We start from the raw sequence: 57,671 nt of genomic DNA on the forward strand, positions 1-57,671 counted from the left end.
GCGGCGACCTATCGGCGCATACATCGCCTCGCAGTGGCCGTCGGCGGCGATTTTCCACAGCAGCGGCGTGACCACGGTTTCCGTCGGCCCGTAACCGTTCACCAGGTATTGCGGTTTGAGCGTGTGCTTGACCCGCTCAAACGTGGCGTCCGGCACCGCATCACCACCGAAGCAGTAGATGCGTACGGTTGGCGGATCACCGCCCTGCAACTCGGCGTGCTCGGCCAGTTGCAGCAAGTACGCCGGCGGGAAGCAGGCGACGGTGATGCGCTGACGGTGCAACACCGCCAGGGTCTGCTCGGCGGTCCACAAGGTGTTGTCGCGCACCACCAGGGTCGAGCCGCTGATCAGCGCGGTGATCCAACGTTCATGGGCACCGTCGAAGGCGAACGACATGAAATGCAGTTCTCGATTGTCCGGGTCCATTTCGTACAGCTCGGCAATCGCCTGCACGTGCATGCTCAACGGCCCGTGAGCCACGGCGACGCTTTTCGGTTTGCCGGTCGAGCCCGAAGTGTAAATCAGGTACGCCAGTTGCTCGGCGTGTACGTTGCTTTGCGGCGCTGACACTTCGACGTCGAGGTTCAAGCGATCCACGGCGACCATCGGCGTGCCCGGATTGAGTTGCGCGGTGTCACGCAAACGCTCCTGGGTCAGCAGCAAACGCATGTCGCTGTCGGCCATCATGTAGCGCAGACGTTCCTGCGGATATTGCGGGTCCAGCGGCACGTACGCGGCGCCGCACTTCATCACCGCCAGCAGCGAAATCACCAGTTCCAGCGAGCGTTCCATGAACACGCCGATCACGTCTTCGGCCTGCACGCCCTGCTCCAGCAAATGGACCGCCAAGGCATCGGAACGACGATCCAGTTCGGCATAACTCAAGTGTTCGGCGTCGCGATCGGCGTAGCTGAGCACCAACGCGGTGTGCTCCGGTTGCTGTCGCGCCCGCTCACGGATCAGTTCGTGCACCGGCCGTTCGTGGTCGTCGGCCAGCGTCGGCAGTTCACCGTCCAGTTGCCGGCCTTCGTCCAGCGTCAGCAAGCCCAACTCGCCCACGGCGCGCTCGGCGTTGTCGCACAGACGCTGCATCAGGCTTTCCATGTGGCTGCGCAGCACTTCGACGGTGGCGAGGTCGAATTGATCGCGCTGGTGCATGTACTCGATGCGCAGCCCTTCATCGAGGCTGACCATCAAGTCCATGGCGAAGCTGGTCAGGCCGAAGTCGGAGACGTCTTCGAAGCGCAGGAAATCGCCGTTCCACTCACGTAACGTGCGGTCCACCGGCTGGTTTTCGAAGACGATGATGCTGTCGAACAGCGACTGCCCGCCCTGCCCGGCCCAGCGTTGAATATCGCTGAGTGGGGTTTGCTGGAAGTCGCGGATGTCGAGGTTGTAGGCCTGAATCTCGCGCAGCCAGTCACCGACGCTCGCTTCGGTCGGCACGCTGTTGACCACTGGCAAGGTGTTGATGAACAGGCCCAGCATGTCCTCCGAACCGTTGAGGGTTTCCGGTCGGCCCGACACCGTGGCGCCGAACGTGACCGTGCGCTGGCCGGTGTAGCGCTGCAACAGCAACAGCCACGCGGCTTGCACCAGGGTGTTGAGCGTCACTTGCTGTTGCTGGGCAAACGCCTGCAAACGCGCGGTTTGCTGAGCACTCAGGTGCGTGTAGATCGCGTGATAACCCGCTTGCGGCGCCTTCACCGGCAACGCGCGGGCCAGGTGCGTGGCGCCTTCAAGGGCGTTGAGTTTGTCTTTCCAGAACGCTTCGCTGGACTCGGCGACCTGCTGGCCGAGCCAGTCGATGTAGTCGCGATACGCGGCCACCGGTTCCTGCTCGTCGCCGCTGTAATGACGCAGCACTTCACCGATCAGACGCGACACACTCCAGCCATCCATGAGGATGTGGTGATAAGTCCAGATCAGACGATAACGGTCGTCTTCCAGACGCACCAGCAGCAGGCGCAACAACGGCGCGCGGTTCAGCGAGAAGCCACGTTCACGCTCATCGACGGCCAATTGGCGCACACGCTCGGGGTGGTTATCCAGACCGCGCCAGTCCAGTTCGGTCAGCAGCGCCGGCGCGTTGCGCAGCACCACTTGCAGCGGCTCCTTGTCGCCCTCCCACAGGAACGCGGTACGCAGGATCGCGTGACGCTGGGCAGCGTTAGCCCAGGCTTCGTGGAAGCGCGGACCGTCAACGCCACGCACGCCCACTTCGATCTGGTTGACGTACAGCCCAGAGTCGCCGTCCTGCACCGAGTGGAACAGCATGCCCTGCTGCATCGGCGACAGTGGATAAACGTCGTCCACCTCGTCCGCCGTCAATTCCAGCGCCTGATATTGCGCTTCGCTGAGTTCGATTTTCAGCGCCGGTGCAGCAATTACCGGCGCTGCTTCCACGACTTCCACAGCCTGGGCAACAGTTGCCAGTTCAGCGATGGTCGGGTGGCTGAACACGTGCTTCGGCGAAATGTTCAGGCCGGCCTTGCGAGCGCGGCTGACCGCCTGGATCGACACGATGGAGTCGCCGCCCAGTTCGAAGAAGTTGTCGTGAATGCCAACCTGCACTTCGAATAACGCCTGCCACACGTCCTGCAGCATCGCTTCCACGGCATTGCGTGGCGCGATGTATTCGCGCACCTGTTGATCGGGTTGCGGCAACGCCCGGCGATCAAGTTTGCCGTTTGGCGTGACCGGCAATTGCTCAAGCATCAGTAGATGACTGGGCTGCATGTGCTCGGGCAGCGCGTTGCGCAGGTGCTGTTTGAGCGCGTCGAGCACCAACGACTGGGCGACCACGTAAGCCACCAGTTGCTTGGATTTACCCACATCCAGCGCGATCACCACCGCCTCGCGCACCTGTGGATGTTCCAGCAGGCAGGCTTCGATTTCTCCCAGCTCGATGCGCAAGCCACGGATCTTCACTTGATGGTCGATGCGGCCGACGTACTCGATCACGCCGTCCTCGCGGTAGCGCGCCAGGTCGCCGGTGCGGTACAGGCGTTCGCCCTGTGCGCCGAACGGGCTGGCGACGAAGCGCTCGGCCGTCAGGTCCGGACGACGGTGGTAACCCCGCGCCAGACCGATGCCGCCCAAATACAACTCACCGACGCAGCCCGCCACTTGCGGTTGCAGGCTGTCGTCGAGGATGTAGGTCACCAGGTTGGCGATCGGGTAACCGATCGGCACGCTGATCGAGCCGTCATCGACGCACGTCCAGTGGGTCACGTCGATGGCGGCTTCGGTCGGCCCGTACAGGTTGTACAAGCCAACGTCAGGCAACACGCGGAACAGGCTGTTCTGCAAATCCGCCGACAGCGCTTCGCCGCTGCACATGATCTGTCGCAGGCTGGTGCAGCGTTCGAAACCTTCGCCCTGAACAAACGCCTGCAACATCGACGGCACGAAATGCAGGGTGCTGACCTGGTATTGCTCAATCAAACGCACCAGCTGCGCCGGGTCGCGATGGGCACCCGGCTCGGCGACCGCAAGGCGCGCACCGACCATCAGCGGCCAGAAAAACTCCCACACCGACACGTCAAAACTGAACGGTGTTTTCTGCAAAACCGTGTCGCAACCGTCCAGCGGGTACGCGCCCTGCATCCACTCAATGCGGTTGTACAACCCATCGTGACGGTTGGCCGCGCCCTTCGGTTTGCCCGTGGAACCGGAGGTGTAAATCATGTAGGCCAGCGATTGCGGCTCGACCACGCACGGCAGGTTTTCGTCGCTCAAGCCATCGACCAGATGAGCGCTGTCGTCCAGGCAGATCGCCGTGGTGCCGGCCGGAATCGGCAATTGCGCCAGCAGATGACGCTGGGTCAGCAGCACGTGCACGCCGCTGTCCTCGAACATGTGCTCCAAACGCTCGCGCGGGTAATCCGGGTCCAACGGTACATAGGCGCCGCCGGCCTTCATGATCGCGAGCAACCCGATCACCAGTTCCAGCGAACGCTCGGCGGCAATCCCCACCAGCACTTCGGCACCCACACCTTCGGCGCGCAAGAAGTGCGCCAGTCGGTTGGCCTGCTGGTTGAGTTGACGATACGTCAGGGTCTGACCGGCAAACACCAACGCCGGAGCGTCCGGAGTTTTCAGCACCTGAGCTTCAAAGCACTGGTTGACCGGACGCACGTCGGGCCAGGTCACGGCGGTGTCGTTGAAGCCTTGCACTTGTTGCTCGGTCTGCGCGGCGTCGAGCAGGCTCAGACGGCCCAGGGCTTGTTGCGGCTCGCGCACCATCGCATCGAGCAACACCACCAGACGATTGCTCAAGCCGTCGATGGCCTCGGCCGTAAACAGCGCCGTTTCGTAATTGAAGCGCAGGTCCAGACACTCGCCCAGCTCGGCGGCAATCGCCAGCGGAAAACTGGTTTGATCGTGATTGCTGACGCCGGAGAACTTCAGCGCGCTCGGATTACCGCCCTCCAGCGCCTCGGCGACCGGGTAGTTTTCGAACACCAGCAGCGTGTCGAACAGCGACTCGCCCGAGTGCCCGGCCCAGCGCTGCACATCCGCCAGCGGTGTGTATTCGACGTCGCGCAGTTTGAGATTGAGCGCCTGCACCTCGTCCACCCACTGGCTGACCGTGCGTTCAGGATGCGGTGTGGCGATCACCGGCAAGGTGTTGATGAACAGACCGACTTGCTGCTCGATGCCTTGCAACTCGCTCGGACGCCCCGACACCGTGGCGCCGAACGCCACCGTGCGCTGGCCGGTGTAGCGCTGCAACAGCAACAGCCACGCCGCTTGCAGCAAAGTGTTTGGCGTGACGCGGGCCTGACGGGCAAACCCGCTCAGGCGCTCGGTGGCCGCCCGGTCCAGGCTCAGGTGAACGGTGCGATGACCGTCGCCCTGCCCCGCGACCGGTCCCGGCATCGCGCCGGCCAAACGGGTCGGCTCGTTGAACGCCTGCAATTGCTCCAGCCAGAACGCTTCGCACGCGGCGCGATCACGACCGCCCAGCCACGTCATGTAATCGCGATAACGACCGCCGCTCGCCACCGGCATCACGCCGGAGTAACGCTGCAACACTTCGCCGAACAACTGCGAGGTGCTCCAGCCGTCCAGCAGAATGTGGTGATTGGTGAAGATCAGGTGATGGGTGTCGTTCGCGGTCTGCACCAGGGTCAGGCGCAGCAACGGCGCGGCCGTCAGGTCGAAACCGCGCAGACGGTCGTCTTCGGCCAGACGTTCCAGGGCCATGGCCTGATCCGCTTCATGGCGCCAGTCGAGCACGGTCAATGGCAGCGTGGCGTGGGCCAGAATCACTTGCAGCGGCCGCGAGCCATTGCTCTCGCTGAAGAACGCGGCGCGCACCACTTCATGGTTTTCCAGCGTCTGTTGCCAGGCACTGCGAAACGCTTCGACGTCGATACCCTGCACGTCCACGCGCATTTGCGGGATGTATGCGCCGGCATCCGGGGCGAACAAACTGTGGAACAGCATGCCTTCCTGCATCGGCGACAACGGGAAGATGTTTTCGATCTCACGCGCCGCCAGCGGCAGCGCATCGAGCTGCGCCTGATCGACACTGACCAGCGGCACATCACTCGGCGTCAAGCCACCCGCACCGCTGAGGCAGTGTTCGATCAGCTGTTGCAGTTCGGCGGCATAGGCCTCGGCCAGACGCTGCACGGTGCGCTCGGCAAAGACGTCGCGGCTGAAGGTCCAGCTCAGGCGCAATTGCCCGGCGTACACCTGACCGTTAATGCTCAGGCCACGGTCCAGCGAGGCCGAAGCACCTTGTTCGGCGCCACCGCTTTCCCGGGCCGGACGCCACGGTGCCTGCTCGTCGAAGCTGGCATCGAACTGGCCCATGTAGTTGAACGTGATCTGCGGCTGCGGCAAATCCTCAAGACCGGCCTGCGCCAGATACCGCAGGATGCCGAAACCGATGCCTTTGTCCGGCACCGCGCGCAGTTGTTCCTTGACCGCCTTGATGCTCCCCGCCAGATCGCTGGCCGGGGTCAGCTTGACCGGGAAGATCGAGGTGAACCAACCCACGGTGCGGGTCAGGTCGATGTCGTCGAACAGGTCTTCACGGCCGTGCCCTTCCAGTTTGACTAGGGTCGAAGGCTGGCCGGTCCAGTCGCCCAGCACCCGCGCCAACGCCGTCAGCAACAGGTCGTTGACCTGCGTGCGGTAAGCCGCTGGCGCGTCTTGCAGCAGTTGCCGGGTGAAGGTGCTGTCGAGCACGGTTTCCACGCTCACGGCATGCTGGCTGGCCAGACTGCCTTGTGGATTGTCGGCGGGCAGGTCCACCAGCACGTCGTGGTACTGGCGCTGCCAGTAAGCGGCCTGACTCGCCAGTTCAGGACTTTGCGCATGCAACTGCAAACGCGCCGCCCAGGCTTGATAAGCGCTGGATTTGGCCGGCAGGCGCAGGGGTTTAGCCTGGCGCGCCTGGTCGTAGGCCGTTTGCAAATCTTCGAGCAACAGACGCCAGGACACGCCGTCCACCGCCAGGTGATGCACCACCAGCAGCAAGCGCTGACCGGCCGCGTCCATGTCTACCAGCAAGGCGCGCAACAGCGGACCGTCTTGCAAATTCAGGCTGGCTTGTGCGGCGTTGCAGTGCTCAAGCAACTCGTCGGCATTCGCGGCCCGACGCAGCCACAACAATTCGGCGCCGTTCCAGTGCTCGGCTTGAGTCTGTTGCCATACACCGTCGACCTGACGCAACCGCAGGCGCAACGCGTCGTGATGTTCCAGCAGCGCGGCCAGTGCCTGTTGCAGGCACGCGCTGTCCAGCGGCTCGCGAAGTTCCAGCAGTACCGACTGGTTCCAGTGGTCCCGGGCCTCGATGGCCTGCTCGAAAATCCAGTGCTGGATCGGTGTCAGCAACACCTCGCCGCGCACCGGCCCCTGATCGATGACCAGACCGGCGCTGCGCTCGGCAATCTTCGCCAGACTTTGCACGGTCTGGTGTTGAAACAGATCACGCGGGGTGATGCGAATCCCGGACTGACGCGCACGGCTGACCACTTGAATCGAGATGATCGAGTCGCCGCCCAGTTCGAAGAAGTTGTCGTCGATCCCCACGCGCTCAAGCTTGAGCACGTCTTGCCAGATCGCCGCCAACGCGGCTTGCATGTCGTCCGCCGGCGCTGTGTAAACCTGCTGCGCCAGCGTGGCGTCAGGCTTGGGCAGTGCGTTGCGATCGAGCTTGCCGTTGCTGGTCAGCGGCCAGTGATCGAGCTTCAGCAAATGCGCCGGCACCATGTAATCCGGCAGACCGGCCTGAAGGTGTTCACGCAACGACTGGCGCAAATCGGCGATGTCCTGCGTGACGGTGAACCAGGCAACCAATTGCTGACTGCCATTGATCTCGGGCGCCAGCACCAGCGCTTGTTCGATGGCCGGATGACTTTGCAGGCGGTCCTGGATTTCTCCCAGCTCGATGCGGAAGCCACGAATCTTCACTTGATGGTCGATACGCCCGGCGTACTCGATGCTGCCGTCGGCGCAATAGCGCGCGAGGTCGCCGGTGCGATACAGACGCGCACCCGCCTCAATGGCGAACAGGTCCGGGACAAACCGCGTGGCGGTCAGATCGGCGCGCTGGTGATAACCCCGCGCCAGACCGGCACCGCCAACGTACAGCTCACCGACGCAGCCCTTGGCCACCGGGTTCAGATGCGGGTCGAGCACGTACCAGCGCAGGTCGGCAATCGGCTCGCCCAACGGCGAACTGTTGGCGCCGTCGAGGTCGGCACGGGACAGCGGCCGGTACGTCACGTGCACGGTGGTTTCGGTGATGCCGTACATATTGATCAGCAATGGCTGTTGATCGTCGAACGCGTCGTACCACGGACGCAGGCTAGCGACGTCCAGCGCCTCGCCGCCGAACACCACGTAACGCAAGGCCATGCCCCGAGCATTGGCGCAGGCAAACGGCATCAGCTGGCGGAACGCCGAAGGTGTCTGATTGAGCACCGTGACCTGTTCATCGCACAGCAGGCGGGCGAAGTCGTCCGGGGAGCGGCTGATGGCGTGTGGCACCACCACCAGTTTGCCGCCGTAGAACAATGCGCCAAAAATTTCCCACACGGAAAAGTCGAAGGCGTAGGAATGGAACAGGCTCCAGACATCGTCCGCGTTGAAACCGAACCAGTGTTCGGTGGCGCTGAACAGGCGGGTCAGGTTGCTGTGGGGCAGCAAAGTACCCTTGGGTTTGCCGGTGGAACCGGAGGTGTAGATGACGTACGCCAGGTTTTCCGGGCGGCTCAGGTTCGGCAGATTCTCGACGGACGCTTCATTCAGCCAGGCACGGGCGTGGTCGAGGCAAATCACTTCGATGCCTTCGGACAACGGCAGTCGCGGCAGCAGCACGGAGTCGGTCAGCAACAGGCGCGTGCCGCTGTCGGCCAGCATGTAGGCCAGACGGTCCTGCGGGTATTCCGGGTCCAGCGGCACGTAGGCGCCGCCGGCCTTGAGGATCGCCAGCACGCTGACGATCATCTCCAGCGACCGCTCCAGCGCGATCCCCACCAACACGTCCGGCCCGACGCCGCGTTCGCGCAGACGATGGGCGATACGGTTGGCCTGTTCGTTCAATTGCGCGTAGCTGAGGGTGGCACCGTCGCAGGTCACCGCGATGTTGCGTGGGTGCGCGGCAGCCTGGGCTTCGATCAGTTGATGCGCGCACAGCAAGTTTGTGGCCTGCGAAGCGGCGCTGCGGTTCCAGTCCAGCAACGTGGCTTGCTGCTCGGTTGCGGCGAGCATGCGCAGGTCCGCCAACGCGACCGAGCTGTCGGCGCAAATGGCTTGCAACAGGTTCAGCCAATGCTGCCCCAGACGCTCGATAGTCGAGGCGTCGAACAATTCGGTGGCGTACACGAAAGAGGCGTGGATGCCGTCGTCGCTCTCGACGGTGTCGAGCATCAAGTCGAACTTGGTGGTCTTTTCATCCCAGATCAGCGGCTCGACGCTCAGGCCCGGCAAGTCCCAGCGCTGTTTGCCGCCGGCATCGCGCTGGTGGTTGAACATCACCTGGAACAATGGCGTGTGGCTCAAGCTACGTTCGACATCGAGCCCGTCGACCAACTGCTCAAAAGGCAAATCCTGATGCGCCTGCGCGCCCAGTGCCGCGATTTTGACCTCGGCCAGCAACTGCAGAAATGGCTGATCGGCATGGGGCTGGGTACGCAACACCTGGGTGTTGACGAAAAAACCCAGCAGTTTTTCCACGTCCTGGCGGGTACGGTTGGCAATCGGCACGCCGACGCGAATGTCCCGTTCGCCGCTGTAGCGATGTAGCAGGGTTTGCAACGAGGCCATCAGCACCATGAACAGCGTGCAGCCTTCGCGACGGGCGAGGTCCTTCAGGCTGATCGCCAGTTCGGCCGGTACTTTCAACTCGACGCTGGCGCCCTGCTGACTCGGGATCGCCGGGCGACGACGGTCGGCCGGCAGGTTCAGCGGCGGGTGCTCGCGACCCAGTTGTTCACGCCAGTACTCAAGCTGACGCTCAGCCTCGCCGGCCTCCAGCCACAGGCGCTGCCAGCGGGCGAAATCGGCGTACTGAATGCTCAGTTCCGGCAGTTGCGGCGGCTGCCCGGCGCTCAGTTGCGCATAGAGCTGGGTGAATTCCTGCAACAGAATCGGCAACGAGCCGCCGTCGGTGACGATGTGATGGAAGGTCAGCACCAGCACATGCTGCTGCGCGTCGAGACGGATCAACCGGCAGCGCATCAACGGGCCGTTCTGCAGGTCGAATGGCTGCTCGGCGTTGAGGGCGATCTGGCGATGCAGTTCGGCGTCACCAGCGGCGTCGGCCTCAACCAGCGGCGCGTCCATCTGCGGGTGAATTTTTTGCAGCACGTGCTGCTCATCGAAGACGAAGGTGGTGCGCAGCACTTCATGACGTTGCACCAGCGCGGCGAGGGTTTGCGCCAGCGCTGCGCGGTTCAGCTCACCGCTCAGGCGAAAGGCACCGGTCAGGTTGTACGCGGTCGCCTGCGGCTGCATCTGCCACAGAAACCACAAGCGCTGCTGCGCGTACGACGCCGGCAAGGTGTCGACCGCCGGGTCCCTTGGCGGGATCGGCAGCAGCTCAAGGGTCAGGCCCTGCGCGTGCATCTTTTCTTGCAAGGCACGCCGCGCGTTCAGGCTCAAGCCGCAGAAACGCTGGGCCAGGGTCATCATTCTGTCCGGTGCAGCACTCATCGCGTGTGTTCCTCATCCACTTCGTCGAACAACGCTTCCAGCGCGTCTACATCGTTTTCTTTGTGTTCACTGTGCTGACGGAACTGCTCGATTTCCGCCGCCAGGCGTTCCAGGGTGTCGCCTTCGAAGAACAGCTTCAGCGGGATCGCCAGGTTCAGTTCTGCCTGAATCCGCGCGCGAATCCGCGTCGCCAGCAGCGAGTGGCCGCCGAGCTCGAAGAAGCTGTCGTGCACACCGACACGCTCCACGTGCAGCGCTTCGACCCAGATCGCCGCCAGGACTTTTTCCAGATCGGTGCGCGGCGCAACGAAGGCACTGCGGCGGACGTCGAGGTCGAGCAAGGCCTGGCGATTGAGTTTGCCGTTGGGCATCAACGGGAAGCGTTCCAGCACCTGCAAACGCGCCGGCTGCATGTGCTCGGGCAGCGCTTCGCTCAGGTGACTACGCAATTCGTTGAGGCGGATGTCGGCGGTGTCGGCCGGGGAAATCACGAAGCCCAGCAGTTGCGGGCCGGTCGGCGTTTCGCGGGCGATGACGGCGGCGTCTTCGATGCCGGGCGCGCTGCGCATGGCGGATTCGATCTCGCCCAGCTCGATGCGGAAGCCACGGATTTTCACTTGATGATCGACCCGGCCGAGGTACTCCAACACACCATCGGCGCGGTAGCGTGCGAGGTCGCCGGTGCGGTACAGGCGCTGACCGGCCTGCTTCGCAAACAGGTCGGGAACAAAACGTTCGGCGGTCAGCGTGGCGCGCTTGAGGTAGCCGCGGGCGATGCCGGCGCCGCCGACATACAGCTCACCTTCGACGCCCACGGCCACCGGCATCAGGTCCGGGCCGAGCACATGAATGCGCATCCCCGGAATCGGCTGGCCAATCGGGAGGGTGTCGTCATCCTGACCGAGTGGCAGTTCCCACGCCGAACACCAGACCGTGCCTTCGGTCGGGCCGTATTCGTTGACCAGCGCCACCTGCGGCAAGGCCTCACGGTGTCGCGCGACCAGGGCGTTGCTGCACGCTTCGCCGGCCACGATCACACAGGCCAGAACATGGCTGTCGAGGTGCTCCAGAATCTGCGCGTGGTAAGACGGCAAGGTCAGGTAGTGGGAAATCTCTTCACGCTGGATCAGCGCCGCCAGCAGCGCCGGGTCCTTGTAGCTGTCTTCGTCCGGCAGGCACAGGGTCGCGCCCTGCCCCAACGCCCAGAAAACCCCGGCCACCGAGCTGTCGAACGAGAACGACGAGAGCATCAGGAAGGCACGCAACGGCTGACGATAGAACGCGCTGCGGGCCACGGTCGAGGCTACCGCATTGGCGTGACTGATCATCACGCCCTTGGGTTTTCCGGTGGAGCCGGAGGTGTAAATGACGTACGCGAGATTGGGACTGTCGCCCAGCGGGGCCGGCTGCTCTTGTGATGCGGACCAGACCTCGGCCTCAGGCATCAGCGAAATGACCCGCTCGCTGTTCAATGTTTCGGGCAGCGGCTGGCAGGCCAATACCTGGCGTGCAGCGGCGTCCTGCAACATGAACGCCAGACGATCAATCGGGTAGTTGGGATCGAGCGGCAGGTAAGCGGCGCCGGCCTTGAGCGTGCCGAGCAGTGCGATGACGATTTCCAGCGAGCGCTGGCCGTAAACCGCGACGATTTCATCCGGCGCCACGCCTTGCGCGCGCAAGGTATTGGCCACTTGGTTAGAGCGTGCATCCAGCTCGGCATAACTCAGGCGCTGGCCATTCACGCTGACGGCGATGCGTTGCGGATGCAGGCGTGCCTGTTCGGTAAACAGGTCTTGCAGGTAGCGACACGGCAATGCCTGCTCGGCGGCCAGTGGGTTGAAGTCTTCGATCAAACGGGTCAGTTGCACCGCGTTGACCTGAGTGGCCTGGCCCAGCGTCAGCTCCGGCGAATTCAGCAACTGGCGGCTGAACTCGACGAACTGCTCCAGCCAGGCCGACAGCATCGACTCGGGCACCGCGCCAGCCAGGCACGACAGCTGCAAGTCTTCGCTCTGAACCCGCAGGCGCAGGACTTCCGGATTGGCGTCGTCCACTTCGATGTTCGCGTCGGCATCGGCCTGATACACCAGGCCATACCGCAGCGGCGTCGCGACTTCGGCGCTCAGTTCGAACTCGTTGAGGCAGTCGAGCCAGGACAGCGATTGCTCGACGTTGGCGGTGAATGACGCCAGCGCTTGCGCCAGGGTCTCGTGGCTGCGGTTATCGAACGCCACCGGCAAACGACGGGCGAAACGCCCGAGGGTCGCTTCGGTCTGCTCGTTGCGACCCGCCACTTCCCAGCCCATCAGCAACTTTTGCTGATTGCCGATGCGCGCCACGAACGCACTCCACAGCAACAACGCTACCCGCTGCGCTTCGACACCCTGAGCGTCGGCCACCCGTTGCACATCGGCCAACCATGCCGCGTCGTCGAGCGTGACCTGATGTCGAGCCAGGGTCACCTCAACGGCCTTTTCGAAAGGCAGACGATGGGCCAGCGCGAACTGCTGTTGCAGGTTGCGCCAGAACGCGGCGCCTTGATGGCCGATGTCTTCTTCGCGCAGCTCTTCCTGCCACGCGGTGTAATCCAGGTATTGCAGATCTTCCTGATTGTCGGCCAGCGTTTCGCCGCGCAACAGGCTCGCCAGCTCCGCCGACAGCACCCGCAGCGACGCTTCATCAAGGCTGCTGGCCGGCGCCAGCAGCGTGACGAAATGCTGACCGTCAGCGGTTTCCACTTGCGCCACCACCAGCACCCGATCCGGCGCCTCAGCCAGGGTTTCACGGCTGCGACTCAACGCCTCGGCCAGCGAAGGCACGCGACCCAGCAGCGTCACCGGCAGCTCATCGCACAGGCTCTGTACCGGCCACTTCATACCTGGCAAACGACGATAGACCGTGCGCAGGGTTTCATGGCGCTGGCCCAATTCATCCAGTGCCGCGCGCAATGCCGGTGCGTCCACTGCCTGGGCAACCGGCACGGTCAGGGCGGCAAACAGCGGCTGTCCACCCAGCTCCTGAACGCGCAAATAGAAGGCTTGCTGAGCCGAAATCTGGAAAACGTCTACCGAAGGTTCGAGGGCGGTGGTGTTCATGTCGAGTGTCCTTATTCCTGATCCAGGTCGGCGCTTTTCTGCGCGATGGCCATGGCCGTGAGGATTTTTCTGTAGCCAGTGAATTCGTTGCGCGCATGCACGCTGAGGATGTTGTCCAGCAGGACCACGTCGCCCTTCTCCCAGGCGAACTCGACCATCACGTCGCGATAGATGCCTTGCAGGTGGCGGATGACATCATCGGGAATGACCGTGCCGTCACCGAAGAAGGTGTTTTGTGGCAGGTCCAGCGGGCCGAACTCACGCAGCAGGTTGTCGCGGATGCTGTCCGGCAGGGTCAGCGCGTTGAAGAAAGTGCCGTGGTTGAACCAGATGCGCTCGCCGGTTAGCGGATGGCGCACGATCGCCGGACCGTTTTGTCGGGTGCGCAGGCGATTGCCCGACTTCCACTCGGCCTGAATGCCGATCTTCGCGCAGTAGGCTTCGACTTCGCCGCGATCTTCGCTCTGGAACACGGTCTGCCACGGCAGCCCCATGCCGTCGCCGTAGTTGCGCACGTACAGGATACGTTTGCGCTGAAATTCTTCGCGCACAGCCGGGTCGATCCGCGCGAGGATTTCGCGGGTGTCGCCGAACGGTGTTTCGCCGCCGGTGGTCGACGGTGTGTCGCAATAGAAGTACAGGTGACGCGGAAACACCGGCGAATAGGAATGCTCGTTGTGCGGGAAGATTTTCTCCGCCGCCGGGTAGTCGGTGGAGCTGTAGATCTTGAACTGGCCGGTGATCTGGGTCCGTGGCGAAGCGCGGAACAGGTACTCCAGGGCACCGTCGGAAATCGCCGCCACGCAGCGGTTGAACTCGGCGATGTCGGCCACCTGAAATCCACGGAACAGAATAACTGCGTGTTCCAGCAGCTTGCTTTCGATCAGGGCGCGATTCTCCGTCGCCCACTCCACCAGGCTCACGCCGGGCACCGTCGGGCGGCACACCAGGGGCATGCTGACGCCGTCGAACATCGGCGCAAAACTCACCAGCCGGGTCGGGTCGGTGGACAGGCTCTTGCGCGCACCGCGGCCGATTTTGGGAATGGACTTGGTGGTTGAAACAGTCATGAACCCCTCCAGAAAATGATGACGGCGGCGCCCGGTTGGCGCCGCCGCAATGAATCAGTCCACCGCGGTTTGCGCTGCCGGCGTGCCACGACGGCGCTTGATCGCCATGCGCCCACCCAGCAACGCCTTGCGTTGTTCGTTCAGGCGCGCATCGGCGCGGCGCTGCACATCCGTGGCCAGGTCCAGCAATTCGCTGACCGTCAGCTGGTCGGCGCGCAACAACGCTTGCAGTACCGCCTCGATTTGTTCGAACAGGCTTTCCAGCGTGCTCGGCAAGTACTGGCCGGCGGGTGTTTCGAAACTCAGGTGAATGTGTTCGGCCTCGTTGTAGAACGCAGCGACCATGCCGATCTCGGCGGCTTGCCGGCCCGACGGGAAGTCCTCGACCAACAAGCCGTCCATGGAGGGCAAGCGACCGACGCCTTCCTGATAGATCAGCTTGATGTCGAACAACGGCGAACGCCCGGCCCGACGCGGCAAACGCAACGCTTCCACCAATCGCTCGAACGGCAGGTCCTGATGGTCCGAAGCCTCCAGAACCGCGCGGCGACAGGCTTGCAACAGTTGCCCGGCAGCCTGGTCGGCATCGACCTCCACTTGCAGCACTAATTGGTTAACGAAGAAGCCGACCATTTGTTCAAGCTCAACTTGATTCCGGTTGGCGATATCGGTGCCGATGCGCACGCGGCTGACCTCGGTGCGCTGGCGCAGCACCAGGGTGAAGCCGGCCAATAGCACCATGAACAGCGACAATCCACGCTGTTGGGCGAAGTCGCGCAACTGCTGACTTAGCGTCGCGTTCAAGGTGAAATGTTGGCTCGCACCTTCCTGCGCCTGACGCTGATCGCCATCGCTCGGCAGCTCCAGAACTGCTTGCGGCTGGCCGAGGCGCGTGACCCAGTAATCGAGCTGACGTTGCAGCTCGCCGCCCTGCTCCAGCCACTGGCGCTGCCATTTGGCGAAGTCGGCGTATTGCACGGGGTGTTCCGGCAACTGCGCCACGCCGCCCTGATTGAGGGACGGGTAAAGCGTGACGAATTCATTGATCAAAATCCGGAACGACCAGTCATCGGCGGCGATGTGGTGCACCGTCAGCAGCAGCACATGCTCCTGATCCGCGACCTGCAACACCCGCACCCGCAGCAACGGCCCATTGCGCAAATCGAACGGCCGGGCGACTTCTTCACGGGCCCGTTGCGTGGCTTCGACGTCCGGCGCCGGCAAATGCCGCAAGTCGCTGGCGACGAAGTTCAACGGCAGTTCGGCGTGTACCCGCTGCCAGGCCTGGCCGTCTTCCTCATAGAACGTGGTGCGCAACACGGCGTGGCGTTGCACCAGGGTTTCGAAGGTTTGCTGCAACGCCGGCAGGTTCAACTCGCCGCGCAACCGCAAGGCGCCGGGCATGTTGTACATCGAGCTAACGGGCTCAAGGTTCCACAGGAACCACAACCGCTGCTGGGCAAAGGACAACGGCTGGCGTTCGCCGGAAAGGTCCGCCACCAGCGCCGGGCGTTCGCAGACATTGGCGTCGTGCCGCAGACCTTGCACCTGAGCCGCGAAATCCTCCAGGCGCGGGTGCTCGAACAGGCTACGCAAACTGACCGACAAACCCAGGCGCTGGCGAATCTGCGAGACGATCTGCGTAGCCAGCAACGAATGACCGCCCAATTCGAAGAAGCTGTTTTCGCGATCGACACGCGCAACCTGCAACACCTGCTGCCAGATCTGCGCCAGTTCAATTTCCAGCTCACCTTGCGGCGCGGTGCCGGCCACGGTTTCCCAGACCTCTGGCGCCGGCAGCGCCGCGCGGTCGAGTTTGCCGTTGCGGTTGAGCGGCAACGCGCTCATCACCACCAGTTGCGCCGGGAGCATGTAGTCCGGCAGGCGCTCGCCCAAAGCCTGGCGCACGGTCTCGGTCAGTTGACGCGAATCGGCGTTCGGCAACACCGGCACGACATAACCGATCAGTTGCTTGCCACCGACGCCTTCGTGCACCAGCACCGCGGCTTCGCTGATCATCGGCAAGCCTTGCAGGTGCGCTTCCAGTTCACCCAGCTCGACGCGGAAACCGCGAATCTTCACTTGGTGATCGATGCGTCCGAGGTACTCCAGCGCGCCGTCTTCGCGATACCGCGCCAGGTCGCCGCTGCGGTACAAGCGTGCGCCCGGTGTGGTGGAAAACGGATCGGCAATAAAACGCTCGGCGCTCAGCCCCGGACGCTGGTGATAGTGCTGGGCAATGCCGGCATCACCGCCGATGCACAATTCGCCCACGCAACCGGTTGGCAGCAGATGGCCCTCGGTGTCCAGCACGTACAGCGCCCGGCCCGGCAAGGCGCGGCCAATCGGCACGCCGATCAGATTGTGCGTGTCGGCCAAGGTGCACAGGTGAGTGCTGGAGACCACGGTGGCCTCGGTCGGCCCGTAGGTGTTGAGCAGGCGCACGTTGCCGAGACCGGCGGCATGCCAGAGCTTCAGACCTTCCAGCGACATGGCTTCGCCACCCACGTGGACCTGACGCAAGCGACCTTTGTCGCGCTGAGGCTGCGCGGCCCACTCCTGAGCCAGCAAATACCAATAGGCCGCAGGCAAGTCCGCCAACGTCACACCCTGTTCGATGATCTGCCGGTACAAGGTGTCGGTGTCCCACAGCTCATCGCCGCGCAACACCAGCGCCGCGCCCACGCACAGCGGCGGGTAGCACTGCTCGACAAACCCGTCGAAGCTGAACGTGGCGAATTGCAGCACGCGGTCTTCGGCGCTGAGTTGCGAATAGTCCGCCGCAATCACGCAAAACTCGCGCAGCGCGGCATGGGCCAGGCATACGCCTTTCGGCCGCCCGGTGGAGCCGGAGGTGTAAATCAGGTACGCGAGGTCTCCGGCACAGGCGAGGTTGACCGGGTTGGCCGTGGAATATCCGGCCAGCGACGCCGCCGTCAGCGCCAGACGCGGCAAGCCTTCGGGCAGTACAACATTGGCCAGCAGATCCGGTTGCGCCAGCAGCACGTCCATCCCGCTGTCTTCGATCATGTAAGCGAGGCGTTCGGCCGGGTAGTCCGGATCCAGCGGCACATAACCGGCGCCGGACTTAAGGATGGCCATGAGGCTGACGATCATCTGCGCATTGCGCCGCACCGACAGGCCGATCCGCTGCCCCGGCGCCACACCGTGCTCCCGCAGGCGATGGGCGAGCTGGTTGGCCTGGGCGTTGAGCTGCGCATAAGTCAGGCGTTCGTCGCCGACGATCACGGCCCAGGCATCGGGCGTGCGGGCCGCTTGCTGCTCGAAGCGTTGATGCGCCAGCAATGGACTGTCCAGCGCCGGCGCGGCGGGACGCGAGCCCAGCAACACCTGTTTTTTTTGCTTGGCGTCCAAGAGGGTGACGGCCCCCAGAACCTGTTGCGGCTGGGCGACGAATTGCTCCAGCACATGCAGCAGGTTCGATCCCAGCCGCTCGATCTGAGCAGTGCTGAACAAGGCCTGATCGAAACTGAATTCCAGACGCAGGCTGGCGCCGACTTCGATGCCGAGGGTCAGCGGGTAGCTGGTGATTTCGTGATTGCGCAGCGCACCGAAGGTCAGGCCCGCCGGTGCACCTTGTTTCAGCGCTTCGGCGACCGGGAAGTTTTCAAACACCAGCAAACTGTCGAACAGCGCGTTGCCCTGCTGCCCGGCCCAGCCCTGAATGTCGTAGAGCGGCACATGCTCGAACTCACGCAGTCTCAGGTTCAGCGCTTGCAATTCATTCAGCCATTGGCTGACCGGTTGCGAGGAGTGTGGCGTGGCGATGATCGGCAAGGTGTTGATGAACAGGCCCAACTGTTGCTCGATACCCGGCAACGGTGCGGAGCGGCCGGCAATCGTCGCGCCGAACGCCACGCACGATTGACCGGTGTAGCGCTGCAACAGCAGACCCCACGCGCCCTGCAACAAGGTGTTGAGGGTGACTTTTTGCTGTCGGGCGAAATCCGCCAGGCGCTGCATCGCGGCGCTTTCCAGCGTCAGGTGATGCTCGCCCATGCCACGCCCTTCGTCCGGCGCCGGCAAGGCGTGCGCCAGCAGTGTCGGGGTTTCGAGGTCCGCCAGCGCCTGCTTCCAGAACTGTTCGCCCGCCGTCAGAGGCTGCTGCTGAATCCAGCCCAGATAATCGCGGTATTGCCCCAGCGGTTTGGCCAGTGTTTGCCCGGCGTAATGCTGAATCACTTCGCCGAGCAACTGCGCGTTGCTCCAGCCGTCCATGAGGATGTGATGACTGGTGTAGATCAGGTGCCAGGCGTCGCTGCTTTGGCGCACCAGCATCAGGCGGAACAGCGGCGCGGCACTGAGTTCGAAACCACGGCTGCGCTCTTCGGCGGCCAGCGCACCGAGGTCGATATCGGCCGCCTCGATCACCTGCAATTGCAGGTCGATCTGGCGATGAATCACCTGATGCGCAGACTCCAGACCCAACCAATGGAAGCTGCTGCGCAGAATGTCGTGACGGTTGATCGCCGCCTGCCACGCCCGTCCGAAGGCCGCCAGTTCCAGCCCCTGAATATCCAGGCGCAGCTGATTGATGTAGGCCTCGGCCTGCGGCTCATACAAGGTGTGGAACAGCATGCCCTGCTGCATCGGCGTCAACGGATAAATATCCTCGATGGCCTGTGCCGCGACAGGCAAAGCGTCCAGCTGCGCCTGATTGATCCGCGCCAGCGGGAAGTCCGACGGCGTGACGTGACCCGCCGGCGTTGCGCAGCAGTGTTCGATCAGTGCGGTGAGTTCTTCGGTGTAGGCATCGGCCAGTTTTTGAACGGTGCTGTCGGCGAACATGTCGCGACTGAAGCCCCATTGCAGCGAGAGTTGACCGCCATAGACCTGGCTTTCCAGCGTCAGCCAGTTGGCCAGTGGCGCGTCGTCACCCTGGGCCTGGCCGCCACTTTCCAGCGCCGGTACAAACAGCGCGTCATCATCGAACTGGCGGTCGAACTGGCCGAGGTAGTTGAAGGTGATGCGCGGTGCCGGCAACCCTTGCATCGCTTCACGCTGAGCCGGCTCACCGAGGTAACGCAGCAGACCATAACCCAGGCCTTTATCGGGGATGGCGCGCAGTTGCTCCTTGATCGCCTTGATTGCGTTCGCTGAATCGGCCTGAGGTTGCAGGCGCACGGGGAACAGGCTGGTGAACCAGCCTACGGTGCGCGTCAGGTCGAGGTCGTCGAACAGGTCTTCACGGCCATGGCCTTCGAGCTGGATCAGTGTCGAGTCATTCCCGGTCCAGCGGCAGATCACCCGCGCCAGCGCCGTCAGCAGCAGGTCGTTGACCTGGGTGCGATAGGCCGCCGGAGCCGTTTGTAATAACTGCCGCGTCAACCCGGCGTCGAGCTTCGATTCGATTTTGTGACCGTGGCGATGCTGCAGGCTGCCCAGCGGATTTTCACACGGCAGGTCGCGGGCATCGGCGTGTTGCGCCTGCCAATACGGCAGTTGCTGGTCCAGCGTGCGGGCATGCGCTTGCAGGTGTTTGGCCCAGTTTTGGTAGGCGCTGGTTTTGTCGGGCAACGTTGCGGCGCTGCCATTCGCCAATTGCGCATAGGCCTGCTGGAGGTCTTCGAGCAGCACTCGCCAGGACACGCCGTCCACCGCCAAATGATGGACCGCCAGCAACAGACGTTGCGTGCCGTCGTCGAGACTGACCAGCAGCGCGCGCAGCAACGGCCCATCGGCCAGATCAAGGCTGCGTTGCGCTTCGTCGCACAAGGCCGATAACGCCTCGGTCGACGCCGCGTGCCGCTGCCACAGTTCCGCTGCTTCAACCGGCGATTCGTGACGCTGCTGCCAGCCATCGACACCCTTGGTGAAACGCAGACGCAAGGCATCGTGATGGTTGATTACCGCGACCAGCGCGGCTTCAAGTGCTTCAGGGTTCAGCGCCTCGCGTGGCGTCAAGAACAAGGACTGATTCCAGTGGTGCGGCTGCGCGATGGCTTGTTCGAAAAAGTAATGTTGCGCCGGGGTCAGCACCACCTCACCGCTGACCGGCCCTTGGTCGATGGCACTGCGGTTGTCGAACGCCGCCACCAGCGCGAGGCTGCGCACCGTCTGGTACTGGAACAGGTCACGCGGACTAAGGCGAATGCCGGCCTGACGGGCACGGCTGACCACTTGAATGGAGATGATCGAGTCGCCGCCCAGTTCGAAGAAGTTGTCGTCGATTCCCACACGTTCAAGCTTGAGCACGTATTGCCAGATCTGCGCCAGTGCCGTCTGCATGGCATCTTGTGGCGCGACAAACGCTTGTTGCGGCGCCGCGTCGGGTTGCGGCAGGGCCTTGCGGTCCAGCTTGCCGTTGGCGGTCACCGGCAAGGCATCCAGTGGCATCAGGTAGGTCGGCACCATGTATTCCGGCAAGCTACTCAGCAGCCAGGCCTTGAGGGTTTCTGGCCAGTGCGCCTCGGCGCTTTCCAGCACCAGGTACGCCACCAGATGCTTGCCGTCCTGCACCAGAACCACCGCCTCGCGCACCAGCGGATGCTGCATCAGGCGGGCTTCGATTTCCCCCAGTTCGATACGCAGCCCGCGCAACTTCACTTGATGGTCGAGCCGGCCGAGGTATTCGATCACCCCATCGGCACGCTGGCGCACCCGGTCGCCGGTGCGGTACAAGCGTGCGCCGTCATGGAACGGGCACGGCACAAAGCGCTCGGCCGTCAGCCCCGGACGGCGGTGATAACTGCGCGCCAGACCGGCGCCGCCCAGGTACAACTCCCCCGCCACGCCCGCTGGCACCGGCAGCAACTGAGCGTCCAGCACATGGGTGCGCAAATTGGCAATCGGCCGGCCGATGGGCACGCTGTCGGCACCTTCGTCAACGCAGGTCCAGTGGGTCACGTCGATGGCCGCTTCGGTCGGACCGTACAAATTGAACAATCCGGCGTTCGGTAGTTTGGCGAACACCTGTAGCTGGGCATCCAGTGGCAAAGCTTCACCGCTGCAGGCGATGCGTTTGAGGCGGGTGCAGGCTTCAACACCCGGCTCGTGGATAAACGCCTGAAGCATCGACGGCACAAAGTGCAAGGTGCTGATGCCGAACTCGCCGATGAGGCGGATCAACCGCGCCGGTTCGCGATGCGCGCCCGGCGGCGCCACCACCAGACGGGCACCGGTCATCAGCGGCCAGAAGAATTCCCAGACCGACACGTCGAAACTGAACGGGGTTTTCTGCAGCACCGAGTCGCTGTCGTCCAGCCCGTACGCCTGTTGCATCCAGCACAAGCGGTTGACCAGCGCCGCATGGCTGTTGCCGGCGCCCTTGGGTTTGCCGGTTGAGCCGGAGGTGTAAATCACGTAGGCCAGGTTCAGCGGATTCACCGCCACCTGCGGGCAATTTTCGCTGTAACCGTCCAGCCAGTCGTCATCCCGATCCAGTGCGATGACCTTGATGCCCTCGGTCGGCAGCGTGCCAACCAGGGCGTTTTGGGTCAGCAACACAGCAATCGCACTGTCTTCGATCATGTAGGCCAGGCGCTCCGCCGGATATTCCGGGTCGAGCGGCACATAGGCGCCGCCGGCCTTGAGAATCGCCAACAGGCCAATGACCATTTCCAGCGAACGCTCGACGGCGATCCCCACCAGCACATCAGGTCCGACACCCTGCTCGCGCAGGTAATGCGCCCATTGATTGGTGCGCGCATCGAGTTGTGCGTAAGTGAGCTGACGGTCGCCAAACACCAGCGCCGACGCCTCGGGCGTGCGCAAGGCTTGCGCGTGGATCAATTGATGAACGCATTGCTCGACGGGATAAACTTCGGCGGTGCGGTTCCAGTCGTGCACCAGCACCTGTTGTTCATCCGCCGCCAGCATCGGAAGCTCGCCGACCCGCTGATTCGAATCGACCACCATCGCCTGTAACAGCCGCGTCCAGTGCTGCGCCATGCGTGCGATGGTCGGTGCGTCGAACAGGTCGCTGGCGTAGGTCAGCGCGGCGTGCAGCTTGCCGCCCTTTTCATAGGTGTCGAGGGTCAGGTCGAACTGGGTGGTGCGCCCTTCCCACTCGATCGCGCCCAACACCAGGCCGGAGGCGGTGCTGATGCTGGACATGTCCGCAACCTGCGGCTGGTGGTTGTACATCACCTGGAACAGCGGCGTGTGGCTGAGGCTGCGTTCCAGTTTCAGCGCTTCGACCAGACGCTCGAACGGCAAGTCCTGATGGGCCTGGGCACCGAGGGCGGTTTCCTTGGTAGCGCGCAGCAAATCGTCGACGCGGGTCTGGCCATCGAGCTGTGTGCGCAGCACCTGAGTGTTGACGAAGAAGCCGATCAGGCCTTCGATTTCCGCACGGTTGCGGTTGGCAATCGGCACGCCGACGCGGATGTCGGTCTGCCCGGTGTAGCGATGCAGCAACGCATTGAACGCACCGAGCAACAGCATGAACAGGGTGATGTTGTGTTTCTGCGCGGTGGTTCGCAGTTGCTCGGCCAGTTGCGTGTCGACGGCGAATTCATAACGGGTGCCGCGATAGCTCGGCATCGCCGGGCGCGAGTGATCGGTGGGTAACTCCAGCACCGGGTGTTCGTCGCCGAGTTGCGCTTGCCAGTAATCGAGTTGGCGCGCCTGTTCGCCCGCCTCCAGCCAGCGGCGTTGCCACAAGGCGTAGTCGCTGTACTGGATCGGCAACGGCGCGAGTTGCGGTTGTTTGCCGGCCTCAAAAGCGTCGTAGCAGCGGATGAACTCGTCGATCAGCACGTTCATCGACCAACCGTCGGAAACGATGTGATGCAGGGTCAGCAGCAGGACGTGTTCCTGTTCGGCGAGTTTGAGCAACGTCACGCGCAGCAGCGGGCCGATGGACAGATCAAAAGGCAGCACCGATTGTTGCTCGGCCGCCTGAGCGACAGCGCTTTCACGATCAGTGGCCGGCAATGCGCTGAAATCCGCATGCTGGATGATCAGCGGCGCACTGGCTGGTACTTGCCGCAAAGTCTCGTCGGCCTGGCGCTGGAACACCGTGCGCAAGGTTTCGTGACGTTCCACGAGGCTGGTGAAGGCCTGCTCCAGAGCAGGCAGGTTCAGCTTTCCGGTCAGACGCACCGCGCCCGGCAGGTTGTACGCGCCACTTTGCGCGTCCAGTTGCCAGAGAAACCACATGCGCTGCTGGGCGTACGACAGCGCCTGGCGATCCTCGGCCTCGACGCCGGCAGGAATCGGAAACCGGGCGAAATCGATGCCTTCCTTTTGCAAGGCCGCAAGGAACATCTGGCGCTTTTCCAGGGGCAACCCGATAAACCGGCGAGCAAGTTTCAAGGAGTCTTCAGCATTCATTTCTAAGCATCCGGATCAGTGGCGGGAAGCACAAAGGCACGTCGTGCCTATAAAACGAATGCAGACCGGAAAAATTAGCGAATGAGAATAAGTATCAGGAGGGAGGTAGATCGCGGTCTGTGGGCCACAGAAAATCATTGTGGGAGCGGGCTTGCTCGCGAAAGCGGTGCATCATTCGACATTGATGTTGGCTGACCCACCGCTTTCGCGAGCAAGCCCGCTCCCACAGGGATGTAGGTGATCTTGAGATTGAGTCAGGCAGTAGCGGCCATGGCGTGCCGTCGACGGTGACCCTCGAGCTGATCCTTGATCACTCGCAACACCTTGGCTTCGTGTTCATGGATGAAGAAGTGACCGCCAGCCAGCATGTCCACGGAGAAACTGCCGTGGGTTTCCCTGCTCCAGCCGATCAGCTGTTCGGTGGTCGCGCGATCAGCCTTGCCGCCGAGCACGTGCACCGGGCATTTCAGCAGCGGACGCTGGATCGGCTCGAAACGGCCGCACAACAGGAAGTCTGCGCGCAGGATCGGCAGCGTCAGGCTCATCAGCTCTTCATTGGCCAGCACTTCTTCGCTGGTGCCATTGAGGGTGCGCAGTTGCTCGATCAGTTCGGCATCGGTTTTCGGGACGGCAAAACCCTGGTCGTAATCGGCACGCATGGTCGGCGCGGCCGTGCCTGAAGCGAACAGCGCCACCGGTTCCGGACATCCCAGCGAACGAAAGGCATGGGCCATTTCGCAGGCCAGCAACGCACCGAGACTGTGGCCGAACAGCGCGTACGGCGCCTTGAGCGTGGCTTTCTGTTCCTGCGCGAGTTGCAGCGCCAGGCGCCGCATGTCGGTGTGCAACGGCTCGCCGAACCGCGCGCCGCGCCCCGGCAGTTCCACCGGCTGCAACTTGAGCCACTCCGGCAGTTTGCGCCGCCAGCGGCTGTAGACCATGGCGCTCGCGCCTGAATAGGGCAGGCACAGCAATGTCAGCTGGGTCACCGGGCTTACCTCGAAAAGTTGTCTGTAAAGAGAACGGATGAGGCCGGTCTTGAATTAGTCAAAGATCCAAATGTGGAAGCGGGCTTGCTCGCGAATGCGGTGTGTCAGTCGACATCAACTTTGCCTGACACACCGCTTTCGCGAGCAAGCCCGCTCCCACTTGGATCTCTATTTCAGGTGGCGATAGCTTTGGATCGCAGACCCGAGCACCACAGCCCCCGCCGCAATCGCCACCCAGAACCCGCTGCGCGCCCCGAATGCATCCACCAGCCAACCCGAACTGGCAGCGCCAATCGCCACGCCGATGCTCAACCCGGTCACCAGCCAGGTCAGGCCTTCGGTGAGTTTGGCCGGCGGCACGATGCGTTCCACCAATGCCATCGCCACAATCAGCGTCGGCGCAAAAAACAGCCCGGCGACGAACACCGCCAGCGACAACCCGAGAATGTTGGTCGCCAGCAGCAACGGTAACGTGGTCACCGCCGTCGCCACCCCGCCGTACAGAAACAGTCGCGGCAACGGCACTTTCGAGCGCAACGCCCCAAACGCCAATCCGGCCAGGCATGAGCCAATCGCATACACCGACAACACAATGCTCGCCGCCGCCGGCTGCCCCTGCTGCTGGGCGAAAGCAACGCTGACCACATCGACCACGCCGACAATGGTGCCCAAGGCGACCATCAGCAGCACCAGCAACTGAATCTCGCCGGAACGAATGATCGAGCCTTGATGGTGTTCTTCGTGGGGATGAATCGCCGGCTCGGTGTCCCGTTGCAGGACGAACGCCGTGACGCCAATCGCCAGCATCAGCAACGCTGCCAACGGCCCCGCCTCGGGGAACGCCACCACGCACAAGCCCACCGACAGCGGTGGTCCGACAATAAAACAGACTTCGTCGAGCACCGACTCCAGGGCATAAGCGGTCTGCAATTGCGGCTCGCCGCGATAGACCTCGGTCCAGCGCGCCCGCACCATCGCCGACATGCTCGGCATGCACCCAGCCAGCGCGGCGAACAGAAACAGCGTCCATTGCGGCGCCTGTAAACGTGTGCACAGTAACACCAGCAACAACGCCCCACCGCCAATCAGTGCCGACACCGGCAAGATCCGGCGTTGCCCGAAACGGTCGACAAGACGCGAAACCTGTGGCGCGCAAAACGCCGTGGCCAAAGCAAACGTCGCCGCCACCGCGCCGGCCAGTCCGTAGCCGCCTTGCAGCTGCGAGAGCATGGTGATCAGGCCGATGCCGGTCATGGAAATCGGCATGCGCGCAATCATCCCGGCCAGCACAAAGGCTCGGCTGCCCGGGGCTTTGAACAGTTCGCGGTAGGGGTTGGCCATGGTTCGGGTCTCGACAAGGGCCTGCAAGTTGCCATAAGGCTGCTTAAGGGGAAAGGGTCGAATTGTTGGTTGAATGTGAAGGCCTCTTCGCGAGCAAGCCCGCTCCCACATTCGATCGCAGTCCTTCTGATATGACCCGGTCGAATGTGGGAGCGGGCTTGCTCGCGAAGGGGCCGGCAGGGACAACCTCCTTTTCCTCCAAATGAACTCTGCGCCGCCCAAACCAGTCAGCTAATTAAAGGCGCTAACGCTGATACAGATTTCCCTCGACCAAAAAGTCGCCCTGGTCACCGGCGCCAGTTCCGGCATTAGCCCTGTTCATCGACGGCGGCATGAGCTTCTATCCGGAGTTTCGCGGCAATGGCTGATCATCATCCCGAACGACAAAGCGCCATCGACGCCCACGGCATCGTCGGCGACATGCGCAGCGCGGCACTGGTCAACGACAAGGGCAGCGTGGATTTTTTCTGCTGGCCGGAATTCGACAGCCCGTCGATCTTCTGCTCGCTGCTCGACACACCCGAGGCCGGCATTTTCCAACTGTCGCCGGACCTGCCCGACGCCCGCCGCGAGCAAATTTATCTGCCTGATACCAACGTGCTGCAAACCCGCTGGCTCAGCGACAGCGCGGTGGTCGAGGTCACCGACCTGCTGCCGATCGGCGACAGCGAAGATAATCTGCCGGTGCTGATGCGTCGGGTTCGGGTGGTCAGCGGTCAGGCGACGTTTCACCTGCGCTGCGCCGTGCGGCATGACTATGCTCGCGCCAAGACTCGCGCGCGCCTGGATGAAAAGGACGTGGCGTTCGAGGCAGCCGATCAGCCGTCCATGCGCTTGTCTTCGGACCAGGAATTGCGTGTCGAGGGCGACGCAGCGGTGGCCGAATTCACCCTGAAACAGGACCAGGGCGCGCAGTTCCTGCTGGGCGGTTTCGACGATCCTCGCTTCAAGCAAGGTGCCGCAGATTTGTGCCTAGAGCGCACGCTGAAGTTCTGGCGCGACTGGACCAGCCAGTCCAACTACCGCGGTCGCTGGCGGGAAATGGTCAACCGCTCGGCCCTCGCGCTAAAACTGCTGACCTCGCGCAAACACGGGGCGATCCTCGCGGCCGCGACCTTTGGCTTGCCGGAAACGCCCGGCGGCGAACGCAACTGGGACTATCGCTACACCTGGATCCGCGACGCCTCGTTTACCGTTTACGCATTCATGCGCCTGGGGTTTGTCCAGGAAGCCAACGATTACATGCGCTGGCTCCGCGGGCGGGTCAGCGATTGCCACGGCAAAGCGATGAAACTCAACATTCTCTACGCTATCGATGGTCGTCAGGAATTGCCGGAAACCGAACTCTCGCACCTGTCCGGCCATGGCGGCGCCTTGCCGGTGCGCATCGGCAACGGTGCGTACGATCAGGTCCAGCTCGACATCTTTGGCGAGCTGATGGACGCGGTGTACCTGGTCAACAAGTACGGCGACGCCATCTCCCATGAAGGCTGGAAACACGCGGTGGAAGTGGTCGATCAGGTCTGCGAAACCTGGCAGCAAAAAGACGTCGGCATCTGGGAAATGCGCGGGGAGCAGCATCATTTTCTGCACTCTCGATTGATGTGCTGGGTGGCGCTGGACCGGGCGATTCGCCTCGCCTCCAAACGCTCCCTGCCCGCCCCGTTTGCCCGTTGGGACCAGACCCGTCAGGCGATCCACGCCGACATCTGGGAAAACTTCTGGAACGAAGAGTGCGGGCATTTCATCCAGCACATCGGCGGCACTGCGCTGGATGGTTCGATGCTGCTGATGCCGTTGGTGCGCTTCGTCAGCGCCAAGGATCCGCGCTGGCTCGCGACCCTCGATGCCATCGAAAAAAACCTGGTGCGCGATGGCATGGTTTACCGCTATCGCAATGACGACGCCCGGATTGATGGCCTCGATGGCACCGAAGGCGCCTTTGCCGCGTGTTCGTTCTGGTATGTCGAATGTCTGGCCCGGGCCGGTCAGGTGGAAAAGGCGCACCTGGAGTTCGAACAACTGCTGCGGTACGCCAATCCACTGGGGTTGTATGCCGAAGAACTCGACAGCCATGCGCGGCATCTCGGCAACACACCGCAAGCGCTGACGCACCTGGCGCTGATCAGCGCGGCATGTTTTCTGGACCGGAAATTGAGTGGGGAGAAGAATTACTGGCAGCCTTGAAACCGCGTTGCCCCCTTCGCGAGCAAGCCCGCTCCCACAGTGTTCAATGATGTTCACACAATAGTGATCACGCTGAAGATCCAATGTGGGAGCGGGCTTGCTCGCGAAAGAGGCATCAGCCAGACACAAGGCTTAAAGGTTTAACGCAGGGCTAAAGAACCGGTGGGCAATGTAAGCCAGAATCCTACAACCACTAAACAAAACCCGATAGCCGACGCGCAAAAAATCATACCAACACCCGAAAATACTCTGTTGCCACCCGTTACATCCCCACCTACCATCGACCCTCAACGGGCACAGCGGAGCTGTCCAACAAAACCCGAATTCAAGGAACCCGAATGACCCAGCGCATCCACCGCAGCATCGACACCCCGCTCCGCTCAGGCCTGAACCGCGATGAACTGTGGGAAGGCCCGGACAAAGGCCTGATCAAATGCTGGGAAATCGGCCGCCAACGCGCCGCACGCTTCCCCGAACTCGCCCAACAATGCCTGGCCGGTGAACTGCCGGTGCTGGGCTGGAAAGGTGGCGTCAGCCGCAGCCTGAAGAAACTCGAAAAGTACGGATCACTCAAGTACCTCGCCCAGTGGCAGGGTTTGCGCGGGGAAGATCTGGAGGTTGATTTGGGCGAAGAGCGGGCGTTGACCTGCTCGCGGACCAGGATGGTGGTGACGTTTACGCCGGATCGGGCGAAGTATTTTAATCAGGTAGTAGATACGGAAAGCTCAGGGGAAGGGACGATGGGAGAACTGACCGAAAACCGCTCGCGATAGGCTTGCGGCGTCACGCCCATGGCGCGCTGGAAACTGCGCCGCAGTGTCTCTTCACTGCCAAACCCGCATTGCACCGCCACCCGTTTGATCGGTACGCCGGTGTCGCTGAGCAGGCGTCGCGCAGTTTCGACCCGAATCAGTTCGATGGCCCGCGCGGGCGTCTGGCCGGTGTCGGTGCGGTAGTGGCGGACGAAGCTGCGTTCGCTCATGCCCGCCTGTAGCGCCAGGGTGGGAATACCCAGATCCATGGTGAGATTTTCGCTGATCCAGGCATGAAGATCGTCAAAACGACTGCCTTCCTTTTGCAACGACAAGGTCACGCTGAACTGCGACTGGCCGCCCGGCCGTTTCAGAAAAACCACCAATTGCTGCGCCACTTCCAGCGCCATGGTGCGACCGAGGTCAGCTTCGACCATGGCCAGCGCAAGGTCGATGCCGGCAGTGACTCCGGCCGAGGTCCACACCGGGCCGTCATTGATGAAAATTGGATTGGGCTCGACCCGCAGTCGTGGATGTCTCTGCGCCAACTGCTCACAACGCGTCCAGTGCGTAACCACCCGACGGCCATCGAGCCAGCCACTGGCCGCCAGCAAAAACGCCCCGGTGCACACCGATGACACTCGACGGCATCCCGCCGCATGCTCACGCACCCACGCCACCAGCGCCGCATCCTCCGCCGCCGCGTAAACGCCCCAGCCGCCGGCAATGATCAAGGTGTCGCTGCCCTGCCCGGGCAACGGTTCGGCCAACAGCGCCAGCCCGGCCGACGACATCACCGCCCCGCCGCCGCTGGCAATCACCGTCGGCGCGTAAGGCGGTGGCAAACCTTTCTGGCGGGCAATGTCGTTGGCCGAGGCGAATACTTGCAACGGCCCGGTGACGTCGAGCAGTTGCACGTTGGCGAACGCGAGCACATGAATGGTCTTGGGCATGTTTGGCGTAATTCGTGGGGTAATTGGCGTATGCGCCAAATCCTACGAGCCTAGAGTGAAGCCGTCCACCCACTTCACGAGAAAAACGCCATGACGTTGCAGATCGGTTTTCTGTTGTTCCCGCAAGTGCAGCAACTGGACCTGACTGGTCCTTACGACGTGCTGGCCTCGCTGCCGGACGTAAAGGTGCATCTGATCTGGAAGGACCTGATGCCAGTCACCGCGAGCACCGGCCTGGTACTGAAACCCACCGTCACCTTCGACGATTGCCCGGCACTCGATGTGATCTGCATTCCCGGCGGCAGCGGTGTCGGTCCGTTGATGGAGGATGACGAAACGTTGGCGTTCATCAAGGCTCAGGCGACCCATGCGCGGTATGTCACTTCGGTTTGCACGGGAGCGCTGGTGCTGGGCGCTGCGGGTCTGCTCAAGGGTAAACACGCTACCACTCACTGGGCGTATCACGAATTGCTCGCGCCATTGGGTGCGATCCCGGTGAAGGATCGAGTGGTGCGCGATGGCAATCTGTTGACGGGCGGCGGCATCACCGCGGGCATTGATTTCGCCCTGACCCTGGCCGCTGAATTGTTCGGTAAGGACACGGCAGAGCTGGTGCAGTTGCAGCTGGAATATGCTCCCGCGCCGCCGTTTGCTTCGGGCTGTCCTGAGACCGCGCCGTTCAGTGTGCTAGAGGAAGCGCGGAAACGAGCTGCCGGGGCGTTGAAATTGCGCTCGGAAATCACCGAGCGTGCTGCGGCGAAGCTCGATCAGGTATCAGTTCGCTGATCCATTCCTCGGTGCAGCCAGTGTCCGGCTTCATCGAGGACTTTCAATCGCCCACAAAAAAACCCGCCTAAGCGGGTTTTCTCAAGACCATTGCGACATCCTGTCAGCAGCCATCCAGGCCTATGGTCGATCATCCGTGATCCTGAGTGCATCCTGCGACTCAGTTGATGGATCCAGACTAAGCCTATTGTTGAAGCGTAAACAGACGACATACCCGCGCTCTGGTGTAAGCCATTGACCATCAAAGACCCAAATCTGTACGCCGACAGCATGGGAGCGAGCCTTCGTGGCGAGGGGATTTATCCCCGTTGGGCTGCGAAGCGGCCCCGAAATGGAAAACTGCGGTGTGTCAGGTACACCGCATAGAATGGTTTTACGACTGCTCCGCAGCCACACGGGGTGGTGCGGCATTCCGATAAATCCCCTCACCACACAGGCTGGCTCCCACAAAAAAAATGCTCAGCTTTTCAGCAGACGAAAAAAAACCCGCCGAAGCGGGTTTTTCCCAAGACCATGTCGACTCCCTGTCGATAGCGTTCCTTGCTGATGGCCGATCATCCATGATCCTGAAGCGCTTCCTGTGCTTCAGTTGATGTGGCCAGATTACGCATCGGATCCAATCCGCAACAGACGACATAGTTACCGCTACGTGTAAGACATTCGCTATACCACCCCTTCCGAAAACCCTTAGACGCGTCAGGTGTCGAGCCTGGAAGCCGCGAGTTTCCGGGCCTGCAGCCGCGCTTTAACCAAGGTTCGAACTGACAGCCATTATTCTTTCTGATGCTCGCGAGCCTTGGTGTTGATCTTCAGAAACTCTTCGATGTTGCTCATCTGCTCATCCCAGCCACGGCTGTCCATGCGGAACGCCTTGAGTCGGCGCGTCTGTGGAACGTGATCGAAACCCGACTCGACGACCGTCAGCAATGTGCCTTCGTCCAGGTCCTGAAGTTCGAATTTCACCAGCGTGGTGGGTTCCTGGGAGTAATCGACGTCCGGCTCGACGGCATACGGGTGCCAGCGAAACGAAAAAACCCGCTCCGGCTCGACTCGCTCCACCAGGACATTCCACAACAAATGCTCATAACCTGGGTAAGTAATCTGCCCCTGAGTCCACTCACCGGCGACAAAACGCTTGCCCTCCAGCGCCACGCCAAACCACTGCCCGAACGCCTCGGCATTGGCCAGCACACGCCAGACCTGCGAGCGCGGCGCTTTAAGCAGGATCTTCCTTTCGATGCGATCTGATGCTGGGTTCATAAGTCACCTCCTGTAATGAACAGTAGGCCTGTAAGACCACAAGCCCCACCTTAAAGTTGTATCAATGGGGCTTCTCAATCAACCCTGCCTTAAATATTCGGCCGCACATCCGGGCCAAAGTTCGGGGTTGAGAACCGTAAGCGGATGAGGCTTCGCTACACTGCACCTCCACTTTTCCTTACACAGCGAGAATCCCCATGCTCCCACGCTTGCTTCTGGCGCTGACGCCGTTGCTGCTCACCACCGTTGCCCATGCCGTCGATTGCGACAACGCCACCGACCAGGTCACGATGAATCAATGTGCGGCGCAGCAGAACAAGGCGGCGGACAAGGAGTTGAATGCGCTGTACCAGCAGATCACCGAGCGTTTGAAGGGCCATCCCGACAGCAAGAAGCTGTTGGTTGGCGCGCAGCGGGCGTGGATCGGGTTTCGGGATGCCGAGTGCAAGTTTTCCGCGTCAGCGGTTGAGGGCGGGAGTGTTTATCCGTTGATTTACAGCAATTGCATTACGGATCTGACCAAGGCGCGGGTGCAGGCTTTCAAAATTTACTTGAAGTGTCAGGAGGGGGATTTGAGTTGTCCGGTGCCTGGGCAGTAATTTCTCTATTGTTTTTGATGGCCTCTTCGCGGGCAAGCCTCGCTCCTACAGGTTCGGAGTGATCGCACCATTTGGTACGACGCTAACCTGTAGGAGCGAGGCTTGCCCGCGAAGGCGTCAGATCAGACGCCGCAATTACCGAACAAATATCTGCGCAGTCTTGATCGCCATATCCCCACCCGGCAATTTGATGCTGCCGATCGGCTTCATGCTCTCGGCATCAAAAATCGCCACATCGTTAAACGTCCCAGCCAGGTAGATCTTGCTGCCATCCTTGTTGAAGGAAATGCAGTAGCAGGAATGATCCAGCGTCGCCGCCTGGAGTATTTTCGTCTCTTTGATGTCGTACTTCGCCAGACGATTGAGCACGCCGAACATCAGGTTCGGGTCCTTCGGTGAGCGCATGCCGCTGAAGTAGATTTCCGTCAGCGGGCCGAAGTCGTCGGTTTCGGTCTTGCCGGTTTTCAGGTCGATGCTGAACAGCTAAGCGGTTGCGTGAAGTTGACTGCTATAAAGCAAGCTTGATCGAGAGCGCCTGCGTCTAATATCGCGACAGTTGTTGCAGTCTGAGACAAGCATAGATGCGTGGCCGGGACAGCTCATCGCCCGAGGATTGACGACAGTCCCCTATGGGCGCGAAATAGTTCTTCACCAATTGCCAGTCAGGGAGTCACAAAATGGCAAGCATCACTGTCCTGGCGGGGGACTTTCTGCAGGGTGACGGAGAGTACAGAGACGACGTTTTCACCCTGAGAACGTCGCTTCACCCGTGGCCCGGCATCGCCCTGCCCCTCTCCTCGTTCAAAAGCGTGGAAGTCGCCAACGAGGATTCGATCAACAACATCAAGGACGCCATCGGCTTCGGCGTCGCCGGCGCCATGCTGCTCGGCCCCATCGGCGCGATTGCCGGTTTCATGCTCGCAGGGAAAGAAACCGAAGTGACCTTTCTGGCAACGCTGAAGGACGACAGAAAGCTGCTGGCTGCCGTGGATGGCCACACATTCGAAGAGATTTCCCGGAAAATCGCGGCTTGATTGCTCAGCGCAAGCCGCACCGGTTGTCAACGGTGCGGCTTGACGACGGTTCAGATGGAATAGGTGGGATGAATGCTCTTGTGCGCCTCGATCTCCTGGCGCATGTCCGCTACCAGCGTGGCGATGGCATGGGGACTGTCCAGTGTCCACACCGGAACGTGGGTAGCGATCAGGTCCACTTTGCCAGTCATGCGGTCACAGACCCGGATCGTCAGGGACTGGTCCGCTTCCATGTTGCAAGTGCAGACGGCGGGTAGAAAACTGTGTTCGATGATGTTTTGGATTTCAAGCGTTGAAAGGAACATCGCAACCTCCATTACGCCAGATGTGTAGCAAGGGAAATGTTCCGTCATGTCACCCACCGAGCCTGAAAATTCTAATCCTCCACCGAAGGTGGCTCAAGGCTGAGAACCGGTTGCTCGTCGTCTCAGATAGTGTCGCGAAATGCGACAAAACCGATTTATCCATTAGCCCCTTCCCCCTCAAACAACGCGCCAGCCTTGGGCCTGCGGCGCCTTTTCGGCACATGGCACAGCCATTGCGAAAGCCTCGTTCTCACGATCAACAAGAGGCCTCGCCATGACGCTCCCCTACCTGCTTCCCGCCACCTCGGCGTTCATCCAGCGCGCCCCGCGCATGCTTATCGGCGGCGACTGGGCCGAGGCCGCCGACGGCCAGACCATGCCCCTGCACAACCCGGCCACCGGCGAGGTGCTGTGCGTGGTGCCGCGGGCCACGCCGGAAGACGTTGACCGCGCAGACTTCGCCCTCGAGGTGGAGTTTTTCCCGGGCCAGCCGGGCTTCGCGGTGCAGCGTGGGGGAAGTTGGTTTTATTAGCGCCATCAAGCGCTCCGGATCGGTCCCCCTGCGCTCTTTTAAGTTCAGCGCCCTGCCGCAATCTTTACGTTAACGTCAGGGCGATGGAGAGTGTGTTCCATCCGTTGCACCGCGCTATCGTTCTTCGCGGGCAAGCCTCGCTCCTACAGGACTGGGTTGAACGAAAATATTTCATTCGGCACATCTGTAGGGGCGAGGCTTGCCCGCGAAGGCGATCAATCAGGCACTACATAAATCAGATCTGCCCCACTTCACCGCCAGCGCTACCCGCCCGTTCGCATCTGGTGCGAACGGATGTCGAGCAAGGTTTGCTCTGGCGCTTGCCGCCGGAAGACGGGGTGGTGGATTTCGATATCCAGTTGCTGTGGAATCGCGAGCAGAAGATGAGTCAGGCCGAAACCGTGTTCCTCGAAAGCTTCCAGCACATGCTCAGCATAAGTGAGCCTGTACTGTGAAGCCTTGATCAGTTAAACGTGAGGATCGCCAGGCGCTTTACTCGGCGTGGCGTATTGCGGTTTCAGGTGACCATCCCGATCGAGTAACCAGGCGTCCATGATCTGCCGCACCACTGGGCCGGCGACGCGACCGCCGGCCTCGCCATTCTCGATCATCACCGAGATCACAATCTTCGGATGCTCGGCCGGAGCGAAACCGACAAACAAGGCGTTGTCGCGGTTACGTTCCAGGGTTTTCGCCCGGTTGTAGCGCTCGCCCTGTTTGATCGCGACCACTTGCGCCGTACCACTCTTGCCGGCGATCCGGTACTGAGCACCCTGCGCGGCCGCTCGGGCAATCCCTCGTACGTCGTGCATCACCATTTGCATGCCGTGGTTGACCTGCTCCCAGTCACGCGGGTCCTTCAACAGGATGTTTGGCATCGGATGCTCATCCACGGGCGCCACACCGTCTACAGTCTTGGCCAGGTGCGGTCGGTTCCACACACCTTTGTTGGCGATCAGCGCAGTGGCTTGAGCCAGCTGCAGCGGCGTGACCTGCATGTAACCCTGGCCGATGCCGAGGATCACGGTCTCGCCGGGGAACCATGCCTGACGACGCGTTGCACGTTTCCAGGCCTGGGACGGCATCAGGCCGGCTGACTCTTCGAACATGTCCAGCGAGACCTTCTCACCGAGGCCGAACATCGCCATGTAGTCGTGCAGGCGATCAATGCCCAGCTTGTGCGCCAGATCGTAGAAGTAGGTGTCATTGGAGCGCATGATCGCTGCGTCCATGTCCACCCAGCCATCGCCGCTGTGGTTCCAGTTGCGGTACTTGTGATCAAAGTCGGGAAGTTGGTAGTAACCGGGGTCGAAGACCCGGGTCTGCGGCGTGACCACGCCGGCGTCGATACCGGCGATGGCCACTTCTGGTTTGATAGTCGAGCCCGGTGCGTAGAGGCCGCGCAACACACGGTTGAACAGCGGTCGGTCGATGGAATCGTGTAGCGCCGCATATTCCTTGAAGCTGATCCCGGTCACGAACAGGTTGGGGTCGAAGCTCGGCTTGCTGACCATGGCCAGGACTTCGCCGGTCGAGGGGTCGAGCGCGACCACGGAACCGCGACGATCACCCAAGGCCTCTTCAGCGGCTTCCTGAAGTTTGACGTCGAGGCTCAGGACGATGTTTTTGCCAGGGATCGGATCGGTGTGCTTGAGCACCCGCAGCACGCGGCCCTGAGCGTTGGTTTCGACTTCCTCATAACCGACGTGGCCGTGCAACTCTGACTCGTAGAACTTTTCAATCCCGGTTTTGCCGATGGATTGGGTGCCCCGGTACTCGACCGTATCCAGGGCTTTGGATTCTTTTTCGTTGATGCGACCGACGTAGCCGATCGAGTGCGCGAAGTGAGCGCCCATCGGGTAGTGACGAACGAATTGGGGCTCCACATCGATCCCGGGCAGGCGGAATTCGTTGACGGCGAGTACTGCGATTTGTTGTTCGCTCAGTTCATAGAACAAGGTGACTGGCACGAATGGGTGGCGTGCCTGCTTCATCGCCTTGTCGAACAGCGTCCTGTCTTCAGCGGGTAATTGCAGGAGGTTGACCACCTCGTCCAGTTCCTCTTTGACGTCGGAGGCGCGTTCGCGAGTGATGGTCAGGTTGAAACTGGGGCGGTTGTCGGCAAGGATCACACCGTTGCGGTCGTAGATCAGCCCTCGCGTGGGGGTGATCGGCAAGACATGGACGCGATTGTTTTCGGAAATCGTCGAGTGGTAGTCAAATTCCACCACTTGCAGCACGTACATGCGCACCACCAGTGCGCAGCTGATGGCGACAACGAACAACGCGCAGGCCATCAGCCTTTTATTGACCAGGCGCGTCTCTTTTTCGTGGTCCTTGATCGGTATCGGTTCCGGCATTTCTGCAGCTGCTCTTTAACTAAAAATGGGGCGCCGATCCGTAGGCGTGGAATCAGTCCGTTAAAAAACGAGCTGCACCATACCAAAAACGGTGCGCTCGCTTTAGTGCGATTTCCTCTAACGGTTGTCCTTGATGGCCAAATCGAAGGTCGGCGGCGGATTGCCGAGGAACGGCCTTTCGGTGTTCCGGATCTGAAGCAACATGCGGCGATGGCATGTGCGGCGTAGCGAACGGTCGGTTACCGACGTTATCGAAGGGATCGCTAAATGCGTTCTGCCGAAGTTTCACTGCTATGGCAGTGAGTTCAGGGGCAGCCGAAGAGGCTGTCCTTTTTTACGTCACTTTCCTGCGGGCAAAACAAAACCCCTACCTGCATACGCAGATAGGGGTTTCGGAATTTAATCTTGACGATGACCTACTCTCACATGGGGAAACCCCACACTACCATCGGCGATGCATCGTTTCACTGCTGAGTTCGGGATGGGATCAGGTGGTTCCAATGCTCTATGGTCGTCAAGAAATTCGGGTACCGAACCGTCTTTCGACGCTTCAGCAAATTGGGTATGCAATAGATTTGTGTGTTGCTCTCGAACTTTCGGTTCATTGCGTCTTCACACACCGCAATCTGATGCTCTCTCGAGTAGTCAAATTGCTTGGGTGTTATATGGTCAAGCCTCACGGGCAATTAGTATTGGTTAGCTCAACGCCTCACAGCGCTTACACACCCAACCTATCAACGTCGTAGTCTTCGACGGCCCTTCAGGGGACTCAAGGTCCCAGTGAGATCTCATCTTGAGGCTAGTTTCCCGCTTAGATGCTTTCAGCGGTTATCTATTCCGAACATAGCTACCCGGCAATGCCACTGGCGTGACAACCGGAACACCAGAGGTTCGTCCACTCCGGTCCTCTCGTACTAGGAGCAGCCCCTCTCAAATCTCAAACGTCCACGGCAGATAGGGACCGAACTGTCTCACGACGTTCTAAACCCAGCTCGCGTACCACTTTAAATGGCGAACAGCCATACCCTTGGGACCGGCTTCAGCCCCAGGATGTGATGAGCCGACATCGAGGTGCCAAACACCGCCGTCGATATGAACTCTTGGGCGGTATCAGCCTGTTATCCCCGGAGTACCTTTTATCCGTTGAGCGATGGCCCTTCCATACAGAACCACCGGATCACTAAGACCTACTTTCGTACCTGCTCGACGTGTCTGTCTCGCAGTCAAGCGCGCTTTTGCCTTTATACTCTACGACCGATTTCCGACCGGTCTGAGCGCACCTTCGTACTCCTCCGTTACTCTTTAGGAGGAGACCGCCCCAGTCAAACTACCCACCATACACTGTCCTCGATCCGGATAACGGACCTGAGTTAGAACCTCAAAGTTGCCAGGGTGGTATTTCAAGGTTGGCTCCACGCGAACTGGCGTCCACGCTTCAAAGCCTCCCACCTATCCTACACAAGCAAATTCAAAGTCCAGTGCAAAGCTATAGTAAAGGTTCACGGGGTCTTTCCGTCTAGCCGCGGATACACTGCATCTTCACAGCGATTTCAATTTCACTGAGTCTCGGGTGGAGACAGCGCCGCCATCGTTACGCCATTCGTGCAGGTCGGAACTTACCCGACAAGGAATTTCGCTACCTTAGGACCGTTATAGTTACGGCCGCCGTTTACCGGGGCTTCGATCAAGAGCTTCGCGTTAGCTAACCCCATCAATTAACCTTCCGGCACCGGGCAGGCGTCACACCCTATACGTCCACTTTCGTGTTTGCAGAGTGCTGTGTTTTTAATAAACAGTCGCAGCGGCCTGGTATCTTCGACCGGCATGGGCTTACGGAGCAAGTCCTTCACCCTCACCGGCGCACCTTCTCCCGAAGTTACGGTGCCATTTTGCCTAGTTCCTTCACCCGAGTTCTCTCAAGCGCCTTGGTATTCTCTACCCAACCACCTGTGTCGGTTTGGGGTACGGTTCCTGGTTACCTGAAGCTTAGAAGCTTTTCTTGGAAGCATGGCATCAACCACTTCGTGTTCTAAAAGAACACTCGTCATCAGCTCTCGGCCTTGGAATCCCGGATTTACCTAAGATTCCAGCCTACCACCTTAAACTTGGACAACCAACGCCAAGCTGGCCTAGCCTTCTCCGTCCCTCCATCGCAATAACCAGAAGTACAGGAATATTAACCTGTTTTCCATCGACTACGCTTTTCAGCCTCGCCTTAGGGACCGACTAACCCTGCGTCGATTAACGTTGCGCAGGAAACCTTGGTCTTTCGGCGTGGGTGTTTTTCACACCCATTGTCGTTACTCATGTCAGCATTCGCACTTCTGATACCTCCAGCAAGCTTCTCAACTCACCTTCACAGGCTTACAGAACGCTCCTCTACCGCATCACCTAAGTGATACCCGTAGCTTCGGTGTATGGTTTGAGCCCCGTTACATCTTCCGCGCAGGCCGACTCGACTAGTGAGCTATTACGCTTTCTTTAAAGGGTGGCTGCTTCTAAGCCAACCTCCTAGCTGTCTAAGCCTTCCCACATCGTTTCCCACTTAACCATAACTTTGGGACCTTAGCTGACGGTCTGGGTTGTTTCCCTTTTCACGACGGACGTTAGCACCCGCCGTGTGTCTCCCATGCTCGGCACTTGTAGGTATTCGGAGTTTGCATCGGTTTGGTAAGTCGGGATGACCCCCTAGCCGAAACAGTGCTCTACCCCCTACAGTGATACATGAGGCGCTACCTAAATAGCTTTCGAGGAGAACCAGCTATCTCCGAGCTTGATTAGCCTTTCACTCCGATCCACAGGTCATCCGCTAACTTTTCAACGGTAGTCGGTTCGGTCCTCCAGTTAGTGTTACCCAACCTTCAACCTGCCCATGGATAGATCGCCCGGTTTCGGGTCTATTCCCAGCGACTAGACGCCCTATTAAGACTCGCTTTCGCTACGCCTCCCCTATTCGGTTAAGCTCGCCACTGAAAATAAGTCGCTGACCCATTATACAAAAGGTACGCAGTCACCCAACAAAGTGGGCTCCCACTGCTTGTACGCATACGGTTTCAGGATCTATTTCACTCCCCTCTCCGGGGTTCTTTTCGCCTTTCCCTCACGGTACTAGTTCACTATCGGTCAGTCAGTAGTATTTAGCCTTGGAGGATGGTCCCCCCATATTCAGACAAAGTTTCTCGTGCTCCGTCCTACTCGATTTCATGACCAAGAGATTTTCGCGTACAGGGCTATCACCCACTATGGCCGCACTTTCCAGAGCGTTCCGCTAATCTCAAAGCCACTTAAGGGCTAGTCCCCGTTCGCTCGCCACTACTAAGGGAATCTCGGTTGATTTCTTTTCCTCAGGGTACTTAGATGTTTCAGTTCCCCTGGTTCGCTTCTTAAGCCTATGTATTCAGCTTAAGATACCTAACTTATGTTAGGTGGGTTCCCCCATTCAGACATCTCCGGATCACAGTCTGTTTGCCGACTCCCCGAAGCTTTTCGCAGGCTACCACGTCTTTCATCGCCTCTGACTGCCAAGGCATCCACCGTATGCGCTTCTTCACTTGACCATATAACCCCAAGCAATCTGGTTATACTGTGAAGACGACATTCGCCGAAAATTCGCGATTAAACTCACAAATTTTACCTTAGCCTGATCCGTTACCAGTGAAAGTAACGTTCAGTCTATCTTTCTATCACATACCCAAATTTTTAAAGAACGATCTAGCCAAAGACTAGAAATCAACATTCACCATGATCACCATGGAATGCTCATTTCTAAGCTTTCAACAAACAGAAGCAGTAGTGGTGGAGCCAAACGGGATCGAACCGTTGACCTCCTGCGTGCAAGGCAGGCGCTCTCCCAGCTGAGCTATGGCCCCGTATTGCTACAGGTTCCCACACAAAAATTGGTGGGTCTGGGCAGATTCGAACTGCCGACCTCACCCTTATCAGGGGTGCGCTCTAACCAACTGAGCTACAGACCCAATTTCGGGCTGCTTCTTATCGTCTTCTTCAATGAATCAAGCAATTCGTGTGGGAACTTATGGAGCAGCTGATGTCGTCGATTAAGGAGGTGATCCAGCCGCAGGTTCCCCTACGGCTACCTTGTTACGACTTCACCCCAGTCATGAATCACACCGTGGTAACCGTCCTCCCGAAGGTTAGACTAGCTACTTCTGGTGCAACCCACTCCCATGGTGTGACGGGCGGTGTGTACAAGGCCCGGGAACGTATTCACCGCGACATTCTGATTCGCGATTACTAGCGATTCCGACTTCACGCAGTCGAGTTGCAGACTGCGATCCGGACTACGATCGGTTTTGTGGGATTAGCTCCACCTCGCGGCTTGGCAACCCTCTGTACCGACCATTGTAGCACGTGTGTAGCCCAGGCCGTAAGGGCCATGATGACTTGACGTCATCCCCACCTTCCTCCGGTTTGTCACCGGCAGTCTCCTTAGAGTGCCCACCATTACGTGCTGGTAACTAAGGACAAGGGTTGCGCTCGTTACGGGACTTAACCCAACATCTCACGACACGAGCTGACGACAGCCATGCAGCACCTGTCTCAATGTTCCCGAAGGCACCAATCCATCTCTGGAAAGTTCATTGGATGTCAAGGCCTGGTAAGGTTCTTCGCGTTGCTTCGAATTAAACCACATGCTCCACCGCTTGTGCGGGCCCCCGTCAATTCATTTGAGTTTTAACCTTGCGGCCGTACTCCCCAGGCGGTCAACTTAATGCGTTAGCTGCGCCACTAAGAGCTCAAGGCTCCCAACGGCTAGTTGACATCGTTTACGGCGTGGACTACCAGGGTATCTAATCCTGTTTGCTCCCCACGCTTTCGCACCTCAGTGTCAGTATCAGTCCAGGTGGTCGCCTTCGCCACTGGTGTTCCTTCCTATATCTACGCATTTCACCGCTACACAGGAAATTCCACCACCCTCTACCATACTCTAGCTTGTCAGTTTTGAATGCAGTTCCCAGGTTGAGCCCGGGGCTTTCACATCCAACTTAACAAACCACCTACGCGCGCTTTACGCCCAGTAATTCCGATTAACGCTTGCACCCTCTGTATTACCGCGGCTGCTGGCACAGAGTTAGCCGGTGCTTATTCTGTCGGTAACGTCAAAACAGCAAAGTATTAATTTACTGCCCTTCCTCCCAACTTAAAGTGCTTTACAATCCGAAGACCTTCTTCACACACGCGGCATGGCTGGATCAGGCTTTCGCCCATTGTCCAATATTCCCCACTGCTGCCTCCCGTAGGAGTCTGGACCGTGTCTCAGTTCCAGTGTGACTGATCATCCTCTCAGACCAGTTACGGATCGTCGCCTTGGTGAGCCATTACCTCACCAACTAGCTAATCCGACCTAGGCTCATCTGATAGCGCAAGGCCCGAAGGTCCCCTGCTTTCTCCCGTAGGACGTATGCGGTATTAGCGTCCGTTTCCGAGCGTTATCCCCCACTACCAGGCAGATTCCTAGGCATTACTCACCCGTCCGCCGCTCTCAAGAGAAGCAAGCTTCTCTCTACCGCTCGACTTGCATGTGTTAGGCCTGCCGCCAGCGTTCAATCTGAGCCATGATCAAACTCTTCAGTTCAAACATCTTTGGGTTTTTAAGAAACCCTAAACTTGGCTCAGCAATCGTTGGTTACATCTTTGATTTCTCGCGGAGTAACTTGTGATGCTGATAATCTTGTTGACTATCAGTCTGACTCCACAAGCACCCACACGAATTGCTTGATTCAGTTGTTAAAGAGCGGTTGGTTAAGATCTTTCGTCTCAACCGAGGCGCGCATTCTACAGCGTCCTCTGTATCTGTCAAGCGGTTATTTTGCGAAGTTTTCAAAGTTTCCTTTGCAACTTCAACCACTTGCGCTTCCGATCTCTCGTTAGCGGGAGGCGAATTCTACAGCGTTACTCGCTGCTGTCAACACCTCTTTTTCTCCGCTTTCGACCGAGACGATCGAATCGTCAAAAGAGCCCAACAACACCGCTCTTTCAACTCCTTCTGGGCTTCGATGATCTGAAGCAACTCACTGCCGAAAACTGCGTAACTCTTTGTTTACCAAGGAGTTTTCAGTCTCGACTGCGCCGGAAGTGGGGCGAATTATAGACTTCCAGAATCTGCCGTCAACCCCTGATTTGGATTTTCTATCAGGATGTTCAAAATCACCGCTTATATATAGACGCGCCCGCCTTGAATGCGCAGTATATTGCCCAATACACGAAACAATTCTTTCGCTCCCTGCCTTGGACGATGCCACGCCATGAATGACCAGCCTCGCAGCTTTGCCTCGACCCTGTTCTCAGTGGGCCTGCTATTAATAGCCATGGCGTCGATCCAGTCCGGAGCTTCCCTGGCCAAAAGCATGTTCCCTGTTATCGGCGCTCAAGGAACGACTACCCTGCGATTGATCTTCGCCAGCCTGATCATGATCGTAATTCTGCGCCCCTGGCGGGCGAAGCTCACCACAAAATCCCTGCGTACCGTTATCGTCTACGGAATGGCGCTGGGCGGTATGAACTTCCTCTTCTATATGTCCTTGCGCACAGTTCCTCTGGGCATCGCGGTAGCGCTGGAGTTCACCGGCCCCTTGGCAGTGGCCATCTATGCCTCGCGTCGCGCGATCGACTTTTTGTGGATCGCCCTGGCGGCGGTCGGATTGCTGCTGTTAATACCGACAGGAGCAACAACTGCCAGTATCGATCTGCTCGGCGCGGGCTATGCCTTGGGGGCTGGTGCCTGCTGGGCGTTGTATATCCTCTTCGGCCAGAAGGCCGGCGCCGACAACGGCGTGCAGACGGCCGCACTGGGGGTGATGATCGCCGCGCTGTTCGTCGCGCCTATCGGAATTGTTCATGCTGGCGCCGCGCTGCTGACGCCATCGTTGATCCCTGTGGCCATCGGCGTTGCTATCCTCTCCACCGCCCTGCCCTATACGCTGGAGATGGTCGCCCTGACCCGAATGCCGACCCGCACGTTCGGTACGCTGATGAGTATTGAACCTGCGTTCGGCGCGCTGTCAGGTTTGCTGTTCCTCCATGAGTACCTTTCCCTGTTCCAGTGGATGGCTATCCTGTGCATCATTCTGGCTTCCGTCGGCGCGACCATGACCATGGGAAGCACCGCCAAGCCCGCCGTCGCGGCGGATTGATACAGGATTTGACGAAGCTCTGGTATTTACCGTGCATTTAGGCCATGTTTAGACCCGCAACCCAATGTCAGACATGGACTTTTCAGGATAGGGATATCAGAGACGCTTCGAGCAAAAGCGAATGCAGCCAGACCCGGGCGCAAAGATCCGGGACGCTTTAAGGACAGCAATGAAACGAATTATGATACTGATCGCCGTACTTGCAGTTGCGGGCTGCGCGGCGACATCGGAAACCCATACCAAACGTGGCAAGAAAGGGTTGCATGTCAACTGTTCCGGGCTCTCGTCATCCTGGGACAAGTGCTACACCAGCGCCGCCAATTCGTGCGCGCCCAAGGGATACAAAGTCATCGCCAAGTCAGGGGATGGCGTGGAAGAACCGGGTGATTATCCATTTGGTCTCAATCCCGCCGGCTATACCAGCCGCAGCATGATCGTCATCTGCAAATAGATTGATGCCGTCTCTTCAGGCCCGTGGGATTGCAATCTGACGGCCGATCTCATCGTAACTGGACTTCAACACCGTGCGCTGGATCTCTGGAGTGGCCAGCATTCGCGCCACCACCAATGCACCGATGCATTGAGACAGAATGGCCCATGCCAGGCTGTCGCTCTCCAGAATCTGCGCCCAACTCTCCTGAAGCCGACAAATCCATTTCTCCGCCTGCTGGCGAATCAATAGGTCTGAACGGGCAATTTCCGCACCCAAGGCCGGTAATGCACAACCGGATTCCGGGTTCTCGACATGGGACATGCTCAGGTAGTGCTTCAGGCAGCGTTCGAGCCTGTCACGGTCCTGGTCAGCCCCCAAGCGTTCCAGACTTTGACACAGCTCTCGCTCGACAATTGAAGCGAAGAGTTCATCCTTCGATGAAAAATGGCTGTAGAACGCCCCACCACTCAAGCCAATTGCCTTCATCATTGCATCGACACCGACCGTAGAGAAACCGGACTTCTTCGCCGACACCGCACTGCTTTCCAGCAGCTTCTCCTTGGTTTCCAGTTTGTGGCTGGCCGAGTAACGCATTGCCTTTCCCTCAGATTGATCGTCTTGACGCCTGTCGAATCGTAGCATAACGTTCGTTTAGTTAACGATCGTTTAGCAAAGGGATCTACCCATGAATAACAAGAAGGTCGTACTGGTTGTAGGTGCAGGTGATGCCACGGGCGGCGCTATCGCCAAACGTTTTGCGCAAGAAGGTTTCGTCGCGTGCGTTACCCGGCGCAGCGCAGACAAACTCCAGCCGCTGGTGGACGCCATTAACGCTGTTGGCGGCGAAGCCCATGGCTTTGCCTGCGATGCCCGCAAGGAAGAAGACGTGATTGCGCTGGTCGAGCAGATTGAAAGCCAGATCGGCCCCATCGAAGCGTTTGTGTTCAATATTGGCGCCAACGTGCCGTGCAGTATTCTCGAAGAAACCGCTCGCAAGTATTTCAAGATCTGGGAAATGGCCTGCTTCTCAGGCTTTCTCAATGCCCGTGAAGTGGCCAAGCGCATGGCCACGCGTCAACGAGGCACTATCCTGTTTACCGGTGCCACCGCCGGCCTGCGTGGCGCTGCAGGTTTCGCGGCGTTCGCTGGCGCCAAGCATGGCATTCGTGCGCTGGCCCAGAGCATGGCCCGCGAACTGGGGCCGATGAACATTCACGTTGCTCACGTCGTCGTCGATGGCGCCATCGATACTGATTTCATTCGCGATACGTTCCCCGAGAAGTATGCGACCAAGGATCAGGACGGCATCCTCAATCCCGAGCACATTGCCGAGAACTATTGGTACCTGCATACCCAGCCCCGCGACGCCTGGACCTTCGAGCTGGACCTGCGCCCCTGGAGCGAACGCTGGTAAGCCCTCCCCTACAACAATAATCAGAGAGCATCGACCATGAGCAAAACCGTGGAGTTCTACTTCGACCTCGGCAGCCCCGCCACCTACCTGGCTTACACCCAACTGCCGAAAATCTGCGCGCAGACCGACAGTCAGCTGATCTACATTCCGATCCTGCTGGGTGGCATCTTCAAGGCTACCGGCAATGCTTCACCGGCGACCATCCCGGCCAAAGGCCTCTATATGTTTCAGGACCTGGACCGCTATGCCAAACGTTATGGCGTGCCGCTGAAGTTCAATCCGAACTTTCCCATCAATACACTCATGCTGATGCGCGCGGCCACCGGCATACAGCTACGCCATCCGGAACGCTTCCAAGTCTTCATCGACTGCTTGTTTCATGCGATTTGGGTTGAGGGTCACAGCCTCGATAACCCGGCGACCGTCGCCTCGGTGCTGGCGCAGAACGGTTTTGATCCCACTGAAGTGCTGGCTCTGACCGCTGATGAAGACGTCAAAGCCGCACTCAAGGACAACACCGAGCAGGCCGTGCGACGCGGCGTGTTCGGCGCACCCAGCATGTTTGTCGATAACCAGCTGTTCTTCGGCCAGGATCGACTGGACTTCGTCCTTGAAGCCCTGGCTTAAATCTCGATGACCCACCGCCCCTGAGCCGCGCCCGAAGCGAGCAGCTCATGGGCGGACGCGGCAGTGTCCAGTGTGAACGTCCCGTCGGCTATATGAGCCAGGCGCTGGAAGCAGCGCCTGAGCTCAGGCCGATCAGATAGCGGCAGTTCGAGTGTTCAACCACTCCAGCGCTGCGCCGTCGAGCAACGGGCTCAAGCGCTCGCGCACTTCGGCGTGATACGCGTTGAACCATAGTTTTTCGTCCGACGTCAGCAACGACGGCTCCAGGCAACGGGTGTCGATCGGGCACAGGGTCAGGGTTTCGAATTTCAGGAACTCACCGAATTCGCTCTTGCCCGCTTCACGGTTCAACACCAGGTTCTCGATCCGCACGCCCCAGCGGCCCGGACGGTAAGTGCCCGGTTCGATGGAGGTGATCATGCCCGGCTGCATCGCGGTTTGCGGCGCGGCAGCGGCTTGATAGGCAATCACTTGCGGGCCTTCGTGAACGTTGAGGAAGTAGCCGACGCCGTGCCCGGTGCCGTGACCGTAATCGACGCTTTCCGCCCAGATCGGCGCACGGGCGATGGCATCCAGCAACGGCGACAAAATGCCCCGAGGGAATTGCGCACGGGACAGCGCGATGACGCCTTTGAGCACCCGCGTGCAATCGCGCTTCTGCTCGTCAGTCGGCGTACCGACCGGCACCATCCGCGTGATGTCGGTGGTGCCGCCCAGGTATTGGCCGCCGGAGTCGATCAGCAACAGACCGTCGCCTTCGATCACCGCGTGCTCTTCTTCGGTGGCGTGGTAATGCGGCATCGCACCATTGGCATTGAACGCGGCGATGGTGTTGAAACTCAGCGACACATAATCCGGGCGACGGGTGCGCGCCGCGGTCAGGTGTTTGTCGATGGTCAGTTCGGTGATGCGCTCGCGGCCCCACGCCGATTCCAGCCAGGCGAAGAATTCGCACAGCGCCGCGCCGTCCTGCTCCATGGCCTGACGGATGTGCTCGGCATCGGCCAGGCTTTTTTGCGATTTGGCCAGTGTCGTCGGGTTCAGGCCTTCGACCAGTTTTACGCCGCTGTCGAGGTTGTCCAGCAGGCCAGCCGTGACACGCGCCGGATCGACTTGCAGGCTCGCGCCGCTCGGCACCGCGCGCAAGGCGTCGGCCACTTCGCTGTAGTCGCGCAGGGTTACGCCGTCCTGCTCGAGGATCGCGCGCAGTTCGGCGCTGACTTTGCTGAGGGCCACGAACAGGGTCGCCTGTTGCTGGCTGATCAGCGCAAAGGAAACGAAAACCGGGTTGAACGACACATCGCCGCCGCGCAGGTTGAACAGCCAGGCGATGTCGTCGAGGGTAGCGATGAAATGCCAATCGGCGCCCCGCTCTTTCAACACTTCGCGCAGGCTGGCGAGTTTTTCGCCACGGCTGATCGTCGCCTGAGGCGGCAAGTGCTGATAGATCGGCTCGTTCGGCAGCGTCGGGCGATCGCTCCAGACTTCGCTCAGCAGATCGATATCGGTGCGCAAACGAGCACCGCGCTCTTCGAGTTTGCCACCCAGCGTACGTGCCGAGGCGACGGCCATCACCGCACCGTCCACCGCGACGACGCCGCCTTCAGGAGTTTGCTCGGCCAGCCAGTCCAGCGGCCCGGGCTGACCCGGTTGCAGCTTGACCAGCTCGATGCCGCTGCCGTTGAGTTCCTTGGTCGCTTGTTCCCAATAACGGCTGTCCGCCCAGACGCCGGCAAAATCCGGCGTCACGATCAGCGTGCCGACCGAGCCGTGAAAGCCCGACAGCCATTGCCGCCCTTGCCAGTAACCGGGCAGGTATTCCGACAGGTGCGGGTCGGCAGACGGCACCAGCAGGGCATGGATACCCTCCCGGCTCATCAGCTCGCGGGTGTGCGCCAGGCGCTCGGGCACCGATCCATTGATCGAAGGCTGCGTACTCATCATGTCTCCTGCTAATCACTTCATCATTATTGTTGAGCGCCGATCAGTGTCGGCACTTAAGGCGTTATTGCCAGAATGCCGGAGCACTGGCGCAGGCCGCTTTAATCAGGTGTACCGCCTGGTCGATATCCTGCTCGGTGGTGAACCGGCCAAGACTCAAGCGAATGGTGCGACTCGCCGAACGGGCGTCATGCCCCAGGGCAAGCAGCACGTGGGACGGCGCGTTACTGGCGGAGTTGCAGGCCGAGGTCGCGGAAAAGGCGATCGAGGTGCTCAATGCCGCCGAATTGAACTCGCCTTCGTTGAAGGTCAGGCTCAGGGTATGGGGAATGCGCTGGGTGGCGCTGCCGTTGAGGCGAACGCCGGGAATGCTCAGCAGCGGTTCGAGCAAGCGTGCACGCAGACGCGCGATCGTGGCTTTCTCTTCCTCGAACAGTTGCGCCGCCAACGCGAAGGCCACGCCCATGGCGGCAATCTGATGAGTCGCCAACGTACCTGAACGCAAACCGCCTTCGTGGCCGCCGCCGTGAATCTGCGCCTGCAAACGCTGCTGCGCGCGAGGCCCGACATACAACGCGCCGATGCCTTTGGGGCCGTAGATCTTATGCGCCGAAAACGACATCAGGTCCACCGGCAACCGCGTGAGGTCGATCGACACTTTCCCCGCGCCCTGAGCGGCATCGACATGAAACAGCGCATCGCGGGCACGCACTACCTCGCCGATGGCGGCGATGTCATTGACCGTGCCCAGCTCGTTGTTGACCAGCATCAGCGACACCAGAAAGGTGTCCCCGCGCATCGCCTCGCTGACGGCTTGCGCGGTAATCAGGCCGTCCTCGTCCGGCACCAGGTACGTCACCGCAACCCCCGCGTCCTGCAATTGCTTCGCAGTGTCGAGAATCGCCTTGTGTTCGATCTGGCTGGTGATGACATGGCCGCCGGACGTGCCCCGGGCCTGGGCCACGCCCTTGAGAGCAAGGTTGTTGGATTCGGTGGCGCCGGAGGTCCAGACGATCTGGTCTGCTTGCGCGCCGATCAGTTCGGCCACCTGCTGCCGCGCCTGCTCGACCGTTTGCCGGGCCTGCTGGCCGAACGCATGGGAGCTGGACGCCGGGTTGCCGAAATTGCCGGAGAAACCCAGACATTCGACCATGACCTGAATGACCCGCTCATCCACCGGCGTGGTGGCAGCGTAGTCGAAATACAACGGACGTTTATTCATAAAAGACTCGCAGAGCTTGTTCCGGGATCAGGTGCTGGAAACCAGACAACCAGCAATACCTGATCGGATGCGTAATAGAAGTACGACTTCATTTAAAAGTGCGTAGGAACGCTCCTGAAGTCGAGCTTAACAGGCATCGGGCAACCGGATGAAGCAATGCGTCAGCTAAAGCTTTCGAGCAACAACGGATACAGCGAAACCACCAACAGCACCGCCATGCCCCAGTTGAACAGGCGCAACCAGCGGCGGTCCTTAAGCACGTTGCGCAACAGCGTGCCGCACGCCGCCCAGACACCGACGCTCGGCAGGTTGATCAAAGCGAAGACTGCTGCGATCACGATGACGTTGGTGAAATAACCCTGCATCGGCGTATAGGTGCTGATGGCACCGATGGCCATGATCCACGCCTTGGGATTGACCCACTGGAACGCCGCAGCACCAAGGTAACTGATCGGTTGGCTCTCCCCTTGCTCTGCGTCGGAAACCGGCCCGGAATGCGCGATTTTCCACGCAAGGTACAGCAAATAAGCCGCGCCGACGTATCGCAGCACGGTGTAGAGCAACGGATAGGTTTGAAACACAGCGCCCAGGCCGAAACCGACTGCCACGACGAGCACAAAAAAGCCGCAGGTAATGCCGAGCATGTGCGGGATGGTGCGGTTAAAGCCGAAGTTCACGCCCGATGCCAGCAACATGGTGTTGTTCGGGCCGGGAGTGATCGAGGTGACGAGGGCAAACAGGGCGAAGCCCAGCAGCAGATCGAGCGAGAGCGTCATCGGTGGCAGTCCATCAGGGTCAGTCAGGTATTGACCCTATCGCACACCCTGAGGGAAACCCATGGACAGTTGGGTAAAACTTCGAGCGGTACAGTCGCTCAGCTTGGACGGCCGTGAAGCTGGACTGCTCGCTCGGCGTTCATTTCGCCCCGTTTGTCGAAGCTGAAGGATTTCTGCGGCTGACCGAGCAATGCGGCTTTTTGCGCATGGTACTCATCGAAAGACAAACCACGACGATTCAGCGATTCCAACGCCAGTTGCCGGGTTTCATCGGCGGTATAGGGCCGCAGTTCCGGGGAAACATGGCTGGCACATCCGGCGAGAACGGAGACGGCAAGCAGCAGGAAAGTCGCGAGTAGAGGTTTCATGATGTGGCGTCCTGGAATCTGGGTTCGGGGCAATGAACACAGGCTACTCGCGCCTCTGGATGAGCAGAAATCAACGCTCTCGATAGTGGGTATTGAGATCATGCGTAGCGCTGGATTACCGGGGCGCCGCAGCGTAATCCCAATCCCGACAGTCCCCCGATCCGTAGGAGCGAGGCTTGCCCGCGAAGGCGTCCGGGAAATCGCCTTCGCCGGCAAACCTGGCTCCTACAGGACCGTTCATATTTCTTAATGATCTATAAATATCTTCAGATGATCTTTTGAGGAATAACAAAGAGCCTTTATAACAACCCCATCGCCTGACACAACTGTTGCCCACGCAACTGTTTGCCAGGCAACAGTCATTCAACAAACAGTCCGTCAAATCGAACAGTGCCAAGTCATAAATACGCTGCAAGCCACGGAAAACAAGGCTCGATGGATTGGTACAGCTCTTGCTCAAGCCCTGTGACTACTCACTGCTCCTTGAGCAACTGTTTAAAAAGGAACTGATCATGTCGCGTCCATTGAAAGTCGTTGCCCTGTCCGGTGGTACCTGGCGGCCGTCCCGCACGTTGGTGCTGACCCAGGCGCTGTTGGCCGAACTGGCTGGGCAATTACCGATCGAGAGCAAGCTGATCGAACTGGGCGACATTGCCCGGCCATTGGGCGCCGCACTGTCGCGCCAGGAACTGAGCGCTGACATCGAAGCCGAGCTGCAAGCCATCGAAAACGCTGACCTGCTGATCGTCGCCGCGCCGGTTTATCGCGGTTCCTATCCGGGTTTGCTCAAACACCTCTTCGACCTGATCGATCTGCACGCGCTGGTCGATACGCCAGTGCTGCTCGCCGCCACCGGTGGCAGCGAACGCCATGCGCTGGTGCTCGATCATCAGTTGCGGCCGCTGTTCAGTTTCTTCCAGGCGCTGACCCTGCCGATCGGCGTCTACGCCACCGAAGCCGATTTCGCCAATTACCAAATAACCAGTGAGCCCTTGAAGGCCCGCATTCGTCTTGCTGCAGAGCGCGCCGCGCCGTTGTTCGGCGTGCACCCCAAAAATCTGCTGAAAATCGCTTAAGGATCTCTTCATGGATGTTTTCTGGTTTCTGCCGACCCACGGCGACGGCCATTATCTGGGCACCACTCAGGGCGCACGCCCGGTGACCCTCAATTATCTGAAACAAGTGGCCCAGGCCGCCGACAGCCTCGGCTACCACGGCGTGCTGATTCCCACCGGGCGTTCCTGCGAGGATTCGTGGGTGATCGCTTCGGCGCTGGTGCCGTTGACCGAACGCCTGCGCTATCTGGTGGCGATTCGTCCGGGCATCATCTCGCCGACGGTCTCGGCGCGCATGGCGGCCACGCTGGATCGACTGTCCAACGGCCGTTTGCTGATCAACGTGGTGACCGGCGGCGACCCGGACGAAAACCGTGGCGATGGCATCTTCCTCGATCACAGCGAACGCTACGAAGTCACCGACGAATTCCTGAAGATCTGGCGCCGGGTGCTGCAAGGCGAAGCGGTGGATTTCGAAGGCAAACATTTGCAGGTGCAGAACGCCAAGGCGCTGTATCCACCGGTGCAGAAACCCTATCCGCCGCTGTACTTCGGCGGCTCGTCCGAAGCCGCCCACGAACTGGCGGCCGAGCAGGTCGATGTCTACCTGACCTGGGGCGAACCGCCGGCCGCCGTGGCAGAAAAACTCGCCGACGTGCGCGAGCGCGCGGCACGCAACGGGCGCACGGTGAAGTTCGGGATTCGCTTGCACGTGATCGTGCGCGAGACCGCCGAAGAGGCCTGGAAAGCCGCCGACAAACTCATCGAACACATCAGCGACGAGACCATCGCCGCCGCACAGAAGTCGTTCTCGCGTTTCGATTCCGAAGGCCAGCGACGCATGGCGGCGTTGCATGACGGACGTCGCGACAACCTGGAAATTTCCCCCAACCTCTGGGCCGGTGTCGGCCTGGTGCGCGGCGGTGCCGGGACGGCGCTGGTGGGTGATCCGCAGCAAGTGGCGGCACGAATCAAGGAATACGCGGATTTGGGGATCGAGAGCTTTATATTCTCCGGCTACCCGCACCTTGAAGAGGCGTATCGCTTTGCCGAGCTGGTGTTCCCGCTGTTGCCTGAACCGTATGCCAGCCTTGCGGGGCGCGGTGTCACCAACCTCACCGGGCCGTTTGGCGAAATGATCGCCAATGATGTTCTACCCACCAAAGCCACGGCCTGACACCGCAATACCTGTGGGAGCGGGCTTGCTCGCGAAGGGGCCAGAACATTCAACATTAATGTCGACTGTACGGAAGCCTTCGCGATCAAGCCCGCTCCTACAGGGGATCTGTGTTGAATTCACTGAGGAACCCCCGCGTGACTGCCAAGCCGCAAAGCGCCCTGTTATCCCCCCTGCAAACCGCCCGCCAGTTGGCCGCCGAGTTTGCGCTGACCGCTGTCGAGCGCGACGAGCGCGGTGGTACGCCGAAAGCCGAGCGTGACGCCCTGCGCCACAGCGGCCTGCTCGCCTTGAGCATTCCGGTCCAGTACGGCGGCCTCGGCGCCAGCTGGAGTGAAACCCTGACCATCGTGCGCGAGTTCGCCAAGGTCGACAGTTCGATTGCCCACGTCTTCGGCTTTCATCACCTGATGCTCGCCACCGTGCGCCTGTTCGCACGGCCCGATCAGTGGCAGCCGTGGTTCGAACAAACCGCGCGCAAGAACTGGTTCTGGGGCAATGCCCTCAACCCGCTGGACACCCGCACCGTGGTGAAGAAACTCAGTGGCTGGCGCGAGTTTTCCGGCAAGAAAAGTTTCTGCTCCGGCGCCACCGATTCGGAAATGCTGATCGCCTCAGCGGTGGATGAAAGTGCCGGCGGCAAGCTGTTGATCGCCGCCATTCCCAGTGGCCGTAGCGGCATCACCCTGCACAACGACTGGAACAACATGGGCCAGCGTCAGACCGACAGTGGCAGTGCCACGTTCGAACGGGTGCGGGTCGAGGAATCGGAACTGCTGCTCGATCCGGGTCCGCTGAGCACACCGTTCGCCTGCCTGCGACCTTTGATCGCGCAGCTCACCTTCACGCACATGTTCCTCGGCATTGCCGAAGGCGCCTTCGAAGAAGCGCGGCAATACACCCTCACCGAAACCCGCCCATGGCACAAATCCAGCGCTCAGGATGTGCGCCAGGACCCGTACGTGCTCGGCCATTACGGCGAATTCTGGGTGGCGCTTGAAGGCGTTCGGTTGCTGGTGGAACGCGCAGCCGATCTGCTCGACAAGGCCTGGGCGAAAGGTCCGAATCTCAGCGCCGAAGAGCGCGGACATCTGGCCACGGCCATCGCCACGGCCAAGGTCGCCGCCACTCGCAACGGCCTCGAACTCTGCAGCCGGCTGTTCGAAGTGACCGGCGCGCGTTCGACTCACGCCTCGCTGCGGCTGGATCGCCATTGGCGCAACCTGCGCACGCAAACCCTGCACGACCCGGTGGATTACAAAATCCATGAACTGGGCGATTGGGCGTTGAACCAGTCCCTGCCGATTCCGACTTTCTATTCATAGCCTTCTCATGGAGCCTGCCCCATGCAACTGCTGACCTTACCGCCCTCGCCCGCCCTGGCCACCTCGATCCGCGCCACCGCGCAGGTGTTCGAAGACCCGAAATCCCAGGCCTTGCTCGCCCACATCCAACAAGTCGCGCCCAGCGAAGCCAGCGTGCTGATCATTGGCGAAACCGGCACCGGCAAGGAGTTGGTGGCGCGACACATCCACAACCTCAGCGCCCGGCGTAACCGGCCGTTCGTGGCGGTGAACTGCGGTGCGTTCTCCGAATCCCTGGTCGAGGCCGAGCTGTTTGGCCACGAAAAAGGCGCCTTCACCGGTGCCTTGAGCGCCAAGGCTGGCTGGTTCGAAGAGGCCGATGGCGGGACGTTGTTCCTCGATGAAATCGGTGATCTGCCGATGGCGATTCAGGTCAAGTTGCTGCGGGTGTTGCAGGAACGCGAAGTGGTGCGACTGGGTTCGCGCAAGAGCATTCCGATCAACGTGCGCGTGTTGGCGGCGACCAACGTGCAACTGGAAAAAGCCATCAACGCCGGGCATTTCCGCGAGGATCTGTATTACCGCCTCGACGTGGTCAGCCTGGAACTGAGCCCGCTGCGTGATCGCCCCGACGACATCCTGCCGCTGACCCGGCACTTCGTCGAAGCCTACAGCCAGCGCCTGGGTTACGGCACCATCAGCATCAGCAAAGAAGCCGAACTGAAACTGCGCAGTTACAGTTGGCCGGGCAACATCCGCGAACTGGAAAACGTCATTCACCACACCCTGCTGATCTGCCGTAACGGCGTGATCGAACGCGATGACCTGCGCCTGTCGAACATGCGCATCGAGCGTCAGGACGATCACCATGGCAACTTCGATGATTCACCGGAAGCCTTGCTTGAGCGGGCATTTCAGAAGCTGTTTGAGGAACAGGCTGGCGCGCTGCACGAGAAAGTCGAAGACGCCCTGTTGCGCGCGGCCTACCGTTTCAGTCATTACAACCAGGTGCACACCGCTGCGCTGCTGGGCCTGAGCCGCAACGTGACGCGCACGCGACTGATCAAGATCGGCGAACTGGCGGTGAACAAGCGCCGCCCCACGGAAAACGTGCAAGGCGAGCGCTTGATGCAGTTGTCGATTTAACCCACCAGATTGCAGTGCAGCGCGTTGTCGTGGCTGCGTTCCAGGCTGTGCAACACCTGGAACGAGCCGAACGTCACGGTTTTCGCCCGATGGGCGCGGATCAGTTGCCAGAAATCCTGCTCGCCGCTTTCAAAACTCCGGAACGCGGCTTCCCCCGCCTCGCGAGATTGCCATTGCAGGTAATTGAGCACCCGCCGGCCATCGTCGCTGACCTGGATACTGGCGCTCAGAAATCCGTTGTAGCCTTGGGCCAGGCGTTCGGTTTGCTGCGATAACGCCGACACCAATGCCGGTTGCTGATGGGGTTCGATCTCGAATTCGATCAACTGGGTGAAGCTGCGATTTTTCTCTGGCGCTTGCATGAAGAGTCCCCACTGACGTGTAAGCCGGATCTTGCGATCCGAAGGCCTGCAGGGTAAAACCTCTAGTTAACTAGAGGTCAAGAGGCATTTTTCAAATGATTACCTCGGAAAATCTGCATAAAGAACTCACTGTCGGCCAATTGGCCGCGCGCAGCGGGGTGGCGGTCACGGCGCTGCATTTTTATGAATCCAAAGGTTTGATCAAAAGCACTCGCAATCAGGGCAACCAGCGGCGTTATCCGCGTGAAGTGTTGCGTCGGGTGGCGTTGATCAAAGTGGCGCAGCGGTTGGGGATTCCGCTGGCGGAGATTGGTGAGGCGTTGAAAACCCTGCCGGATAACCGCGCGCCGACGGCGGCGGACTGGAAGGTGTTGTCGGCGCAGTGGAGCCGGGAGCTGGATGAGCGGATCAATCAGCTGACCTTGCTGCGGGACAAGCTCAATGGCTGTATCGGCTGTGGGTGTTTGTCGATGGAGGCGTGTCCGTTGCGCAATTTTGGTGATGTGTTGGGGGAACAGGGGTCGGGGGCGCAGCTGTTGGCATCGGGGGCAGATCCCGATTAAGCGGTGCGGCCTTCGCGGGCAAGCCTCGCTCCTACAAAGTCGCGCAAAACCTGTAGGAGCGAGGCTTGCCCGCGAAGGCGGCCTGTCAGACGATGAAAATCAGAACCCCGGCGCAATCTGCCCTTTGTAACGGCTCAGGATTAACTGCCGAACTTCATCGGAATTCAACGCCTTGGCCAGTTTCTGCAAACCCGGGTCATTGATGTTGTCCGGCCGGGCCACGAGGAATTCCGGCGGATGGTCGCCTGTATGTCCTGCACCGTCTTGCCGCCGGCTTCCGACAGGGCATTGGCAAACCGATGCCCTTGCAGCGCCAGGCCAAAGAAATGCGCCTGCTGCTCGGGCGTGCCTTGCAGACGGATGTCTTCCAGCAGGCAATAGTGGTTTTGCGGGATCTGCCCGAGGGACGGATCGGCCGCCGAGATGATCGCGATGACCTGCGCCAGCACCGCGTAAGAGACCTGCGCGCCACCGAATTCTGTCGGCACGCTGATGCCCCACAAACCACTGTTGGAATACAGGTCGACGATCTCGGCGGGCACCTGGCGACTGCGGTCGCGTTCGGCGTCCTGTTCGAGCAAGACCGCGGCGACGCGCTCGGCCACACGCAAGGCTTCGGCTTCATCGGTGATCCGATGGGCGGCCGGCGGATGGATCGGATAAACGGCAGATTCAGGCATACATGTCTCTCGGCACCCGTGTTTACAGGAGGACATTGCAGCTTCTGTGCCTGAGCATCCGAGCCCATGTTTTCAGGCAGTTCAGGGCTGTTTTGAGGACTTGAAGAGGCACAACCCGAGTATTCTGCTGCTTCACGGTTGATGGCTGAACAGTGGCGTTGTTATGCCTTACACCCTGTAGGAGTTGCCGAAGGCTGCGATCTTTTGATCTTGATTTTCATCGGTCTCGCCGACGCCAGAGTCAAAAGATCGCAGCCTTCGGCAGCTCCTACTATATTTGTACGCTCGCGACATTTTTATCCCATAACAAAATCAGGGAGAACCGTCATGAGCGTCAAACCCATTCCAGAGGGTTATCACAGCATCACCCCGTATCTGGGCATCCAGAAAGCGGCCGAAGCCATCGAGTTCTACAAGAAGGCCTTCGGAGCCACTGAAGTCATGCGCCTGTCCATGCCCGACGGCGGCATCGGTCACGCCGAACTGCGCATCGGCGATTGCCCGATCATGCTCGGCACGCCTTGCGATCAGGGGCCATTGAGCAATCCGGACACGTCACCGTCCGTGGGGTTGCATCTGTATGTGAACGATGTGGACACGTCTTACAAGCAGGCAATTGCGGCCGGCGGCACGGTGGTGTCCGAGGTCAAGGATCAGTTTTATGGCGACCGTTCGGGGACCTTGAAGGATCCCTATGGGCATTTGTGGTTTCTGGC

The 57,671-nt window shown here is 60.3% G+C and carries 31 protein-coding genes, 2 tRNA genes, 3 rRNA genes and 5 pseudogenes (2 of these 41 running past the window's edge); 17 read left to right on the plus strand and 24 right to left on the minus strand.

The genetic code is table 11. The features are described from left to right. The 6 genes from ACA073_RS17920 to ACA073_RS17945 all read right to left on the minus strand — a co-directional run. Nucleotides 1-10,176, minus strand: partial view of an amino acid adenylation domain-containing protein gene (locus tag ACA073_RS17920; RefSeq protein ID WP_497398263.1) — the 5' portion only. The gene continues 1,623 nt to the left of window position 1, outside the view; 10,176 of the gene's 11,799 nt are visible here — the first part of the coding sequence; the start codon lies at nucleotides 10,174-10,176; the stop codon falls past the left edge of the window. Then, entirely contained in the window at nucleotides 10,173-13,271 is a 3,099-nt protein-coding gene (locus ACA073_RS17925) for a non-ribosomal peptide synthetase (protein ID WP_497398265.1), read from the minus strand. The genes ACA073_RS17920 and ACA073_RS17925 overlap by 4 nt, the downstream gene beginning before the upstream one ends. Before the next feature lie 11 nt (nucleotides 13,272-13,282). Further along, nucleotides 13,283-14,341 (minus strand): TauD/TfdA family dioxygenase, encoded by a 1,059-nt coding sequence (locus ACA073_RS17930; RefSeq protein WP_497398267.1) that lies wholly within the window; start codon nucleotides 14,339-14,341, stop codon nucleotides 13,283-13,285. A gap of 54 nt (nucleotides 14,342-14,395) precedes the next feature. Further along, nucleotides 14,396-23,638 carry an amino acid adenylation domain-containing protein gene (locus tag ACA073_RS17935; RefSeq protein WP_497398269.1) on the minus strand — a complete coding sequence of 3,081 codons (9,243 nt, stop codon included), beginning with the start codon at nucleotides 23,636-23,638 and terminating at the stop codon, nucleotides 14,396-14,398. A gap of 254 nt (nucleotides 23,639-23,892) precedes the next feature. Beyond that, nucleotides 23,893-24,627 carry a thioesterase II family protein gene (locus ACA073_RS17940; protein WP_497398271.1) on the minus strand — a complete coding sequence of 245 codons (735 nt, stop codon included), beginning with the start codon at nucleotides 24,625-24,627 and terminating at the stop codon, nucleotides 23,893-23,895. A gap of 168 nt (nucleotides 24,628-24,795) precedes the next feature. Continuing rightward, nucleotides 24,796-25,968, minus strand: coding sequence for an MFS transporter (locus ACA073_RS17945; RefSeq protein ID WP_497398273.1), 1,173 nt, complete (start codon nucleotides 25,966-25,968; stop codon nucleotides 24,796-24,798). Nucleotides 25,969-26,328: 360 nt separating this feature from the next. On the opposite strand from ACA073_RS17945, the gene ACA073_RS17950 reads away from it, so the two are divergent. Both ACA073_RS17950 and ACA073_RS17955 read left to right on the plus strand, forming a co-directional pair. Continuing rightward, the gene (locus tag ACA073_RS17950; protein WP_497398275.1) at nucleotides 26,329-28,155 is read left to right on the plus strand and encodes a glycoside hydrolase family 15 protein; all 1,827 of its coding nucleotides are present in this window, start codon (nucleotides 26,329-26,331) and stop codon (nucleotides 28,153-28,155) included. Nucleotides 28,156-28,493: 338 nt separating this feature from the next. Further along, entirely contained in the window at nucleotides 28,494-28,928 is a 435-nt protein-coding gene (locus ACA073_RS17955; protein WP_497398277.1) for a hypothetical protein, read from the plus strand. Here ACA073_RS17955 and ACA073_RS17960 read toward each other — a convergent pair. After that, on the minus strand, nucleotides 28,859-29,860 hold the full coding sequence (locus ACA073_RS17960) for a GlxA family transcriptional regulator (RefSeq protein ID WP_497398279.1): 1,002 nt from the start codon (nucleotides 29,858-29,860) through the stop codon (nucleotides 28,859-28,861). The genes ACA073_RS17955 and ACA073_RS17960 overlap by 70 nt on opposite strands. A gap of 90 nt (nucleotides 29,861-29,950) precedes the next feature. On the opposite strand from ACA073_RS17960, the gene inhA reads away from it, so the two are divergent. Further along, a complete protein-coding gene (gene inhA, locus ACA073_RS17965) occupies nucleotides 29,951-30,646 on the plus strand; it encodes an isonitrile hydratase (protein WP_497398281.1) in 696 nt (231 codons plus the stop codon). Nucleotides 30,647-31,417: 771 nt separating this feature from the next. Here the strand turns inward: inhA and ACA073_RS17970 are convergent. Then, a complete protein-coding gene (locus ACA073_RS17970; protein ID WP_497398283.1) occupies nucleotides 31,418-31,906 on the minus strand; it encodes an SRPBCC family protein in 489 nt (162 codons plus the stop codon). 197 nt (nucleotides 31,907-32,103) lie between these two features. On the opposite strand from ACA073_RS17970, the gene ACA073_RS17975 reads away from it, so the two are divergent. After that, complete coding sequence (locus tag ACA073_RS17975) at nucleotides 32,104-32,505, plus strand: lysozyme inhibitor LprI family protein (RefSeq protein WP_497398285.1); 402 nt, start codon at nucleotides 32,104-32,106, stop codon at nucleotides 32,503-32,505. A 135-nt stretch (nucleotides 32,506-32,640) separates the two neighbouring features. Here ACA073_RS17975 and ACA073_RS17980 read toward each other — a convergent pair. Further along, nucleotides 32,641-32,988, minus strand: a pseudogene (locus ACA073_RS17980) (quinohemoprotein amine dehydrogenase subunit beta); the annotation flags it as partial. 194 nt (nucleotides 32,989-33,182) lie between these two features. On the opposite strand from ACA073_RS17980, the gene ACA073_RS17985 reads away from it, so the two are divergent. Next, a complete protein-coding gene (locus ACA073_RS17985) occupies nucleotides 33,183-33,539 on the plus strand; it encodes a hypothetical protein (RefSeq protein ID WP_497398287.1) in 357 nt (118 codons plus the stop codon). A 50-nt stretch (nucleotides 33,540-33,589) separates the two neighbouring features. Here ACA073_RS17985 and ACA073_RS17990 read toward each other — a convergent pair whose 3' ends face one another. Then, nucleotides 33,590-33,844 (minus strand): DUF1652 domain-containing protein, encoded by a 255-nt coding sequence (locus ACA073_RS17990; RefSeq protein WP_497398289.1) that lies wholly within the window; start codon nucleotides 33,842-33,844, stop codon nucleotides 33,590-33,592. Between the two features lie 274 nt (nucleotides 33,845-34,118). Between ACA073_RS17990 and ACA073_RS17995 the strand changes: the two are divergent. Next, nucleotides 34,119-34,322 (plus strand): annotated as a pseudogene (locus ACA073_RS17995) (aldehyde dehydrogenase); the annotation flags it as partial. A gap of 329 nt (nucleotides 34,323-34,651) precedes the next feature. After that, nucleotides 34,652-34,831, plus strand: a pseudogene (locus ACA073_RS18000) (LysR family transcriptional regulator); the annotation flags it as partial. Nucleotides 34,832-34,843: 12 nt separating this feature from the next. On the opposite strand, the gene mrdA reads toward ACA073_RS18000, so the two are convergent. The 6 genes from mrdA to ACA073_RS18030 form a co-directional block, all read right to left on the minus strand. Continuing rightward, nucleotides 34,844-36,736: a penicillin-binding protein 2 gene (gene mrdA, locus ACA073_RS18005; protein WP_497398291.1), complete on the minus strand. Its 1,893-nt coding sequence runs from the start codon at nucleotides 36,734-36,736 to the stop codon at nucleotides 34,844-34,846. 403 nt (nucleotides 36,737-37,139) lie between these two features. Further along, nucleotides 37,140-37,255, minus strand: a 5S ribosomal RNA gene (rrf, locus tag ACA073_RS18010). A 146-nt stretch (nucleotides 37,256-37,401) separates the two neighbouring features. Further along, nucleotides 37,402-40,293, minus strand: a 23S ribosomal RNA gene (locus ACA073_RS18015). A 236-nt stretch (nucleotides 40,294-40,529) separates the two neighbouring features. Next, nucleotides 40,530-40,605: transfer RNA gene (locus tag ACA073_RS18020), tRNA-Ala, on the minus strand. A 28-nt stretch (nucleotides 40,606-40,633) separates the two neighbouring features. Next, nucleotides 40,634-40,710: transfer RNA gene (locus ACA073_RS18025), tRNA-Ile, on the minus strand. 82 nt (nucleotides 40,711-40,792) lie between these two features. Further along, nucleotides 40,793-42,329: ribosomal RNA gene (locus ACA073_RS18030) — 16S ribosomal RNA — on the minus strand. Together the 16S, 23S and 5S rRNA genes with 2 tRNA genes alongside form the textbook arrangement of a ribosomal RNA operon. Nucleotides 42,330-42,999: 670 nt before the next feature. Between ACA073_RS18030 and rhtA the strand changes: the two genes are divergently transcribed. Beyond that, a complete protein-coding gene (gene rhtA / locus ACA073_RS18035) occupies nucleotides 43,000-43,887 on the plus strand; it encodes a threonine/homoserine exporter RhtA (RefSeq protein ID WP_497398293.1) in 888 nt (295 codons plus the stop codon). A 169-nt stretch (nucleotides 43,888-44,056) separates the two neighbouring features. After that, nucleotides 44,057-44,338, plus strand: coding sequence for a hypothetical protein (locus tag ACA073_RS18040; protein WP_497398295.1), 282 nt, complete (start codon nucleotides 44,057-44,059; stop codon nucleotides 44,336-44,338). A 15-nt stretch (nucleotides 44,339-44,353) separates the two neighbouring features. On the opposite strand, the gene ACA073_RS18045 is transcribed toward ACA073_RS18040, so the two are convergent. Further along, nucleotides 44,354-44,914: a TetR/AcrR family transcriptional regulator gene (locus ACA073_RS18045; protein ID WP_497398297.1), complete on the minus strand. Its 561-nt coding sequence runs from the start codon at nucleotides 44,912-44,914 to the stop codon at nucleotides 44,354-44,356. 91 nt (nucleotides 44,915-45,005) lie between these two features. On the opposite strand from ACA073_RS18045, the gene ACA073_RS18050 reads away from it, so the two are divergent. Both ACA073_RS18050 and ACA073_RS18055 read left to right on the plus strand, forming a co-directional pair. Beyond that, nucleotides 45,006-45,734 carry an SDR family oxidoreductase gene (locus ACA073_RS18050; RefSeq protein WP_497398299.1) on the plus strand — a complete coding sequence of 243 codons (729 nt, stop codon included), beginning with the start codon at nucleotides 45,006-45,008 and terminating at the stop codon, nucleotides 45,732-45,734. A gap of 36 nt (nucleotides 45,735-45,770) precedes the next feature. After that, nucleotides 45,771-46,361 carry a 2-hydroxychromene-2-carboxylate isomerase gene (locus ACA073_RS18055; protein WP_497398301.1) on the plus strand — a complete coding sequence of 197 codons (591 nt, stop codon included), beginning with the start codon at nucleotides 45,771-45,773 and terminating at the stop codon, nucleotides 46,359-46,361. 132 nt (nucleotides 46,362-46,493) lie between these two features. Here the strand turns inward: ACA073_RS18055 and ACA073_RS18060 are convergent, their stop codons facing one another. The 4 genes from ACA073_RS18060 to ACA073_RS18075 form a co-directional block, all read right to left on the minus strand. Further along, nucleotides 46,494-48,302 (minus strand): aminopeptidase P family protein, encoded by a 1,809-nt coding sequence (locus ACA073_RS18060; protein WP_497398303.1) that lies wholly within the window; start codon nucleotides 48,300-48,302, stop codon nucleotides 46,494-46,496. Nucleotides 48,303-48,366: 64 nt separating this feature from the next. Further along, nucleotides 48,367-49,524, minus strand: a complete 1,158-nt coding sequence (locus ACA073_RS18065; RefSeq protein ID WP_497398305.1) for a cysteine desulfurase family protein — start codon at nucleotides 49,522-49,524, stop codon at nucleotides 48,367-48,369. Between the two features lie 161 nt (nucleotides 49,525-49,685). Further along, entirely contained in the window at nucleotides 49,686-50,300 is a 615-nt protein-coding gene (locus tag ACA073_RS18070; RefSeq protein WP_497398307.1) for a LysE family translocator, read from the minus strand. A 98-nt stretch (nucleotides 50,301-50,398) separates the two neighbouring features. Beyond that, on the minus strand, nucleotides 50,399-50,668 hold the full coding sequence (locus ACA073_RS18075; protein ID WP_497398310.1) for a hypothetical protein: 270 nt from the start codon (nucleotides 50,666-50,668) through the stop codon (nucleotides 50,399-50,401). 512 nt (nucleotides 50,669-51,180) lie between these two features. On the opposite strand from ACA073_RS18075, the gene msuE reads away from it, so the two are divergent. The 4 genes from msuE (at nucleotide 51,181) to ACA073_RS18095 (ending at nucleotide 55,350) form a co-directional block, all read left to right on the plus strand. Beyond that, on the plus strand, nucleotides 51,181-51,744 hold the full coding sequence (gene msuE / locus ACA073_RS18080; RefSeq protein WP_497398312.1) for an FMN reductase: 564 nt from the start codon (nucleotides 51,181-51,183) through the stop codon (nucleotides 51,742-51,744). Nucleotides 51,745-51,754: 10 nt separating this feature from the next. Further along, complete coding sequence (ssuD, locus tag ACA073_RS18085) at nucleotides 51,755-52,900, plus strand: FMNH2-dependent alkanesulfonate monooxygenase (protein ID WP_497398314.1); 1,146 nt, start codon at nucleotides 51,755-51,757, stop codon at nucleotides 52,898-52,900. A 137-nt stretch (nucleotides 52,901-53,037) separates the two neighbouring features. After that, entirely contained in the window at nucleotides 53,038-54,225 is a 1,188-nt protein-coding gene (locus ACA073_RS18090) for an acyl-CoA dehydrogenase family protein (protein WP_497398316.1), read from the plus strand. Nucleotides 54,226-54,246: 21 nt separating this feature from the next. Then, nucleotides 54,247-55,350 (plus strand): sigma-54 interaction domain-containing protein, encoded by a 1,104-nt coding sequence (locus ACA073_RS18095; protein ID WP_497398318.1) that lies wholly within the window; start codon nucleotides 54,247-54,249, stop codon nucleotides 55,348-55,350. On the opposite strand, the gene ACA073_RS18100 is transcribed toward ACA073_RS18095, so the two are convergent. Beyond that, nucleotides 55,347-55,712 carry an antibiotic biosynthesis monooxygenase gene (locus tag ACA073_RS18100; protein ID WP_497398320.1) on the minus strand — a complete coding sequence of 122 codons (366 nt, stop codon included), beginning with the start codon at nucleotides 55,710-55,712 and terminating at the stop codon, nucleotides 55,347-55,349. The genes ACA073_RS18095 and ACA073_RS18100 overlap by 4 nt on opposite strands. 95 nt (nucleotides 55,713-55,807) lie before the next feature. On the opposite strand from ACA073_RS18100, the gene soxR reads away from it, so the two are divergent. Then, nucleotides 55,808-56,275, plus strand: a complete 468-nt coding sequence (gene soxR / locus ACA073_RS18105) for a redox-sensitive transcriptional activator SoxR (protein WP_497398322.1) — start codon at nucleotides 55,808-55,810, stop codon at nucleotides 56,273-56,275. A gap of 99 nt (nucleotides 56,276-56,374) precedes the next feature. Here soxR and ACA073_RS18110 read toward each other — a convergent pair. Next, a pseudogene (locus tag ACA073_RS18110) lies at nucleotides 56,375-56,506 on the minus strand (MetQ/NlpA family ABC transporter substrate-binding protein); the annotation flags it as partial. After that, nucleotides 56,506-56,955 (minus strand): annotated as a pseudogene (locus ACA073_RS18115) (acyl-CoA dehydrogenase family protein); the annotation flags it as partial. The pseudogenes ACA073_RS18115 and ACA073_RS18110, both read right to left, overlap by 1 nt. Nucleotides 56,956-57,282: 327 nt before the next feature. Here ACA073_RS18115 and ACA073_RS18120 point away from each other — a divergent pair. After that, nucleotides 57,283-57,671, plus strand: partial view of a VOC family protein gene (locus ACA073_RS18120; protein ID WP_253430141.1) — the 5' portion only. 70 nt of this gene lie beyond the right edge of the window; 389 of the gene's 459 nt are visible here — the first part of the coding sequence; its start codon is at nucleotides 57,283-57,285; its stop codon lies beyond the right edge, outside the window.

It is taken from the genome of Pseudomonas sp. LBUM1670 (genome assembly GCF_059695695.1).

Excerpts from the sequence above, each read along its gene's own strand:
- ACA073_RS17925 (WP_497398265.1), bottom strand. The coding sequence starts at position 13,271 with ATGAACACCACCGCCCTCGAACCTTCGGTAGACGTTTTCCAGATTTCG.
- ACA073_RS17930 (WP_497398267.1), bottom strand. The coding sequence starts at position 14,341 with ATGACTGTTTCAACCACCAAGTCCATTCCCAAAATCGGCCGCGGTGCG.
- ACA073_RS17935 (WP_497398269.1), bottom strand. The coding sequence starts at position 23,638 with ATGAATGCTGAAGACTCCTTGAAACTTGCTCGCCGGTTTATCGGGTTG.
- ACA073_RS17945 (WP_497398273.1), bottom strand. The coding sequence starts at position 25,968 with ATGGCCAACCCCTACCGCGAACTGTTCAAAGCCCCGGGCAGCCGAGCC.
- ACA073_RS17950 (WP_497398275.1), top strand. The coding sequence starts at position 26,329 with ATGGCTGATCATCATCCCGAACGACAAAGCGCCATCGACGCCCACGGC.
- ACA073_RS17955 (WP_497398277.1), top strand. The coding sequence starts at position 28,494 with ATGACCCAGCGCATCCACCGCAGCATCGACACCCCGCTCCGCTCAGGC.
- ACA073_RS17960 (WP_497398279.1), bottom strand. The coding sequence starts at position 29,860 with ATGCCCAAGACCATTCATGTGCTCGCGTTCGCCAACGTGCAACTGCTC.
- inhA (WP_497398281.1), top strand. The coding sequence starts at position 29,951 with ATGACGTTGCAGATCGGTTTTCTGTTGTTCCCGCAAGTGCAGCAACTG.
- ACA073_RS17970 (WP_497398283.1), bottom strand. The coding sequence starts at position 31,906 with ATGAACCCAGCATCAGATCGCATCGAAAGGAAGATCCTGCTTAAAGCG.
- ACA073_RS17975 (WP_497398285.1), top strand. The coding sequence starts at position 32,104 with ATGCTCCCACGCTTGCTTCTGGCGCTGACGCCGTTGCTGCTCACCACC.
- ACA073_RS17985 (WP_497398287.1), top strand. The coding sequence starts at position 33,183 with ATGGCAAGCATCACTGTCCTGGCGGGGGACTTTCTGCAGGGTGACGGA.
- ACA073_RS17990 (WP_497398289.1), bottom strand. The coding sequence starts at position 33,844 with ATGTTCCTTTCAACGCTTGAAATCCAAAACATCATCGAACACAGTTTT.
- mrdA (WP_497398291.1), bottom strand. The coding sequence starts at position 36,736 with ATGCCGGAACCGATACCGATCAAGGACCACGAAAAAGAGACGCGCCTG.
- rhtA (WP_497398293.1), top strand. The coding sequence starts at position 43,000 with ATGAATGACCAGCCTCGCAGCTTTGCCTCGACCCTGTTCTCAGTGGGC.
- ACA073_RS18040 (WP_497398295.1), top strand. The coding sequence starts at position 44,057 with ATGAAACGAATTATGATACTGATCGCCGTACTTGCAGTTGCGGGCTGC.
- ACA073_RS18045 (WP_497398297.1), bottom strand. The coding sequence starts at position 44,914 with ATGCGTTACTCGGCCAGCCACAAACTGGAAACCAAGGAGAAGCTGCTG.
- ACA073_RS18050 (WP_497398299.1), top strand. The coding sequence starts at position 45,006 with ATGAATAACAAGAAGGTCGTACTGGTTGTAGGTGCAGGTGATGCCACG.
- ACA073_RS18055 (WP_497398301.1), top strand. The coding sequence starts at position 45,771 with ATGAGCAAAACCGTGGAGTTCTACTTCGACCTCGGCAGCCCCGCCACC.
- ACA073_RS18060 (WP_497398303.1), bottom strand. The coding sequence starts at position 48,302 with ATGAGTACGCAGCCTTCGATCAATGGATCGGTGCCCGAGCGCCTGGCG.
- ACA073_RS18065 (WP_497398305.1), bottom strand. The coding sequence starts at position 49,524 with ATGAATAAACGTCCGTTGTATTTCGACTACGCTGCCACCACGCCGGTG.
- ACA073_RS18070 (WP_497398307.1), bottom strand. The coding sequence starts at position 50,300 with ATGACGCTCTCGCTCGATCTGCTGCTGGGCTTCGCCCTGTTTGCCCTC.
- ACA073_RS18075 (WP_497398310.1), bottom strand. The coding sequence starts at position 50,668 with ATGAAACCTCTACTCGCGACTTTCCTGCTGCTTGCCGTCTCCGTTCTC.
- msuE (WP_497398312.1), top strand. The coding sequence starts at position 51,181 with ATGTCGCGTCCATTGAAAGTCGTTGCCCTGTCCGGTGGTACCTGGCGG.
- ssuD (WP_497398314.1), top strand. The coding sequence starts at position 51,755 with ATGGATGTTTTCTGGTTTCTGCCGACCCACGGCGACGGCCATTATCTG.
- ACA073_RS18095 (WP_497398318.1), top strand. The coding sequence starts at position 54,247 with ATGCAACTGCTGACCTTACCGCCCTCGCCCGCCCTGGCCACCTCGATC.
- ACA073_RS18100 (WP_497398320.1), bottom strand. The coding sequence starts at position 55,712 with ATGCAAGCGCCAGAGAAAAATCGCAGCTTCACCCAGTTGATCGAATTC.
- soxR (WP_497398322.1), top strand. The coding sequence starts at position 55,808 with ATGATTACCTCGGAAAATCTGCATAAAGAACTCACTGTCGGCCAATTG.